Source organism: Acidobacteriota bacterium (genome assembly GCA_028874215.1).
GTDB lineage: Bacteria > Acidobacteriota > UBA6911 > RPQK01 > JAJDTT01 > JAJDTT01.
The window spans coordinates 1-57,671 of the sequence record JAPPLF010000092.1 but is presented as its reverse complement, the minus strand read 5'-3'; the positions used below and the strand labels follow the sequence as shown (position 1 = coordinate 57,671).

At 63.3% G+C, this 57,671-nt stretch carries 46 protein-coding genes; 19 read left to right on the top strand and 27 right to left on the bottom strand.

The features are described 5' to 3' along the window. Positions 1-71 precede the first annotated feature (71 nt). From OXT71_18115 to OXT71_18105, 3 genes are all read left to right on the top strand, one after another. Complete coding sequence (locus OXT71_18115; GenBank protein ID MDE2928308.1) at positions 72-1,409, top strand: ATP-binding protein; 1,338 nt, start codon at positions 72-74, stop codon at positions 1,407-1,409. 85 nt (positions 1,410-1,494) lie between these two features. Then, positions 1,495-2,937, top strand: coding sequence for a hypothetical protein (locus OXT71_18110; GenBank protein ID MDE2928307.1), 1,443 nt, complete (start codon positions 1,495-1,497; stop codon positions 2,935-2,937). A gap of 76 nt (positions 2,938-3,013) precedes the next feature. Then, the gene (locus OXT71_18105; GenBank protein ID MDE2928306.1) at positions 3,014-4,186 is read left to right on the top strand and encodes an enolase; all 1,173 of its coding nucleotides are present in this window, start codon (positions 3,014-3,016) and stop codon (positions 4,184-4,186) included. A gap of 124 nt (positions 4,187-4,310) precedes the next feature. Here OXT71_18105 and OXT71_18100 read toward each other — a convergent pair whose 3' ends face one another. The 5 genes from OXT71_18100 to OXT71_18080 form a co-directional block, all read right to left on the bottom strand. Beyond that, positions 4,311-5,519: a Fic family protein gene (locus OXT71_18100; protein MDE2928305.1), complete on the bottom strand. Its 1,209-nt coding sequence runs from the start codon at positions 5,517-5,519 to the stop codon at positions 4,311-4,313. A gap of 315 nt (positions 5,520-5,834) precedes the next feature. After that, positions 5,835-7,751, bottom strand: a complete 1,917-nt coding sequence (locus OXT71_18095) for a phytanoyl-CoA dioxygenase family protein (protein ID MDE2928304.1) — start codon at positions 7,749-7,751, stop codon at positions 5,835-5,837. A gap of 72 nt (positions 7,752-7,823) precedes the next feature. Beyond that, the gene (locus tag OXT71_18090; protein ID MDE2928303.1) at positions 7,824-9,113 is read right to left on the bottom strand and encodes a DUF4340 domain-containing protein; all 1,290 of its coding nucleotides are present in this window, start codon (positions 9,111-9,113) and stop codon (positions 7,824-7,826) included. A gap of 4 nt (positions 9,114-9,117) precedes the next feature. Beyond that, a complete protein-coding gene (locus OXT71_18085; GenBank protein ID MDE2928302.1) occupies positions 9,118-11,874 on the bottom strand; it encodes a Gldg family protein in 2,757 nt (918 codons plus the stop codon). Beyond that, positions 11,871-12,686, bottom strand: coding sequence for an ABC transporter ATP-binding protein (locus OXT71_18080; protein MDE2928301.1), 816 nt, complete (start codon positions 12,684-12,686; stop codon positions 11,871-11,873). Before OXT71_18080 ends, OXT71_18085 begins: the two co-directional genes overlap by 4 nt. A gap of 282 nt (positions 12,687-12,968) precedes the next feature. Here OXT71_18080 and OXT71_18075 point away from each other — a divergent pair, with 282 nt between their 5' ends. The 4 genes from OXT71_18075 to OXT71_18060 all read left to right on the top strand — a co-directional run bounded on the left by OXT71_18075 (position 12,969) and on the right by OXT71_18060 (position 19,264). Beyond that, positions 12,969-14,564, top strand: coding sequence for a hypothetical protein (locus tag OXT71_18075; GenBank protein MDE2928300.1), 1,596 nt, complete (start codon positions 12,969-12,971; stop codon positions 14,562-14,564). Positions 14,565-14,698: 134 nt separating this feature from the next. After that, entirely contained in the window at positions 14,699-16,435 is a 1,737-nt protein-coding gene (locus tag OXT71_18070; GenBank protein MDE2928299.1) for a hypothetical protein, read from the top strand. Between the two features lie 16 nt (positions 16,436-16,451). After that, a complete protein-coding gene (locus tag OXT71_18065; protein ID MDE2928298.1) occupies positions 16,452-17,912 on the top strand; it encodes a hypothetical protein in 1,461 nt (486 codons plus the stop codon). 200 nt (positions 17,913-18,112) lie between these two features. Beyond that, positions 18,113-19,264, top strand: a complete 1,152-nt coding sequence (locus OXT71_18060; protein MDE2928297.1) for an alcohol dehydrogenase catalytic domain-containing protein — start codon at positions 18,113-18,115, stop codon at positions 19,262-19,264. A 36-nt stretch (positions 19,265-19,300) separates the two neighbouring features. On the opposite strand, the gene OXT71_18055 is transcribed toward OXT71_18060, so the two are convergent. From OXT71_18055 to OXT71_18005, 11 genes are all read right to left on the bottom strand, one after another. Next, positions 19,301-20,335 carry a hypothetical protein gene (locus OXT71_18055; GenBank protein ID MDE2928296.1) on the bottom strand — a complete coding sequence of 345 codons (1,035 nt, stop codon included), beginning with the start codon at positions 20,333-20,335 and terminating at the stop codon, positions 19,301-19,303. Positions 20,336-20,430: 95 nt separating this feature from the next. After that, positions 20,431-21,372, bottom strand: coding sequence for a 3-hydroxyacyl-CoA dehydrogenase family protein (locus tag OXT71_18050; protein MDE2928295.1), 942 nt, complete (start codon positions 21,370-21,372; stop codon positions 20,431-20,433). A gap of 28 nt (positions 21,373-21,400) precedes the next feature. After that, on the bottom strand, positions 21,401-22,744 hold the full coding sequence (locus OXT71_18045; protein ID MDE2928294.1) for a M64 family metallo-endopeptidase: 1,344 nt from the start codon (positions 22,742-22,744) through the stop codon (positions 21,401-21,403). A gap of 107 nt (positions 22,745-22,851) precedes the next feature. Continuing rightward, positions 22,852-23,754 carry a M23 family metallopeptidase gene (locus OXT71_18040; protein ID MDE2928293.1) on the bottom strand — a complete coding sequence of 301 codons (903 nt, stop codon included), beginning with the start codon at positions 23,752-23,754 and terminating at the stop codon, positions 22,852-22,854. 147 nt (positions 23,755-23,901) lie between these two features. Continuing rightward, positions 23,902-25,104 carry a hypothetical protein gene (locus OXT71_18035; GenBank protein ID MDE2928292.1) on the bottom strand — a complete coding sequence of 401 codons (1,203 nt, stop codon included), beginning with the start codon at positions 25,102-25,104 and terminating at the stop codon, positions 23,902-23,904. Further along, positions 25,085-25,786: an ABC transporter ATP-binding protein gene (locus tag OXT71_18030; protein MDE2928291.1), complete on the bottom strand. Its 702-nt coding sequence runs from the start codon at positions 25,784-25,786 to the stop codon at positions 25,085-25,087. Before OXT71_18030 ends, OXT71_18035 begins: the two co-directional genes overlap by 20 nt. A gap of 2 nt (positions 25,787-25,788) precedes the next feature. Then, positions 25,789-27,045 carry an ABC transporter permease gene (locus tag OXT71_18025; protein MDE2928290.1) on the bottom strand — a complete coding sequence of 419 codons (1,257 nt, stop codon included), beginning with the start codon at positions 27,043-27,045 and terminating at the stop codon, positions 25,789-25,791. Positions 27,046-27,049: 4 nt separating this feature from the next. Further along, the gene (locus tag OXT71_18020; protein MDE2928289.1) at positions 27,050-28,294 is read right to left on the bottom strand and encodes an ABC transporter permease; all 1,245 of its coding nucleotides are present in this window, start codon (positions 28,292-28,294) and stop codon (positions 27,050-27,052) included. Beyond that, positions 28,294-29,100, bottom strand: a complete 807-nt coding sequence (locus tag OXT71_18015; protein ID MDE2928288.1) for an outer membrane lipoprotein-sorting protein — start codon at positions 29,098-29,100, stop codon at positions 28,294-28,296. The genes OXT71_18020 and OXT71_18015 overlap by 1 nt, the downstream gene beginning before the upstream one ends. 13 nt (positions 29,101-29,113) lie before the next feature. Then, a complete protein-coding gene (locus tag OXT71_18010; GenBank protein ID MDE2928287.1) occupies positions 29,114-29,719 on the bottom strand; it encodes a hypothetical protein in 606 nt (201 codons plus the stop codon). A 14-nt stretch (positions 29,720-29,733) separates the two neighbouring features. Then, positions 29,734-30,120, bottom strand: coding sequence for a DUF2203 domain-containing protein (locus tag OXT71_18005; protein ID MDE2928286.1), 387 nt, complete (start codon positions 30,118-30,120; stop codon positions 29,734-29,736). Positions 30,121-30,261: 141 nt separating this feature from the next. On the opposite strand from OXT71_18005, the gene OXT71_18000 reads away from it, so the two are divergent. Beyond that, a complete protein-coding gene (locus tag OXT71_18000; protein ID MDE2928285.1) occupies positions 30,262-30,888 on the top strand; it encodes a hypothetical protein in 627 nt (208 codons plus the stop codon). 82 nt (positions 30,889-30,970) lie between these two features. Here the strand turns inward: OXT71_18000 and OXT71_17995 are convergent, their stop codons facing one another. The 5 genes from OXT71_17995 to OXT71_17975 form a co-directional block, all read right to left on the bottom strand. Beyond that, positions 30,971-31,375, bottom strand: a complete 405-nt coding sequence (locus OXT71_17995) for a type II toxin-antitoxin system VapC family toxin (protein ID MDE2928284.1) — start codon at positions 31,373-31,375, stop codon at positions 30,971-30,973. Then, positions 31,375-31,617: a type II toxin-antitoxin system prevent-host-death family antitoxin gene (locus OXT71_17990; protein ID MDE2928283.1), complete on the bottom strand. Its 243-nt coding sequence runs from the start codon at positions 31,615-31,617 to the stop codon at positions 31,375-31,377. Before OXT71_17990 ends, OXT71_17995 begins: the two co-directional genes overlap by 1 nt. 216 nt (positions 31,618-31,833) lie before the next feature. Continuing rightward, positions 31,834-32,733, bottom strand: coding sequence for an HNH endonuclease (locus OXT71_17985; protein MDE2928282.1), 900 nt, complete (start codon positions 32,731-32,733; stop codon positions 31,834-31,836). A gap of 426 nt (positions 32,734-33,159) precedes the next feature. Then, positions 33,160-33,492 carry a 4a-hydroxytetrahydrobiopterin dehydratase gene (locus OXT71_17980; protein MDE2928281.1) on the bottom strand — a complete coding sequence of 111 codons (333 nt, stop codon included), beginning with the start codon at positions 33,490-33,492 and terminating at the stop codon, positions 33,160-33,162. Positions 33,493-33,650: 158 nt separating this feature from the next. Beyond that, the gene (locus OXT71_17975) at positions 33,651-35,642 is read right to left on the bottom strand and encodes a radical SAM protein (GenBank protein ID MDE2928280.1); all 1,992 of its coding nucleotides are present in this window, start codon (positions 35,640-35,642) and stop codon (positions 33,651-33,653) included. A gap of 302 nt (positions 35,643-35,944) precedes the next feature. Here OXT71_17975 and OXT71_17970 point away from each other — a divergent pair, with 302 nt between their 5' ends. The 5 genes from OXT71_17970 to OXT71_17950 all read left to right on the top strand — a co-directional run bounded on the left by OXT71_17970 (position 35,945) and on the right by OXT71_17950 (position 40,251). Then, positions 35,945-36,544 carry an iron-sulfur cluster assembly accessory protein gene (locus OXT71_17970; protein ID MDE2928279.1) on the top strand — a complete coding sequence of 200 codons (600 nt, stop codon included), beginning with the start codon at positions 35,945-35,947 and terminating at the stop codon, positions 36,542-36,544. 236 nt (positions 36,545-36,780) lie between these two features. Continuing rightward, a complete protein-coding gene (locus OXT71_17965) occupies positions 36,781-37,935 on the top strand; it encodes a transporter substrate-binding domain-containing protein (GenBank protein ID MDE2928278.1) in 1,155 nt (384 codons plus the stop codon). A 153-nt stretch (positions 37,936-38,088) separates the two neighbouring features. Then, positions 38,089-38,661, top strand: coding sequence for an FMN-binding protein (locus OXT71_17960; protein ID MDE2928277.1), 573 nt, complete (start codon positions 38,089-38,091; stop codon positions 38,659-38,661). Between the two features lie 5 nt (positions 38,662-38,666). Then, complete coding sequence (locus tag OXT71_17955; protein MDE2928276.1) at positions 38,667-39,131, top strand: hypothetical protein; 465 nt, start codon at positions 38,667-38,669, stop codon at positions 39,129-39,131. 19 nt (positions 39,132-39,150) lie between these two features. After that, the gene (locus OXT71_17950; GenBank protein MDE2928275.1) at positions 39,151-40,251 is read left to right on the top strand and encodes an FAD:protein FMN transferase; all 1,101 of its coding nucleotides are present in this window, start codon (positions 39,151-39,153) and stop codon (positions 40,249-40,251) included. Here OXT71_17950 and OXT71_17945 read toward each other — a convergent pair. Continuing rightward, on the bottom strand, positions 40,184-42,397 hold the full coding sequence (locus tag OXT71_17945) for a hypothetical protein (GenBank protein MDE2928274.1): 2,214 nt from the start codon (positions 42,395-42,397) through the stop codon (positions 40,184-40,186). The two genes, OXT71_17950 and OXT71_17945, sit on opposite strands and share 68 nt — an antisense overlap. Before the next feature lie 31 nt (positions 42,398-42,428). Beyond that, positions 42,429-44,270, bottom strand: coding sequence for a hypothetical protein (locus OXT71_17940; protein ID MDE2928273.1), 1,842 nt, complete (start codon positions 44,268-44,270; stop codon positions 42,429-42,431). 107 nt (positions 44,271-44,377) lie between these two features. Between OXT71_17940 and smc the strand changes: the two genes are divergently transcribed. Next, a complete protein-coding gene (gene smc / locus OXT71_17935) occupies positions 44,378-47,977 on the top strand; it encodes a chromosome segregation protein SMC (protein MDE2928272.1) in 3,600 nt (1,199 codons plus the stop codon). A 177-nt stretch (positions 47,978-48,154) separates the two neighbouring features. On the opposite strand, the gene OXT71_17930 is transcribed toward smc, so the two are convergent. From OXT71_17930 to OXT71_17915, 4 genes are all read right to left on the bottom strand, one after another. Beyond that, positions 48,155-48,388: a hypothetical protein gene (locus OXT71_17930; protein ID MDE2928271.1), complete on the bottom strand. Its 234-nt coding sequence runs from the start codon at positions 48,386-48,388 to the stop codon at positions 48,155-48,157. 65 nt (positions 48,389-48,453) lie between these two features. Further along, the gene (locus OXT71_17925; GenBank protein MDE2928270.1) at positions 48,454-49,005 is read right to left on the bottom strand and encodes a CvpA family protein; all 552 of its coding nucleotides are present in this window, start codon (positions 49,003-49,005) and stop codon (positions 48,454-48,456) included. Next, the gene (locus OXT71_17920) at positions 48,998-49,891 is read right to left on the bottom strand and encodes a PHP domain-containing protein (GenBank protein MDE2928269.1); all 894 of its coding nucleotides are present in this window, start codon (positions 49,889-49,891) and stop codon (positions 48,998-49,000) included. Before OXT71_17920 ends, OXT71_17925 begins: the two co-directional genes overlap by 8 nt. Beyond that, positions 49,888-50,772 carry a phosphoribosylaminoimidazolesuccinocarboxamide synthase gene (locus OXT71_17915; protein ID MDE2928268.1) on the bottom strand — a complete coding sequence of 295 codons (885 nt, stop codon included), beginning with the start codon at positions 50,770-50,772 and terminating at the stop codon, positions 49,888-49,890. The genes OXT71_17920 and OXT71_17915 overlap by 4 nt, the downstream gene beginning before the upstream one ends. A 353-nt stretch (positions 50,773-51,125) precedes the next feature. Here OXT71_17915 and groES point away from each other — a divergent pair, with 353 nt between their 5' ends. From groES to lat, 5 genes are all read left to right on the top strand, one after another. Next, positions 51,126-51,416 (top strand): co-chaperone GroES, encoded by a 291-nt coding sequence (gene groES, locus OXT71_17910; protein MDE2928267.1) that lies wholly within the window; start codon positions 51,126-51,128, stop codon positions 51,414-51,416. Between the two features lie 76 nt (positions 51,417-51,492). Further along, positions 51,493-53,121, top strand: coding sequence for a chaperonin GroEL (groL, locus tag OXT71_17905; GenBank protein MDE2928266.1), 1,629 nt, complete (start codon positions 51,493-51,495; stop codon positions 53,119-53,121). An 87-nt stretch (positions 53,122-53,208) separates the two neighbouring features. Then, complete coding sequence (locus OXT71_17900; GenBank protein ID MDE2928265.1) at positions 53,209-54,834, top strand: glycosyltransferase family 39 protein; 1,626 nt, start codon at positions 53,209-53,211, stop codon at positions 54,832-54,834. 52 nt (positions 54,835-54,886) lie between these two features. Beyond that, the gene (gene cysS / locus OXT71_17895; GenBank protein MDE2928264.1) at positions 54,887-56,284 is read left to right on the top strand and encodes a cysteine--tRNA ligase; all 1,398 of its coding nucleotides are present in this window, start codon (positions 54,887-54,889) and stop codon (positions 56,282-56,284) included. Beyond that, positions 56,266-57,597, top strand: coding sequence for an L-lysine 6-transaminase (gene lat / locus OXT71_17890; protein MDE2928263.1), 1,332 nt, complete (start codon positions 56,266-56,268; stop codon positions 57,595-57,597). The genes cysS and lat overlap by 19 nt, the downstream gene beginning before the upstream one ends. Positions 57,598-57,671: the final 74 nt, after the last annotated feature.

The window sequence follows — 57,671 nt, the reverse complement described above, 5'->3', positions numbered from 1 at the left end:
CGCATATAAAAGTTACAATCTGCCGTGCTTGAAACTTTCAATCTGCCGTATGTGAAAGTTGCAATCTGCCGATGGTCGAACCTGCATTCTATCCACGTCATGCCGAGCGATTGCTGACCGAAGCGCTGGAGGATTCGCCCGTCGTCCTGATCCAGGGCCCGCGCCAGTGCGGCAAGACGACGCTGGCCCAGATGGTTTGTGCTCCGAAACATCTGACTTGGCACGGTCGTCCACCGAGCATCCTGGTCCCCGGACGGCGGGATTACACCTATGTCAACTTCGACGACGACGATGCACGCGCCGGCGCCCAGGCTGACCCCATAGGCTTTGTCGCCGATCTTCCCGAACGCGTCATCCTGGACGAGATACAACGGGTCCCCGCACTCTTTACCGCTTTGAAGATGCAGGTCGATCGCAGACGGGTGCCGGGCCGTTTCGTTTTGACAGGCTCGACCAATGTGCTCCAGGTTCCGACGATCCAGGACTCGTTGGCGGGTCGGTTGGAAATCGTCCGTTTGCATCCGCTGGCTCAATCTGAAATCGAAGGACGATCTGCTGCCGGTTTTGCGGTGGACAGGTCTCCCGGGTTCCTTGACACCCTTTTCGGAGGACGGTTCAGGATCCGGCCGATCGAACGGCTGGGCCGAAAGTTGGCCGACCGCATCGTTTCCGGGGGATATCCTGCCGCGCTCGCTCGGCCGACCGGACGTCGGCGGACAAACTGGTACAGCAACTACCTCGATGCGCAAACGCAGCGAGATGTCCCTGACTTGGCCCGGATCAGCACGCTGGAAGCGCTTCCGAGGCTGCTTACTTTGGCAGCCGTGCAAACGGCGCAACTGTTCAACGTAAGCAACTTGGCCGCTCCGTTCCAGCTCAGCCGGCCGACCATACGAAACTACGTTGCACTGCTTGAGAGAGTATTCCTGTTGGAGAGGCTTCCGGCGTGGTACAGCAATCGTCTGAGCCGACTGATCAAGACACCGAAGCTCCATATCGGAGACACGGGTCTTGCCTGTGCGCTTCTTGGCGCGGACCCGGTCTCGCTCTCGGCCGACCGGACACTGCTGGGTCAACTGCTTGAAACTTTCGTCTTCCAGGAATTGAGGCGGCAAGCCAGTTGGCATCCGGTTCCCCTGCAGTTCTTCCACTACCGGGACAGAGACCAGGTCGAGGTGGACATCGTCATCGAGCGCGGGGCAATGGCCGTTGCGGGAGTGGAGATCAAGGCCGGAGCAACCGTCACCCAAGCAGACTTCCGAGGTCTCCGCAAGCTGAAGGCGGTACTGGGAAACCGTTTCACGGGAGGTGTGGTCGTGTACGACGGAGAGATGTGCACCCGGTTTGGTGACCGTCTCTATGCCGTGCCAATCCGACTACTTTGGGAAACAGCGGTAGAGAGCGGCTAACTCTTCATCCAATACCGATTCTTGGCGTGATTTCCGACTGGTGGGTCGTAGTAGACTGGGAACTCAAATGGCAAGAGGCAAAAGCATGCGAAATGTTGGGAAATTGCTGATCCTGCTCGGGCTGCTGGCGCCTTCCGCCTGCTCGCCGACACCGGAGGTCCGGGAACCGCTCGACGTGGGAAGCCGGCGCCAATTGCTGCTGGACGAGTCGTGGTTCGACCACAGCGAGGGCGTGGAGCTGACCCTGCACCGGCCGGTTCCCCGCGAGACCGTGATTCGGTGCGAACGTCCCTGGGAGGGGAAAAGCCTCCACTACACGTCCGTTTTGAAGGACGGCGGCCGGTTTCGCATGTGGTACCGGGTCTCCATCGGAGATCCTCGCGTCGACGCTCCCGGGGACACGGTGCTGACCTGCTATGCCGAGAGCCGGGACGGGATCGTCTGGGAGAAACCGAGTCTGGGGCGATTTGAATTCGAGGGTTCCACGGACAACAACATCCTGGGGGCGCCCGAGGACTTCACCAACATCAGCGTCCTGCTGGACCCGAATCAGGATCCGGGGAGCAGCACCCGCTACAAGATGATCTCCCGGGTCAACGGCATCTCCGGGTTCGTCTCTCCCGACGGCATCCGCTGGACGCCGGTGGCGACGAATCCCCTGTTGTCCAACGGCCCCTTCGACAGCCACAACACTCTGCTCTGGGACGACGAACGGGAGCGCTACGTCATCTACCTCAGGGGGGTCGATCCGTCGGTGCCCGGAGCGTTCAAAGGGGGCCGCCGGGCCATCCGCCGGTCCGAGTCCTCCGATTTTCTCCACTGGACCGAACCGAAGCTGGTTTTCACCGCTGACGAGCAGGATCCTCCCGACTTCCATCTCTACACCAACGCGGCGGTCAAGTATTCCCGGGCCGCTTCCGCCTTCTTCATGTTTCCCATGATTCTGTATACCGACCGGTCGTATCCGGGCGCTCCGTACCCGGGCCTTTCCGACGTGCGGTTCGTCTACAGCAGGGATGGAATCCGGTGGGAGAGGACCTTTCGGGAGCCCTACCTCACCCCGGGGCCAGACGAGCGCAACTGGCTGGACCGCAATCCCATCGTGGGACAGGGTGTGATCCGGACCGGACCCGGGGAACTCTCGCTCTACTACTCGGATCTCTACCGGGACCGGGAGAGCCGGATCCGGCGGGCCACGCTTCGCACCGACGGCTTCGTCTCGGTGGACGGGCCCTACGAAGGCTGGGGAGAATTCACGACTCATCCTCTGCTCTTCCGGGGCAAGGAACTGGAGCTGAACTACAAGACCAGCGGCGGAGGCGCCATACAGGTGGAGATCCGGAACCAGCAGGGTGAGGCGTTGGAAGGATTCCGATTGGAAGACTGCCTTCCCCTGGTCGGCGATCGCATCGGCGGCGTGGTGCAATGGAAGTCCGGCGCCGACCTCTCCAGCCTGGCCGACATTCCCGTCCGGTTGCGGGTGCGCCTGAGGGACGCGGGAATCTATGCGTTTCGATTTCGTCCCTGACCGTCTCCCGGGAGCATCCCTCAAGCCGTTTGCCGCCCGTTCCGGACCGGCATTCCAACCCGCCAGGAGTTGAGCCATGAAGATCTCGGATATCAAGGTGGACACTTTCCGTTACCGGACCAAGTGGTATCGGGACTACGAGGGCCATTCCTGTGCCGGAGCAGAGCGCTGGACCACCAACAACATGCTGACGATCCGGACCGACGAGGGAGCCGAGGGCTATTTTTTTGCCGGACCCTCCCAGGGAATCGTGGACTCCCTGATCAAGCCGGCCCTGCTGGGTCAGGATCCCTTTTTCCGGGAGAAGATCTGGCAACGGATGCGGCGGATGCAGAAGCTCACCAATTCTCTGCCCGACATGATGATCGCCCACGTCGATTGCGCCCTCTGGGACTTGGCCGGACGTTTTCTGCAGATCCCGGTCTACAAGATGATCGGCGCCGCGCGGACCCGGATTCCGGCCTACGCCAGCATCAATGCGGGCGACGACATCCCGGGGGGCCTCAGCAGCCCGGAGGATTACGCGCGATTCTCGGAGGAGTTGGTGCGGGACGGCTTCAAGGCTATCAAGCTGCACACCTGGATGTCCCCCCTGCCCGGCGCACCCGACGTCAAGCGGGACGTGGCCGCCTGCGCCGCGGTCCGGGAGGCCGTCGGGCCGGACATCACCCTCATGCTGGACCCCCATCACCACTACGACCGGGTCGAGGCGCTCTACCTCTCCAGGGAGATCGAGAAACTGGGTTTTCTCTGGATCGAGGAACCCATGAACGAGTACAGCATGTCCTCCTACGTCTGGCTCAACGGCAAGCTGGACATGGCGGTGCTGGGACCGGAGAACCTGGAAGGAAGCTACCAGTCCCGGGCCGAGTGGGTGACGAGCGGAGCTTGCGACATGCTGCGGGGCGGCACCGGCGAAGTGGGAGGCATCACGCCGATCCTGAAGCTGATCCACCTGGCCCAGGCCTTCAACCTCAGGATGGAGGTGCATGGCGGCGGCCCGCACAACATGCACGTCCTCTGCACCATGGACAACGGCTGGTTCTACGAGTGGGGACTGCTTCATCCCATGGTCGAACGCTATCGTCCCTTTCCGTGGCAGAAGACCCTCTATGATCCGATTGACGAGGAGGGCTGCGTCCGGGTCCCCGAGCGTCCCGGCCTGGGGGACGACATCGACTTCGACTACGTCCGGGAACACACCGTCGACGAAGGAGGAGTCGGCGGGGGAGCACCGGACGTGTATTGAGGAATACGCACCCAATCCGTCCCTTTTTCGCGTCCGGGCTGTGTGCTTCCGGGCGGCGTGGTCATGAACGGGACCACACCTCTCGCGATTTCACCCCGATGTGGAATGTCCTTCAGCGTCCAAGCTATGAGGTGATCCGTTGCGGAAACAATCCGGGCATCCAGCGGTGGGCGAGAGCCGCCGGAAAGGAAAGTCTTAGCGGAGCGCGGGTGCTCGCGGAGGTCAAAACACCGCGGTCGAGCAGGGCCGAGGTGATCCGCCGGGCCTGGCGCCGGCCGACACCCAGGACCCTCGCCGCATGGCCCCGGGGAAGCTCTCCGCGAATGAGAACCGCCTCGAGCACGGCGCCGGCATGGGGGGGAAGCCGTTTCCCCCGAATCTCTTCCTCAGCCCAAACCAGAATACGTCCGCAAAGCCGCCCAGGCTGAATGAGACGCTCCATGAAATCGACCTGATCAATGCAGGTGGTCAGGAAGTATGCCGTGAATTCCATCAGCGCTGCTTCGCTCAAATGGCCCCGTCCGTCGAGATCGTTGCGTCGGGTCTGGTCGCAGGCATCAAGGTGCGCCTTATACGCGCCCTCACTTCGAGCCAGGCCTCTCGCCACCGACCAGACGCCACCGGTATCCAGTGTTTCCCGCAAAACGGCATGGGACATCAACCGCGCGACCCGGCCGTTGCCATCCAGAAACGGGTGGATCCACAGCAGGCGGTGATGGGCAGTCGCGGCAGCCAGTATCGCGTCGGCCTTGCCCAAGTTCGAGTAGGCGCTTTCGAACCGGGCCAGGAATCGCGGGATCGCGCCCGGGCTGACGGGAACATGCCGGCCCACCTGTACATCCCGGGTACGGATCTCCCCCGGAATGATCCGGATTTCCTCGCCGGTTCGGGGATCGGTCAACCGGAGCAGGCTCCTGGGCACTTGGTCGCAGAACCGCCTGTGGATCTGACGCACACCCGCCGCCGTCAGGGCAGAACCGTCGACTCCCCCGTCATCGATCCAGGTCTGAACGGCAATGTGCGCCTTGGCTTCAAGCTGCAGATTGCGTTTTTTCGGATCGGTGCTGTAATCGTCTCTGAGGGCACGTTCGATATCGACCGGATGGGTGTCGTGACCTTCGATCAGGTTGCTATAGTAGCAGTTCATCGCCCGCACGAGATTGGCAAGCGAACCGGCAACTCCCCCCGGCAGGCTCCGCCGCAGCCCGGCCGCTTTGGCGGCCAGATCGACGGCGAAGTCACTCAGGCTGAAACTATGCTTGGCCCTGTCGCCGGCGAGAAGCGGCTCCATCAGGCCGACACTTTCTCCGCGGTCGACGACAGTCTCTTTCATGTCCCCTTTGATGTCCGGTTATTCTGCATTCCGAAATCAATCATATCAGTACTTTAGACGTTTCCTCATGTGATCGTATCCGTTTACGTGTCCGGTACTTCGTCCGCCCGTCCCGGTTCCGGCGTCCCGTTCAATTGCGGACGGACCCCTGTCCCGCAACTCCTGCTCCCGCTCGTAAAGGACAGTAGGCGGGCGCAGTGGCCTGTTCCTTTCCCGGTCGGCCGATCTTGCAGCTGATCCACGTCCGGAACAAATCATCGACACAGTTAGGACGAGCGCGGGAGGCGGGAACGCCGGACGTCTATTGGTATCGGGCTACGGCCGTCTTCCCAGGAAGCGGTCGAACCACTGGCAGACCAGCTCGAAGTACTCCAGCCTGAAGACGTGCCGGCCCGGGGGCTGGTACACCTTGAAGTGATCCGGCTTTCCGGCTGCGGCGTAAACCGGCTCGACCTCCCGGATCAGGCGGTCGACCCCGGCCTTGGGCATGTCCTCGTCTTCGGTGGGCGCCAACATCATGAAGGGACGGGGGGCGATGCAACTGTTCACGATGTCCCAATGCTCGAAGTAGCGGAGCATGTGGGGAAGGTAGGCGAACGAACTGTGGCGTTCGGGCATGCCGTCGTGGATGTTGATGCGCAGGCTCCCCAGGCCGCCGCAGACGGAGGCGCCGGTTCGGATCCAGTCGCCCAGCGCCATGCCCAGCCAGGTGGCCCAGCCACCCAGCGACATGCCGGCCAACCCGATGCGGTTGGCGTCGACTCCCTCCTGGGCGCCCAGTACCCGGGCCGCTCGAAGCACCTCGTCGGCGATGACACCGATCTGGGATCTGCCGTAAGGGATCAGCCTCCGGTTCTCCTCCTCCCAACGCCCCAGTGTGATGCGCCGCGTCTCGGCGCCCTTGGGAGTGAAGGTCAACATGGCGTAACCTCGGCGCGCCAGTTCCCGTCCCCAGCCGAAAAGGGGACCCTCGTCGGGCCGGGGCCGATGGCAGCGCTCGTGGGCGACGTGGTCGGCGGTGCTGCCCGTGCCGTTCATGCAGACCAGGCCGGCCAGCGGGCCTGACGGCTCCCGGGGGCGGATGAACCGGGCCGGGATCACCTCTCCCAGATAGTTGGAGAAGGTGATGCGGCTCTCCCGCAGACCTTCCTCCTGCTCCGCTTCTCCGGCCTCCCCGAGGGTGAAGTCGACGCGCCCGGGAATACGGTCCAGCCCGATGAGCTCTCGAAACTTCTCCGGGACCTGGTTCAGGGGGAGGTCGACGGGAAACGCCGGCCGGATGTTCCGAGAGACCGTCGGGGTCACGAGACCGTCTCCGGAGGGAGGCGAACCGGGCTCCGGTTCGTTCCGGAACCCCATCTTCTCCGGCAGGGTGCGCCGCCTCCGGATTCGCAACGGGATCTTGGGATCGGCGTCGGGGTCGGAGTCGGTCCGGGTCTCCCGGCTCAGGAACAGCGGGATGTCCTCCGCCCGGGGATTGGTCCGGTCATGCGCCTCCGGAAAGCTGCGCATGATGATTCTCTGCTCCCGGTTCAGGCTGGCGATCCATTCCGGATCGCACTGCCGCCGGTCTCCTTCCCAGAGCCAGGACGGACAGTAGCTGATGAAGATGTTCTTCCGCACCGTGTCGGTCTCGTTGACGTCCACCCGATGCCAGGTCCCGCAGTGCATGACGGTGATGGTCCCGGCGGGAACGCAGAGAGGCTCCTCGCCGGGAACGCTCCGGTGCGTGTAGTAGTGCTCGAATTCCGGACTCTTGTGGCTGCCCGGCATGTAGATGAAGTTGGCCATTCCGGTGCGGGGCAGGCCGGTGAGCCAGTAGCCGATGCAGAGCCGCAGGGGAAGCACGGGCGAGAAGCTGGCATAGGGAGTCGGCCGGGGCGAGTCGGGATGCCACATGCTCCGGTTCGTGTTCCGGGGCCGGACGAAGACGTCCGAACGTTGCACCTTCAACAGCTCGCCGTACAGATCGTAGCCGTACCCGACGTGACGCGGATGGTCGATGAGCTCGCTCAAGACCGGGTCCGCCGTCACGGCGTTGGTGACCCGATAGTCCTGGCCGTGCCGGTAGTTCGGGTCCGATGCGCAGACCCGATCGATGGCCTCGACGTAGCGGTGCACCTCCTCTTGGGACAGGGCATTCCTGAAAACGAGCATTCCCCGTTCCAGGAACTCCTCCCACTGCTCCGGGGTGAACCCCGGCGGCGCCACTCGATAACTCGTTTCGGTCACCAAGGAGTTTCTGTTCGTCTCACGCCAGGCGGACTTCGGCCGTCCCATCGCAGCTCCGCGGGACGGCAACCGTCAAGTCTTGGTTTTCTCTCTCACCAGGTCGTCGCGGCTCAGGTGGACCCGGTCGAAGCTGTCGTCGGAGATGACGTAGTACCAGGCGGCGAAGCGGGCATTGAGCTGTTCGGAGCGCTCCCGCGCCGTCTCCACCTTCTCTTTGCGCTCCTCTTCTTCCGCCGGCAGGTTCTGCATGTCCTTGTCATTGAACGAGGCGCTGATGAACAGGTAGCGGTTCTCACCGGGACCGCTCTCCTTGTCGTCACTGGATTCGCTGCCCGCGGTGACCGCGGCCCCCGAACCGTAGACCACCTCGCCGAAGCGGAGCGTGTAAGTCACGCCGTCGGAGGTCAGCACAGTCATTTCCCCTTCGTTGGAGACCAGCGATCCCTGGCGGGTGAAGTAGAACCCCTTGCTCTGGAGCGACATCATGTCGCCCTGAGTGATTCTGGACGAGCCCTCGGTCCGCATCAGGGTGCGGGACAACCCCTCCGGCTTGGGCCGGACGCCCACGATGTTGAGCTCGTCGATGGACCGCATCAACTCGCTGGCCCGGTAGGTCTCCATCTCCTCGTCGGCGCGGAGCTTGTCCAAGGCCCAATCGCCCTCCTTCTTGGTCAGCACCAGCTTGCCGCGGCGATTCAGGGAGCCGGTCCGCTCGTTGATGGAGTAGTTCTCCAGAACGACCCGGACGATGTCGTCCTTCTCCAATTGCAGCAGGTCCTTCTCGATCCAGTCCTCGAACTTGGTGGAGGGCTCCACCGGCATCTGGGCCACGTAGACCCGCTTTTGCTCCGGCAATCGGACGAAGCGGAGGTTCTCCCGCTCCTGGACCTTCTTGCCCACGATCATATCGGCCAGGACCTCGTCCCCCTCCCCCTTGATGGTGACCCGGCGCCCCCGGCCCCGCAGGCTGGTCTCTCCCTCGTCCAGCGGGTCCAGCACTCCGCAGGCCTCATGGTCGGCGACGTTGTTGGACCGGAAGTCGTCCTTGCGCATCTCGATGATGCCGGCGGCCGTCTTGGCCAGGAGCTCCTTGCCGTCGGCGGGGTATTCGTGGTGGGACGGGATGGTCCACCTGCCTCCCTCGGAGGTCACCTTGAAGGGGCGCGCCGAAGCCGTGTCCTCGTCGAAATCCACGACTTCCAAGGAGACCGCCACGTTGGGATCGGTGAACTCGGGGAAGAAGGCTTCGCCGACGTCCAGGAAGGCGTCGGGGGCGACCCGGCTGGGGACCGTCACCAATGCGACCAGCAGAATCAGGACGCCGCCGCCCAGGTAGCTCAAGGATCTGTTCGTTTCACTCATGGTTTTATGACCTCAACCTTCTCGCCGCACGGGCGCCCTCCTCTTCCCGGCGCTGGCGGCGCACGAAGATGAGCACGCCCAGCACGAACACGGGAACCGGAGGCAACAGGACCGCGTAGGTCCGGATGTTGCCCTGGATCCTCCGGATCTGACTCTCCATGCTCTCCTTGCTGGCGTTGATCTTGGACTCCTTCTCGGCCTCGATATTGGCCTTCAGCACCTCGAACCGCCGGTTCTCCACTTCCTGGAGGTTCTGGGCCATGATCTGCTTGGCCTGAGCGTCCAGGTCCCGGCGTTCGCGCACCTCGTCCACCTTCTCCTGCAAGCGCTCCTGCGCCTGCTTGAGGGCCTCTTCGGCCACCTCCTCGGCTTCCTCTTCGTCCTTCACCCGCTGTTCGACAAAGCTGCGAGTCTGATCTTCGACCCGCTCCAGAGTCCGGTGGCGGACGCGCTTGTTGCGCAGCGCCACGAACGACTCGTCGCCCATGAGGACGTCCATGCAGTTGAGGAAGAAGGTCACGTTGTCGAAGTTGAGGGTCTCGGGTCCCTGAGCCCGGATCGAGAAGAACTGCTGGGAGATGAAGTCCAGATCCGCCACCACGATGGCGTTGACCCGCTCGGATTCTTCCTCCTTCTTTTCGCCTTCTCCGTCCGGTTTCGCGTCGGCATTCTCCGACGCCTCTTCCGGAGATGCCTCAGCTTCAGAATCGGATTCGCCCTTCTCCGTCTCCAAGTCCCTGGTCCGGACGTGCGCGGCCAGGATGTACTCCCGGTCATCCGGGCGATGAGGAAGCCCGCGGGCCAACTGGACACCGAAGAAGTTCCGCTGAACCATGCGGGAGTAGTTCTGGACCGCCGACGCCTCTCCCGAACGAACCAGGGGCCGGAATTCCAGATCGGAGCCCGCCTCCCGCTTCACGTGTCCTGGGAACAGGAAGACCAATTCCTGGAGGGCGAGGCTGGCCGGATGCTCCCGGTTGAAGGCCTGTTCGTTGTCGTTCCCTTCGCCGACGAAGACCACTTCCTCCGGCAGGTGGGCCAGATCCGGGTGGGGATTGTAGCTGTCCCAGACGATCCCGGCCTTGTCCCAACGGACTCCGATCCTGGCCAGCAGGCCCAGGATGTCTCCCTTGGGCTTGGGAGGCGGCCCCTGCTGCCGCTGAAAGGGATTGGAATTGGCGCCGGACCGCTCCGAAGGGGAAAGCCCGATGTTGAATATGGGCAATGGGTCCACCAGGAGGAGCGTGGGGTTTCCCTGGTGGATATATTCCAGCAGGTTGTCCATTTCCGGCTGAGGCAGGGAGGAGGGCAGGGCCGCGAAAAGCCCGTCCAACTCCTGACGGATGGGAGCCGCCGCCGAGACCTGCACCACGTCGTACTGCTTCCGCAGTTCCTCCACCACCGGCCATGCCGGGTTGCTGCGCATGCTGGAGAAGTCGAATCCGCCGAAGAGCTTGGCTTCGGTGCCCAGGATTCCGACCTTCTTCCGTTCCGTCCTGGCCACCACCCGGACGCTGCGAGTGATCTCGTACTCGATGGGCAACCCCCTCTCCAGGAAGGGGATCACCTGCTCCTCGGCGCCGCAGGTGAAGGCCACGCCCAGGAACACGTCGGTGAAGCCGGCGCGGGCGCTGCCCAGATGGGGGACCTGCCGGGGGGTGATTCCGAACTTCTCCCGGGCGTCCCGGGCTTCCTGGGTGAAGGGCTCCGTGTCCTCGATCAGAACCTGGACCCGCGCGCCTCCCACCGATTCGATCTCTCCCAGCACTCCCAGCAGATTGGCCCGGGTCTGCACCAGTTGCTCCGGGACCTCGGGGCTTACGTACGCCTGGATGAAGACGGGGCGTTCGCCGGACAACTCGGAGATCAGGGAGACCGTCTCGCCGCTCAGGGAGTGAAGGCCCTCGGCCGTGGCGTCAACCCGGATGCCCGCGCGTCCCAGAATCACGTTGAGGCCGATCACCGCCAGAACCAGTCCGACCGTCCGCGCCGCATGGTGGAGCCACATGGGACGCCCTTCGGCCTGTCGCGGCCAATGCCGCTTCTCCACCAGGAGCACGTTGACGTAGAGCATCAGCCCGGCGATGGAGAGGAAGTAGAGGAGCCCGGAGAAGCTCATGACGCCGCGGGCGAAGTCATCGAAGTGCCGGTAGACACCGAGGGGCGCCAGGAACTCGCCGAGACCGGCTCCGAAGGAACCCATCAGGTCGATGAGGACGAGGAAGGCGCAGAAGACGGCGCCGACGATGAAGGCGATGGTGGCGTTGGCCGTGAGCAACGAGGCCAGCATCCCCACGGCGATCAAAGCCGCTCCCAGCAGCCAGTAACCCACGTAGTTGCTGAACATGAGTCCCAGGTCGGGACTGCCGAGCCAGCTCAGGACCAGGACGTGGCTCAGGGAGAGCACCAGCGACGCGGTGTAGATGCCGAGGGTGGCCAGGTACTTGCCGATGACGATCTCGAGGCTCGTGGCCGGGAGCGTGAAGAGCAGCTCGTCGGTGCCCTGTTTCCTCTCCTCGGACCAGACCGACATGGTCAGCGCCGGAATGAAGAACAGGAGCAGGTAGGGAAACATGTAGTTGAGCTGGTCCAGATTGGCCAGATTGTCCAGGAAGAAACGATCCTGCCAGAAGGCCGCCGCCGTGCTCAGAAGGATGAACAGCGTGATGAAGACGTAGCCGGTGGGACTCGTGAAGTACTTCCACAGGTCCCGCTTCACCAGCGCCAGGACGAAAGTGGTGTTGATCTCGGGTCGCTTCACTCTCCACCTCCCGATTCGGACGCTTCGGTAACTCCGGCCTCCTCCGCGTCTGATCCGTTGCCGGACGAGACAGGGGCCCCGCCGGATTCAGCCTGAGTCATGCGGTAGAAGGAATTCTCCAGGGACCCGTCCTCCATCAATTCCCGGGGACTCCCGTCGAAGATCATCCGCCCGTCGTGGACGAAGAGCACCCGGTCGGCCACGGCGTCCACCTCCTGCAGAATGTGGGTCGAAATGAGAATCGTCTTGCGCTTGCCCAGCTCCTGAATGCTGGACCGGAATTCCCGGATCTGGTTCGGGTCCAGACCGGCAGTGGGCTCGTCCATGATCAAGACGTCGGGATCGTGGAGCATGGCTTGGGCCAGCCCCACCCGCTGCCGGTATCCCCGGGAGAGCTTCCCGATGGGCTTCTCCAAAACGTCGTCCAGTGCGAACTGCCGGTTCACGGCGCCGATTCGCTCCTCCATCTCGCCACCGGCCAGGCCGCGGGCCTCTCCAAAGAACCTGAGCAACTCCGACGGAGTCATGTCCAGGTACAAGGGCCCGTTCTCGGGCAGGTAACCCAGAATCCGGGACGCCTCGAGCCGGTTCTCATGGATGTTGAGACCACCGATGAGGGCGGAGCCTTCACTGGCGGCCAGATAGCCGGTGAGGATCCTCATGGTGGTGGACTTGCCCGCGCCGTTGGGCCCCAGAAAGGCCACGATCTGGCCTTCCGGAATGGAGAAACTGATGTCCTCGATGGCGACGAAGGGCCCGTAGTACTTGCTGAGCCCCTGGGCTTCGATCATGGTGCGGGGGGAGCTTTCCATGTTCTCCTTCCTCATTGATACATTTCGGCGGTCACGGACCGGTCACTCTCTGTTGTCCGCTGGTCATCCGTCGGAGGTGAGTTCGGGTTCACTTGCCGGCAACCAGCCCACTCGTGCAACTTGCAGCGGGGAAGTGTCCCGCGAGAAAGGATATTCTAGCACCAGAACGTCGGAATCTGTCAATTGCCGCGGCGTCGGCCAGGTCAGTTGTCCGGTCCAGCCGGCAGGCGACCCGGCCGGCTCGGGAAACGTGGGGAGCGGGACCCATTGGGGAGGGAAAAGATGAAACAATTTCTGATGGCTGCCGGCGTGTTTCTCCTGGCTTCGGCGTGCGATGTCACGGACATCGTCACTTCCGGCGCCAGGGTCGGCGATCCAAGCGAAACGGTGCCTGAAGCCGGACCGCAACTGGGCGTCATCAGCTTTCCCAACAGCGGTGGCGCCGCCGCCCAGGAACCGTTCCTGCGGGGCATGCTGCTCCTGCACAGCTTCGAGTACGACGATGCGGCGTCGGCATTTCAAGACGCCCAGGCCGCCGATTCCTCATTCGCTTTGGCCTATTGGGGAGAGGCGCTCACGCACTACCGGCCGGTCTGGCACAACGAGAACCTGGATCAGGGGCGGTCGGCACTCGAGAAGGCTCCTAAGAACCCGGCCGTCACCTCGAGAGAGCAGGCTTACCTGGACGCCGCGGCAATCCTGTTCGGCGATGGCGAGCAGGATCGGCGCTGGAAAGATTACTCCGAGGCCATGGGGCAGCTATCGAGAGACCATCCGGAGGACCTGGAAGCCGCCAGCCTCCATGCCGTCTCCATGTTCGCCGTGACCGGAGGGGAGCGCGACTTTCGAACGTACATGAAAATCGCATCGATCGGCCAGGAAGTCTTTCGCCGGAACCCCGATCATCCGGGAGCACTGCACTACCTGATCCACGCTTTCGACGATCCGATCCACGCCCCTCTCGGCCTGCCCTACGCGCATCGCTATTCGAAAGTGGCCTCGGCGGCGCCCCATGCTCAGCACATGCCCTCGCATATCTTCCTGGCTCTTGGCATGTGGGACGAATGCATTTCGTCGAACATCGACTCATGGAACTCTTCCGAAGAGCGCGTGGCGCGGCTGGGCTTGGGAAGCGAGGACCGGGGCTACCATGCCCTCTCGTGGATGCAATACGCGTATCTGCAAAAGGGAATGCTGGCCGAGGCCCGGGAGAAGTTGTCGATCGTCGAGCAGGATGCCGCCCAAGCCGACTCGAGCCGGGCACGCAGACACCAGGCCTACATGCGCGCACACTTCCTCATCGACGGGGAACAATGGGCCGCCGACGTGCGGACCGTTGACGACCAGGATCTGGGCTCCGGGGCCTGGGGTGTGAACGCGCTCACCGAGGGAATTCGCGCGCTCAAGACCGGAGACCTCGCCGGCGCCCGCGAATGGGCGGAGAAGCTTCAGGCCAAGTCGGACGCCGAAGGCGATGAAGAATCCTCACTGCCGATTGCCGCGTTGGAACTCGATGGCCTGCTGCAGTTCGAAGACGGAAAGACCGACGCGGCCGTAGCGACGCTTCGCAAAGCCGTTCAGCTCGAGGAGCAGACGCCATTCGGTTACGGACCGCCGTTGCCTCCCAAACCGGCCCTCGAACTGCTGGGCGAGATCCTGCTGGCAATGGACCGGGCCGAAGATGCGGTGGAGGCATTCCAGGCGTCCCTGGAGCGCGCGCCCCGGCGAGCGCTCTCACTGCGGGGCCTGAGCCGTGCCGCGGCTGCTGCCGGCGATCGGGAGATCGCCGACCGTGCGAATGCGGAGTTGCGGGACCTGGCGTCGAGGCGGAGCGGCGGTATCCAACCGCCGCATTCCCGACGACCGACGGGCGAATGAGCGAACAAGGGAGCAGAGGAACGGGCGACTGGAATTCGCCTCTCCCGAGCCGCGCGTTGACTCGGAGCCTGGGCCGGAAACATACTCTGCTCCGGTCGATCTGACCCTCGCCAACCAAACGGAGGAGAGGATTCGTGGCACTGAAATCGGACTTCGAGAAGCGCCTTCGCTCAGGTTTCGCAGCACTTTGGATCCTGGTGGGGCCGATGGCGTGCGCTCCGCCTCCGGAAGGCCCGGAGACGGCTGGCTCCGACCCGGACGAGGTCCGGAGGGCCCTGAAACAGGCGGTGGAATTCTTCCGCACTCGCGTGTCCAATTCCGGCGGTTATCACTTCCGGTACGCCACGGACCTGAGTTATGGACGGTCCGAGGCCGCTCACGGTCCGACCCAGGTAACGGTGCAGACCAGCGGAACCCCCCTGGTGGGCATGGCCTATCTGAGGACCTACGAGGCCACGGCAGACCCTTACTATCTGGAGGCGGCCCGGGAAACCGCCCTGCTGCTGGTCCGGGGTCAGCACTGTTCCGGGGGTTGGGACTACATCATCGAATTGGACCCCGAACGACGCCGCTCCTACCCCTACCGGGTCGACGGGGATTGTGCCGAGAGGCCGGATTCCGTTCCGGAAGACGGCTCCCCCGGTTCAAGGGCGGCCAGCACGCTGGACGACAACGTCACCCAGGGCGCGCTCCGGCTCCTCATGCGGGTGGATCGGGAACTGGAATTCCAGGACGCCGAGATCCACGAGGCGAGCCTCTTCGCCCTGGATCAACTGGCCCGGGCCCAATACCCCAACGGCGCGTGGCCTCAACGATTTCGGGACGTCGCCGATTCCGGCCTCCCGGGTACCCGGTCCGCCGCGTATCCCGGCTCGTGGCCGCGCGAATGGCCGGGTCCCGACTACCGCCACCACTACACCCTCAACGACAACGCCATCCTGGATGTCATCGACACCCTCCTGGAAGCGGCGCGAATCTACGGGGAGCCTCGTTACCGGGAAGTGGCTGCGAAGGGAGGCGACTTCCTCCTGCTGGCCCAGATGCCCGATCCCCAACCGGCCTGGGCTCAGCAGTACGACAGCCGCATGCACCCCGCCTGGGGCAGGATCTTCGAGCCGCCGTCGGTCACCGGTTCCGAGTCTCAGGCCGTCCTGCAGATGCTCCTGGTGCTGTACCGCGAGACCGGACGGAAGAAATACCTGGAGCCCTTCCCCAGAGCCGTCGAATACCTGCGGAAATCCGACCTGCCTGCCGACGGGCCCTGGCGGCAGGCAGGCGGCCGATGTGGTCCCGGCGCACTCTGTCTGGCCCGATTCTACGAGCTCGGCACCAATCGCCCCCTCTTCATCACCAAGGGGACCCGGGTCCGGGTGGAAGCGGGATCCAGCCGGCTGCTGGACGGGTACGAGTTGAGCTACTCGCCGGTGAGTGTCATCCGCCACTACGGCCTCTGGACCGACGGCGGCCGCCTGGAGCAGGCGGAGCAGGAATACCGGTCGCTGCTCTCCCGGGACCCCTCGGCCATTCGACGCCCGGAGCGCCTCCGCGGGCTCTCACCCTGGCGGGGGGAGACCGCGTACCCGTCAGGCCCGGAGCTGGCCCGCCTGGCGGGGAGCCTGGTGCGGAGCCTGGACCCGCGGGGGGCGTGGGTCGAGGAGGGATCGGTGGGCAAGGCCGGCCCGGTGGTTTCTCTCTTCGCCGCCGAAGACATGGTCGTGACCATCGACGACCGGACCATCCCTCTGAACGAGAACGGCAGGCTGACCGTCTTTCGCGGAGACAAGCCGCCGCTGGAGCGGATCCTCAGCTCCCGGACCTTCGCCCGAAACATCGAGACCTTGGCGGCCTACCTGAGCGAGAGCGGCCGGTGACGCCGAGGCTCCCGTCGTGACCTGGATCGGGGAACACGGCCTCGTCCTGGCGCTCCTGGGGGTCTACACGGCTCTCATGGTCTACCATGCCTGGATCGGGCAGCGCCGGACCCGGGGCTGGCTGGACTTCTTCGTCGCCGGACGGTCCCTGGGAGGCGTCACGCTGGGGATCTCGTTTTTCGCCACCTACGCCAGCACCAACAGCTACGTGGGTTTTTCGGGGCAGGCATACAGCTACGGGCTGTCCTGGCTGCTCCTGGTGCCCTTCGCGGTGGGTTTCACCTGGATGGCCTGGATCTGGGTGGCGCCGCGGCTGCGGGAGCGGACCGCCTCGCTGGGATCGGTCACCATCCCCGACTTCATCGGATTCCGTTTCGCCAGCACTCCGGCCCGGGTGGGAGCGGCCCTGCTGGTCCTCTTCTCCAGCGTGATCTACATGACGGCGGTCTTCAAAGGAATCGGCAACCTGCTGGAGGCGGTCCTGGAGGTCCCCTACTGGACGGCCATCGGAATGGTTCTGGTCGTGGTCATGCTCTACACCGCCGTGGGCGGCTTCCATTCGGTGGTCCGGACCGACGTGATCCAGGGCGGCATGATGATCGTCGCCGCCGTGGTGCTCTTTACGGGGACCTGGCGGGCCGCCGGCGGCTGGGAGCCGATCTCCCAGGCCGTGGACCAGGTTCCCTCCTCGGTGGCGGGACCACTCCCGCTGACTCTCCTGCTGGGCGTCATCTTCGCCACCACCATCAAGGCGTTGGTGGAGCCCCGGCAACTGTCCCGCTTCTATGCCCTGGAGGACGAACGGGCGGTCCGCCAGGGCACCTGGATCTCCCCGGGAATCTTTCTGCTGGTCTTCAGCCTGCTGACGCCCATCGGGCTGTTCGCGCGACGGATTCTGCCTCCAGGTCTGGAAGACACGGACCGGGTCGTTCCGGCGCTGCTGGCCGGGGGCGAGGTCTTCGGTCCCTTCGTGAGCGCCTTCCTGTTCGTGGCCATGGTGTCCGCCGCCATGTCCTCTCTGGACTCGGTGCTTCTGGTGGTGGCCTCCACCTGCGAGCGGGACCTGGTGGGCCTGGTCTGGAAGGAACGCAGCGAACGCGCGCGTCTGCAGTCCACCCGCATCTACGTCGCACTCTTCGCCGTCGTGACCGCCCTGGTGGCATTGAATCCGCCGGGCGGCGTCGTCTCCATCACGGCGTTCTCCGGGAGCCTCTACGCCGCTTGCTTTCTGCCCAGCCTGCTGTTCGGACTCTACTGGAACCGGGGCAACGGCCAGGCGGTCGTGGCTTCCTATGCCGCGGGCATCGCCTGCCTGATCATCTGGCCCCATCTTCCCGAGGGCGCCCTGGTCCACCGCGTCTTCCCGGCAGTGATTCTCTCGACCCTCGCCTACGTCTCGGTATCCCTACTGACCCCGCCGGCCGTCCCCGTCTCCGATGCCGGGAATTCCGCCGGTTCGCTGCGCGGACAGGCGTGAAAGTCGCCGGCTCCGGCTGGTGACAGTCCGTGGTGAAAGTCCCGCGAGCACCGAGACCGTTCCTGCGCCCGCCGGACAAGGCGCTACGGGTGCGCATACCGGGAGTATGTGGGCCCATAGCAACGCCGTCCGCGCCTGTGGAGGGACGGTCGAATGCCGTGACGATTTTTACCACGGGCTGTTAACATCAACCGCATCCCATGAAGGCGCTGCTGCTGGAACGCCCCGGACGGCTCGAGGTGGCCGACGTGCCGGAACCGGAATGCGGGGATCACGACGTCTTGATCCAGGTCGGTGCGGTCGGCGTCTGCGGCACCGACTTCCACATCTTTCAGGGCGAAGCCAACTACAACTCCGATGGCGAAGGACGGACGATTCCTCTCTCCGTCCAGCCCCAGATCCTGGGGCACGAATTCTGCGGGACCGTTCTGGAAGCCGGCTCCCAGGTTCGGGACCTGGCGCCCGGTGACCGGGTGGCCGTGGACCAGGGGCTGAACTGCTACAGCCAGCGGATCACTCCGGTCTGCGAGTACTGTGACGGCGGCGACTCGCACCAGTGCCTCCACTATCAGGAACTGGGCATCACCGGCATTCCGGGAGGCATGCGGGAACGGGTGGCGATTCCCGCGGTGAACGCGGTCCGGCTGGAGGGGGAGATGGGTTTCCCCGAGACCGCCCTCTCGGAACCCTTGGGATGCATCCTCCACGCCCTGGACCGGGTGGTGCGCACGCACGCCCGCTACATGTTCCAACCGGGCTCCCACGGGTCCCGGCCGATCGAAAACGTCCTGATCCTGGGCGCCGGACCCGCCGGCCTCCTGTTTCTACAGAACCTCCGCAGGGAAGTGCGATTCGAAGGGGTCATCCTGGTGGCGGACCGCGTCCCGGAAAAGCTGAGCCTGGTGAAGCGTTTCGGAGGAACGCCCTTGGACGTGGGACAAACCGACCTGGTGGAGAGGGTTTCCCACCTGACCCGGGGCCGGAAGATCGACCTCCTCATCGAGGCCACCGGCAGCGGGGCCGCCTTCCGGACCATCTCCTCGCTGATTCGAAAGCAGGGCACCGTATTGCTCTACGGGCATGGGCACCAGGGGACCGATCTCAGCGTCATCAATCTCCTCCTTTTCCTGGAGCCGACGCTGGTGGTCTCGGTGGGGGCCTCGGGCGCGCTGAATCCGGCAACCGGGCGGTCCGAGACCACGACCCGGGCCGTGGAACTGATTCAGACGGGTCAAGTAGACGTCCGGTCCCTCATCACCCACCGTTACGCCTCCCTGGAAACGGTGAGGGGCGCCTTCGGCGACGACTCCAAGGACGCGGCCTACATCAAGGGGGTCCTGGAAGTTTCCTGAAAGCGCACCCGGATCGATACAGGAATCGGGATCATTTCAGATGATCAGTGGAGCCTCGATGGGTTCGTTTGGGTCGTCTTCCAGGCCCAGGTCCTCCAGGACGAGCCGGCGGATCTGCTGCAATTCCTCTCTCCCCTGCGGGGTAAGGGTGCTCAACAGCAGCCGGGGCAGATGGTTTCGCAGCCACTGCCGGACGAAATGGCCGGGAATCCCGAGACGGCGGCAGGGCCAGACGATCTTGTCGGCCACCATGCGGGTGCGTTCCAGGAGTCCGAACGAGGAGACCACGGGCTCGTTGAGCGTGGTCCGGTTGAACACGACGAGGCAGCCGCCGGCCAGCAGGCTCTCCACGGTCACCACCGCCTCGCAGCCGTGCTTGAAATAGGCGTCCTCCGTCCCCCCGCACAGATCGGGCTCGGTCAGGAAGACCCGCCGGGCAAGGCCGCGGCTGAGAATCTTCAATCCGGAGTGGAAGTCGGGAAACTCCTCCAGCACCGTGGCGTATTCAAGCCGCAACGGAGCCCCCCGGACCGCGGCCGACCAGGTCAGTGCGTCCAGGAGAACGCGGTCGGCCAACTCCTCCATCTCGCCCCTCATGAGGCCCATGGGCCGGTGCCGGCTGATTCTTCGGCCCAGCACCAGGACTTCCAGATCCGGGTCGTGACGCCGCGCGTACTGGGCCGACCGGATCCCGTTGGCAAGCTCGTGAGGGAAATGGTCCCCGTCCGCGTCCAGCGCGGCCAGATAGTCATGGCCCCCTTCCTCCAACAAGACCTCCATGCCCTGCCGCACGGCCTGGAGCTTGCCCTTGTTCCGGCGGCGCCAGGTGAGCCGGACCTGGAACCGGCGGGACAGGACTTCTCCCACGTCTCTCCCGTAGGGTTCGCCGTCCACGCTCAAACAGACGGACCCGGGACGTTCGACCTGGCGGACGCAGGCATCGACGGTGTCCGCCAGCAGGTCGTGACCCACCTGCCGATCCACGCCGGGTGGAAAGTAAACCGGAATGACGATGCCGGTCGATGTCCGCACCGCCTCCGAGCTGGAGCGGAAGGAGTGGGGTTGGGTCATGTTCGCCATCCGCGGTGTCGAGCCTACCGGATGCCGGCCCCTGCCAATAGCCGTTCAGCCAAGATTCACAACCGGCAGCGGCATTCGCCCCGGCTTCATTCGGACTTGATCCGGAGCAGCTTGAGCAGCCTCCGGTCCCGGTCATCGAGCACTTTCCCCGATTCGTCTCCGGCATAGTCGTAAAAACCGGCGCCGCTCTTGACGCCCAGCCGGCCCGACGCCACCAGCGTCTCCAGCAGCCGGAGGCCTCCCCGGGCCGCCGACAGGTGAGGGTTCAAGTTCCGGGTGACGATGTTGAAGACGTCCAGGCCGCCCAGATCTGCGATCTCCAGGGGACCCAGCAGCGCCCATCGCATTCCCAATCCGTCCTTCATCGCCACGTCGATCTCGGCGCTCGTCGCGACACCCTCTTGCACCAGGTGGACCGCCTCCCGAACCAGGGCGGCCTGGAGCCGGACGGTGACATATCCGGGAACCTCTTTCCGCACCACGATGGGCCTTCTTCCGATGCGGCGGGCCATGCCCATGACCAATTCGACGGTCCGGTCCGACGTGGCCTCTCCGGGGATGACTTCCACCAGTGGAATGAGGTGGGCCGGGTTCAGGAAATGGAGACCGGAAAAACGCTCCGGCCCCGACACGGCGGTTGCCAATCGGGAGATGCTCAACCACGAGGTGTTGGTGGTCAGGACGGCATCGGGACGGCAAATCTCAGCCAACGACCGGAACAGCCCGATCTTGGCGTCCATATCCTCGACGATGGTCTCGGCCACGAATTCGACGGAGGCCAGATCCGAGAGCTCCAGGGTGGAGTTCAGGCGGGCCCTGGACTCTCTGGATTCCTCCGCCGTCAGGGTCCCGGATTCCATGAGGATATTCTGGTTGCGGCGCACCCCGGCCAGACCCCGTTTAATGCCGGCCGCCGACCGGTTGTACCAGGTGACGTCAAAGCCCGCCTCGGCGAAGAGCTGGGCGATGCCCGTTCCCATGGTGCCCGCTCCCGCGACTCCGACTCTTCTGATCTGCTCCAATCGCATGTTCTCACCTCCGCCGGATCCCGGACCGTCACCTGACGTGAAAATCGATCATCTTCTCGATGGCTTCCCTGCAGACCGGGCAGAAATCGGGTTCATCGCGGCTGAACATGATGCAGGTCAGCGCGGGACGGTACAGCCCGGTGGGCGTGTAGCTGGCCCCTTCGAAAGCGCCCACGACGCGCCGCTGAGGGTCCCTTTCTTCAACCGTCGTTCCAGCGTCCGAATTCTCTCCATTGCTCCGGCTTCTGATCTCGTGTCCCTGCTTGTCCCAAGGAGTGGGAAGCGGCGTTCCCTCCTGCACCAGGTGGCCCCATTTGAGCCGGGCCGGATCCAGAAGGGCCGTGATGTTCGGCTCCCAAGGCTCCACGCCGGGCGCCACGAGGTCCAGGTAGGACACGGTCGAAGTGTAGTACTCGTCTCCGAGACCGGCGAAGAGATGTCCGAATTCATGCACGAGAAGGTGGGAGCTGTAGGGAGAATCCGCGGCCACCACCGCGTAGAGATTGAAGATTCCGCCTCCTCCATACTCCTCCTCATTGACCAGGATGACGACGAAATCGCTGGGAGCGGAGGCCGCCGCATCCCGCCAGGCCCGGTCGTCCGTGGTCAGGATGTAGCGCTTCAATCCGAGGGCACCGTAACTGGCCCCCAGAGGCGAATTTCTGGCGACGCCGGCGGCCGGCCGGGACACGCCTGCGGCCTGCGCCGGCGTAAAGAGGACTGTCACGTTGAAGTCGGTCCGGCGCGAAGCCAAGGGCTCGACCCGGAAGAGGGCCTCGGCAAGGCGCTCTGCGTCCCGCTTGAACTCGTCTTCTTCCGGATACCCGTCTCCCAGGAAAAGAAGGTCCACCTTCCGCGTCGAGGGACCGTTTCGCATCAGTGTCGTCGCGTCGCCGGGTCTGGTTGGAGAACGGTCGATCTCGTTGGCTCGGGGATCGATTAAAAGATCCCACACCGGCTGGAACACCTGTTGGTGGTCCCGCTTGTGGAGTTCCAACCGCACGGTTCGCCGCGGCTCCGGAAAGCAGACCGCTTCCGGAAACGTGCGCCAGATTTCCTGTCTGGCCTCTTCCGTCGTTTCCCACTCCCCGTAGATGCTGGAGAACCCTCTGGAGAACAGGACACGCCCGGATTCGGGATCGGTCAGCCGGAAGCGGTACTTGCCCAAGCCGGTCGAATCCAGCACGCGGCGCGGATTCCCGGCCCAGGGGCCTTCGACCCGGATTCGATCCAGGCTGAAACGCTCCTTCGTGGCCGTTCCGGTATGGAAGTAGTCGACCCGCATGAGGGCGCTCGTGAAATCCCGGAGGAAGGGGTCCTCCATTTCCGCGGCCGTCCAAGCCATGGCCGCCAGGGCGATCCAGATCGGCATTTGCTGCACCCTACCAGCCCGTGGCGAAGGTCGTCACGGGCATTCGATTCGGTCTGCAATCGGGTGGAGGGTGTGGCGGCCTTCGAGACCGTTCCTTCGCCCTGTCTTCAGCTCGCTTCAAAGCGGGCGAGGATTTCCATGAGAGACAGCGGGTCAACCCGGGCTTTCCGGAGTCGAACGGACCAGTGCAGGTGCGGACCCGTGACCCGGCCCGTGGACCCGACGTGACCGATGAGGTCTCCGCGTTCCACCAGGTCCCCCTTCTTGACCGTAAAGTCATCGAGATGGGCGAAATAGGAATACAGTCCCTGGCCGTGGTCCAGGATCACCGTGTTGCCCGCGTAGTAGAGATTCCGGGCCAGCACCGCCACTCCGGCGTTGGGACTCTTGACGGGAGTGCCCCTGGAGGCCCGAAAGTCGGTTCCGCTATGGGGGCTGCGAGGTTTGCCGTTGAGGATGCTCCGCTTGCCGAAACTGCTGTTGGCCCGCCCCGGAACGGGCCGGAGGAAAAACCCGGCCCAGTGGCGTTCGCTGCCCGCTTCGGCGAATATGCCGGAAACGAGCCGGCGTTCCCGCTTGATTCGAGCCAGGGACTTTTTCGGAGGCGTCACGAATTTTTCCGGCAGGTTGAGTCTGCGCGTCGGGAAATTCTTGTTCTTGACCGTGATGCGGTGATCCGCCCGGGCAAAAATACGGTCCTGCTCGTAGAGATCGAACCGGAGCAGATACCCACCCGGTTTCGTATCCAGATCGATTCCGACCAGTGCCCACCAGTTGGTCGGGACCTCTCCCAGGCCGGGGTCGAGAGGCAGTTTCTGCTGAAAGACCCGCAATGCCACGCGATCCACGGTAGGCGGAGCGGTCAGGGTGACCAGCATCACCTCACCCGGCTGGAAGGCCCTGGCGAGCGGCGTGATCCGGATCCCCTCGGGTGCGCCGTCCGTGGCCGGAGGCGGTTGTCCGAACAGTGGTACGGTCAGGAGGAGCAATAGGCAAGGAATGACTCGCATGGCTGTCCGGCAGATTACCACGCCAGTCTGATGCCAAAGGATTCAGCCGCAAGGGTTTGGCCCCAGTGTCTCCCGTTGCCGCGGGGACTCGTCGCGGGTTTTTTTCGTTTCGACTTGCCGGTTCCTCTTCCAGAGCTGGAGGCGCCGTCAGAAATATTGCTTGAAGCCGAAGAAAAGGGTCCTGGGAACCGCCCCGTACTCGGTTCCCGGCTGGCCGTCCACTCCAGGATTGGCGCCAAATCCGAACTGGCTTCCCACCAGAAATTCCGAGTCATTGCCGGTGGACCAGGTCAAAGAGGGGAGCCAGAGGAGAGAGCCGTCGCTCCCGTTAACGAGTGCGGTGGTGGAAAAAGTAAAGAGAGGGTGCAGGAGCATAGCCAGCGAAACCCCTCCGTAGAGCTGGCCCGTGCCGTTGACCTCGCCGCGAGAGATCCGGTCCGAGTCGAAATAGAGGGGATATTCTCCGGGCGCCCCGGTCCCATACCCATTGTAGGCGCCCTCCAGAATCAAGGTCAGGTAAGGCGTCAATTGTTGATCGACGCCCACCGACCCCCTCCAAAACGTCTCCCGGTTCCGCTCCGCGTCCGCGGCGTCTCCGGACCGTGTCCAGCTGACCTCGCCCCGCAGTCCGGTCCCGGCAACGTCGGAAGTCACGAAAAGACCGGCCACGTCGTCCCCGTGGAAACTCCCCCCCATGAACCCCACGTCCACTGCGCCGGCGTTCAGCCGAAGCTGGAACCCGGCGGCGGCGTCCTCTCCGGGATCGGGACCCAACGAGGCGGCCACCACCTCCAGCTCGGAGAACTGCCCCAGGCGCACTACGCCTCGGACGGCGTCGATGCCCGGCTTGTAGTCCCGGTCGAGGCGCTGGGGAGCGAAGGGAGCGAAGAGATCCAGGGCCGGCCAGAAGTAACTGACGCCCCAGGTGAGTGCCTGCCTCCCGACGATGACGTTCAGCGGGTCGAACTCCAGCTCCAGGTTCAGGCGGTCGAAAGCGGCCAGCAGGCGGCCCTCGGTCCGGTTCATGAGATGGCGCTCCATCGGCAGGTAGAGATTCGCCGAGGAATCGGCCAGATCGGCCGAAGCGGACAGCGGAGGAGACAGGAAATTCAGTATGGCGTGGGATTCCACGCGGGCGCGCCGCGTGAACTCGAAATTGGAGGTCAAACGGAATATGGCCAGCTCGGAATCACGCCTGGCCGTCGGCGCAAGCTTCTCTCTCAGGAAGAGATAGGACCGAATCGATCCGCCCCAGTCCAGGTCCTGGGCCTGGAGCACAGGCGTGGCCAGCATCCAGAACAGAGGAAGAAGCCTGGGCCAATGCCTCGGACTACCGCCGATCGTCGGCATCGACTTCCCCATCCACCAGGCGGATGGTCCGCCTGGCCCGTTCCATGACCCTGGGATCGTGGGTGGAGAAAATAAAGGTCGTCCCGTTTTCCCGATTGAGCCTCTCCATCAGATCCAGCAGGGAGAGGGCCGTGCGGCTGTCCAGGTTGGCCGTAGGCTCGTCGGCCAGAATCAAAGGCGGCTTCGCCACCACCGCCCGCGCCACCGCCACGCGCTGCTGTTGTCCGCCTGACAGCTGGTCCGGCTTTCGGTCTTCCAGTCCACCCAATCCCACCTCCTCCAGAATGGCCCGAACCTTCTCCCGGCGTTGACGCCGCGGCACTCCTCGAAGCAAGAGTATGAATTCGGCGTTTTCCTGCACCGTCAGCACCGGCAACAGATTGTTGGCCTGAAAGATGAATCCGACCCGCTCGAGCCGGAGCCGGGTCAGTTGCTTGCGGCTTCTCTCAGCCAGATCGATCCCCTGCAGGCGAATCCGGCCCCGGGTGGGATGGTCGATTCCACATGAGACGTTGAGCAGGGTGGTCTTGCCCGATCCGGAAGGACCGGCGACGGCCACCAGTTCACCCCGCCGGATGGTCAGGTCGACGTCTCGCAGGGCGTGAACCGTCTGCTCTCCTTGCAGGTAGACGCGCGAGACATTCTCGAGCCGAAGAAGGTCCGGTTCGCTCGAATGGGCCATATCTACATTCGTCCCAGCAACTGTACGCTGACCCGGCGCCCGGCTCGCCACGCCGGGACCAGAGCCAGAATCATGGTCAAGAACATGATGATCGATGCCGAGACGAGAAGGCGTTCGTTCGACAGCCGCGAGTAGAGTACCGGGTCCATCACCGCGCCGGCGGCGGACAGATCCCCTTCCCCATCGTAAAAGGCTTCCAGGGGCAGCCCGTGGGACTCCAGATACAGATGCGCGCCATAGCCGAGAGCCAGCCCCGCGGCCGTTGAAAACAGAGCCAACAGGACCGCTTCGGTGAACATCATGAGGAAACGCCCGGCAGGGGTTAATCCCAGCGCGTCCAGGAGCGCATATTCGCGCCTCCGTTCCAGCGCCGACATCATCAGTGTGTTCAGGACCACGAAGGCGATGAGGAGGAGAAAGATACCGTTGAACAGATAGTTTCCGGCGTTGTCCATGCGAATGAATTCGATGAGTTCCGGCATGGCTTCCGCCCAGTCCAGCACTTCGGCCGACGCGGGCAGATCCGTCCGGCCGCGCCGTGCCAGCGCATGGGCTCCTTCGACGTCTTCCATGAAGACAGCGACCTGATGGACCTGACCGGGCAACAGCAACAACTCCTGGGCGGCCTCCAACGGGATGATCACCAGTCGTTGGTCCAGTTCGTCCATTCCCGTCCGCAGGATTCCATGGACCCGCAGGAGACGGGACTGGAGCTCGGCGCTTCCCGAGGCCTGGGAAAGAACCACGAACTTCGAACCCAAGCCCACGCCGAGCTTCCTGGCAACACCGGCGCCGACGACAGCCTGGTCTCCTGTTTCGGAACTCAGGAACTCTCCCGCCACCAGCTTCTCGCCGTATTTGGAGGCCTCGCTCTCGGGCCCGGGTTGGGAGCCGATGACCCGGACCGCCGTTGAACCATCGGCAGAGGAGGCGAGCCCCGTGGAGAAGACTCGCTCCACCCGACTCTGAACCGAGCCATCGAAGCCCTCCTGTTCGATCCAGACTCGGACCTGGGACAGGGTTTCCGCTTCCAACGCCCGCTGAACGCCGCCGTGGTCGTGATAACCCTGGTGCTGGATCAGGACGTGGCCGGAACCCATGCGGACAGCGTTGTCGATCATCTGGAGATGGCTGCCGTCCCCCAGCCCGAATGTCACCAGCAGCAGCGCCAGTCCCAACGCCACCGTAGCCGCGGTCAAAACGGTCCGGCGCCGGTTGCGCCCCAGGTTTCTCCAGGCCAGCTTGAGAATGATCTTCACGCAGTCAGGCTTTCGACAGGTTTCTCATGGCCAGGACCGGATTCACGAACGCGGCCCGCAGAGCCGGGAGCAGTGATGCGGCGACGGTGGCCAGAAGCAGCCCCACGGCCGGCAACCAGACGGCGACCCAGGACCAGGCAACGGGAATCACCGGATCCATCCGGGTCTCCAGCAAGGAGATCTCGCCCATCCAGGATCTCAGGTCCAGTCCGGTGGAACTCAGATGCCACACCAGCAGGCTGCCCAGGACCAGGCCGGTGCCCAGACCCGCCACCGCCAGAGCGATGCTCTCGGAAACGACGGTGAGAACCACCGAGGCCGGCCGCATGCCCAGGGCCGACAGCATTCCCAGTTCCCGGACCCTCTCGAAGACCGACATGAGCATGGTGTTGAGGACGCCCAACGCTGCGAAGAGCCCCACCAGCCCGATCATGACGACGTAGCTGGCGGTCACCATGTCCAGGTAGTCGCTCAGGGTGGGAAGGAGGCTCCTCCAGCTCCGGGCCACGGCGCCCGGGGGAAGGATGTCCGAATCGTTCAGTCTCGTCGCAAACGCCTCCGCCTGTCCGGGATCGCGAAGCTTGATCGTGATTTCATGAATACGCTCCGGCGCCAGCGACAACAACTCTTGAAGGTCCGTCAAGTGAACCAGCATCAGTGACCGGTCCAGAAACGCCATGCCCGTGCGCAGCGTTCCCCGGTTCCGGTAGAGATCATTGCCGATGGTTCCATCGGCGGCCTGGGTGACCAGTGCGATCTCGGTTCCCGTTCCGGCCACCAGCTCCTGTTGAAGGTTCTCCCCCAGAAGAAGGCCCCGTCCCTGGAGATTCTTCGGGCTCCCCTGCCCCTGCAGCCCGCTGACCTTGGATTCCTGAACCGGATCGATCCCCACGATTGCCACTCCGGCTGAGGATTCACCCGTGGACGCCAGACCGGCGGCGTGAATCCGGGCTGTGGATGCGGCCACTTCGGGTTCGCGCCGCAGCCTCTCGGCGAGGGCCCGCCAATCGGTCCCCTCGCTGCCTCCCAACGTTTCGTAAAGGTCCCGGTCGGGCAGATACTCCGGGTGGTGGATCTGAACGTGCCCCACCAACAGATCGGTGCCGTTGTTGAGCATCTGGACCCGCATGCCCTCGGTGATGCTGACCAGGAACATCAGGACGGCATACCCCGAAGCCAGGCCGACGATGGTGATGAGGCTTCGCAGAGGATTCCTCCACAGATTCCTCCATCCCAGGAGAAACACCATTACCGTCTTGCCCGCAGATTGGAGAGGGAGAAGGTCTTTTCGGCAATGGGAACGTCGAAGGAGAGATCCTTGTAGATCATCTCGGTGGATTCCCCCGGTTTGTTTTCGGGGACGATGCTCATGCGCGTGGGAATCCGCCGCCCACCCATGACCGCATAGTCCGAAAAGCTCATGGTCCGTTTCAGAGCCTCGTCCTCGCCGTAGTACCGGGCCCAGACCGGCAACAGGTCAGCCTGCCGGACCCGGTAGACGATCCGGCCCCAGACCACCGGCGCCTCCGGTTTGGGGACGAGTTCGAACTCCCAGACCGGCACTCCCTCCTTCTCGCCCTCGAAGGAGATCCCGATGTCGTAGTCCCGGACCAGGCGGCTCTCCTTGACCAGGTCGTCGTTGGTGAGGTGGGACCCCATCCATGCGCCCATCATCATGGACGTGGGGACGCGGATGACCCGCTCGATCTTGGACAGGTAGTTCCACATGTTTGAACCCACCCTCAAGGTGGCGGTTCCGCGGTTCTTCCTGGGAGCCAGGATCCGAATCAGGGCCTTGTCGGTGCCCTCGGACCAGATCCGCAGAGTCATGCTGCGGTTCCACCTCCGGGTCGCCACCTTCATCTGGACCGTTCCCGTCGAGGACTCTCCGCGCAGCATCCGGTCGACCCGGTCCATGATCTCCCGGGCCCGATCCTGCAGGATCGACGGCGAGGCCTGGTTGGAAGACGGCTGGACGGGTTCCAGCCATGAACCGGCGATGAACAGAAAGAGAAGGATCCCCGGCAGTGACCGATTGCGCGTCGTGAGTCTCACGGCAGTGTCAGCTTCAACCGCCGGGACGGATGGTGTCCAGGAACGCCAGGAAGTCCTGGTGCCAGTTGTCGATGGTTTTCCGTGGTCCGGTGAGCTTGAAGAACCAGGGGCCCGACGCCGTCTGTGCGATGACGGCCAGCATCCGATAGCCCTTCTTGGGATCTCCCGGCCGCATCATGGGCCCCGATGAAGGACGGTAGGTGCCCGAGACGTCGACGAGCATCAGGCGGACTCCGTTCGCGGTCCGGGGGGCGACCTCGGCTTTTGACGGGCCGCCGCCGGTTTCGTCCGGACTGAACTGCCCCACCCAGCGATTGATGTTGGCCTCGATCGTGCCTCCCTGCCCCGGGAAGTGGAACACGACCAATTCGCCGTCTTCAGAGTCGCCGCCGGCGCGGGGAAGACGATACTGAGCTTTCCGCATCGATGAGGTCGGCGTTTCCTCGATCCATCCGTCGGGCGCCGTAAAGAGCAGGTCGCCGGCAGCACCCGCCGCCGATACCGTGCCGGAAGAAACCGCACCACCGGCGGCGGGCTCCTCCATGTTCCTGGAACAGTGAGTCGAGGCCAGGAAGAGGATCGTCCCGAATACCCCGAGAACACGCTTGATCTGTCTCATGTCACCCTCCGTTTTCAGTCCTCGGGAATCCGCTTGCGGCCCGCGAAGCCGGCGTCGATCTCATGCCAGTAGAAGATGTCTTCTTCGCCATGTTTCCAGCAAAGGTAGACCTCGCGCCCTTCCTTCATATGGGGAAAGTCGATGAGTCCCCGATCCACGCTCTTGACCAGGCAGCCCAGGCCCTGGAGCCGGGCGACGCACGATTGCAGTTGCAGGAGACGCTCCATGTAGGCCGTGCCTTCCGGGCTTCCCCGGTTGAGGTCGGCGCTCTTGGCCAGCTCCTGGACGGCTTCCTTGTAACGGGAAATCTCGCCGGACAGATTCATTCCGACCGACACCAGCTTCCTGACCAGGGGCAGTATTTTTCTGGCTTCGGCCAGAGTGAAGACTCGTTTCGCCACGAAGACAGTATAGCCCTTCTGAACGCCTTGAGCGCAGTTCGACGGGGGCGGGATTGGGTTCGGCGTCGAATTCTCAAGCAAGCCAAATCGACCTCACGATGGTATCTTTTCGGCGCGATCGGGAATCCGGAGATTCGCGGCATGAAATGCATTCTGTGCAACAGCAGGAAGGGAAAGCGCCACTGTCCGGCCAAGGGCACGCTCATTTGCGCCCCCTGTTGTGGCCGCCTCCGGGTGGTGGAGATCCCCTGTCCGGCCGACTGCGCCTATCTGACGTCGGGCCACGGCCATCAGGCCGGGAAAAAATATGTCGACCAGCTCCGCCAGGAGGAGGGCAGGGACCGCCGAATCCGACTCTACGAGAACATGCGCCGATACCGTCCGCTCATCGACGAGATCGAGAAGGAGGTCCTCCGCTACGGGCAGGGCCTGAGCAGTTTTCACGACCGGCATGTGCAGGAGGCGATCCGGCTGTTGCGGAAAACCTACCAGTCCGAGGAGCGGGGGGTGATCTACGAGCACAAGTCGGCCGACCCCATGGTCTCCGCGCTGATCCGCGCCGTTCAGGAGATGTTGGAGAAACTGCGGCAGGATCTCGAATTGAACCTCAGAGCGTCCGATATCCTGAATTGCATGGAGTGGGTGGAGTCGGAGGTCCGCTATCACCTGCGGCAACCTCCCGGCGGAGAGCCCTACCTGACCTTCATCCGCAAGAACCACCCCGAAATCACGCCGCCCTCATCGGACCAGAACCTGATCGTGCTCTGATCGAAATGACGCGCGCCCGCACCCGTCGGACAAACCTTCCACTCGATGTCCTGCACACGTCTGGACAAACCCGGAGCGGGGATCACTCACCGACCAGTTGAAGTCCCTCGGCGCGAACTGCATCAGCCAACGCACGGTCCAACGTGGCGACGGCGACGCTTGTGCGAACGGCAAGATCAAGGTATGACGCGTCGTAGGCGGTGAGCCGATGTCTCCGGGCGAGCGCCAGGAGCGCCCGTTCGTCCGCATCGTGGCGAACGCGGATCGGTAGTCGGGTGAGATCACTCAAGAAGGCGTCCGCGTCACCAGATTCGATGCGGCCGCGTCGCTCATTGACGATCAAGATGTTGCGAATCTCAATTGTCCAGAGAGCCGGCGCGATTGCCTCGTCGTCGAGCAAGCGTTCCATGGCGGCGTCCGCGACCGTCGCCTGCTCGTCGGCAAAGCACCAACATGCGGTGACCGACGCGTCGAGAACGAAAGGCATCAGGGTCTGCGCCCCTCATCGCGGGCGTCGAGCAGTTCCACAACGGGAATGGATGTTCGTCGCGCCCGTGCGGCTTTCATGCGCTCGATGATCGCGCGACGGTCCTCGATGGTATCTTCCATGCCGACAATTCGAGCGATCGGGACGCCCCGGCGCGTAATGGTGAATTGCTCGCCCTGTTCTACCTGACGAAGCAGCTCGGGTAACCGGGTCTTTGCCTCATAGGATCCGATGGTTTGCATGGAACCGGTCTCCGTCGGGAATGAATAGACCAGTCTATTCATTCGACTGGTCGGTGTCAACATCGTCATCAAATGTGACCCATTTTCGTACCAGCGAACGGCACTCGTGCGACTGGCCTCCAGTCGGGTCGGGGGTGAAGGGCTCACCCTGTCCGAGTCTCCCCTTGTGATTGCCAACCGCCAGCCGGCAGAGGACTTGGACTCGTAGTTCCCGCCTCAACCCAGTGGCGGCGGACGGAAGACCTCTCTCCGGTGCCAGTTCACGTACTCGGGGTCGGGATCCAGTCGCCGGTTCCGAGGGGGGCGGAGCGGCTTATCGTGGTAATCGAGAAACCACCGGATCGGATCGCTCTGGCCGTGGACTTCGCTGGAAATGAGCACCCTGTAGTTCGCGCCAATGGCTTCCAGACCGAACGCTCCCCTGTCCAATGCCTTATGGTGCAGCCCGCACAGCGCCAATCCATTTGCGACCTTGTCCGGACCGCCGGCGGCCACCCACATGATATGTGCCGCCTCCAGACCGATAAGGTCATCGCCGAGTCGGACGTCGAAGTTGCAGACGGCACAACGATACTCATACTCCCGGAGCACCTCGCGACGAAATGCCGGGTCGCGTCGGCGAGCCGGCGTCTCTCGAACTTTCCAAGGGTACGGAATGCCGGTGGCGACACGGATCTGGTCGTGCAACGACTCCGGGAAATGTGCGTCCAGGAGTCCCTGTGCGGCTTCTCGCGCAATTTCCGAGTCATTACGCAATAGTTCGTAGGCCCATTCCGGGAATCCGCCTTTGATGCCATGTTCCCGAAGCTCCCCGACCAGAAAGTCTCGACTCGCGGTGCGTGACAGGATCTCGCTTCCGGGGACCTCCCAAAGCTTATCGTTGCGTAGACGGTTGAATGGAAACTCCGGATGGAACGCCTTGCGAGGCGGGCCGAAACGTCGCAGCAACTCCTTCAGGCTGTTCTCGATCTGTGTGTAGGGAACGAGCCGTTCCCGCCCGTCGAGAACTCGCCCCAGCGCAAGCAGGAGCAGCAACGGCTTGTGGGGCGCGCGTATTCCCCGCCGCTTCCAGACGTATAGATTCTCGAAGAGATCCAGCAACCTCTTACGGGTCATGATGCGAACGGATGGCTATCTTGCGCCCAACACACCTTCACCTCGTTTGAGCGTCCGCGTTCGAAACCGTGGCCAGGATGTTGGGATCCTTGGGAGCCAACCTCCGAGGTCGACCGGTCGTCTGTCCCCACTTGATCGATCGCCCCAGGGCAGCCACAAGGGCTGCCCCTAAGGACGAAGAGAGGGGCGGCATTCATCAACGGGGCGGAGGCCGTAAGGACGCCCCTTGTGGGCGCCCGGATCGGGAATGCTCGGATGTCCGCTGTTGACCGTACGAAGGCCAGACATCGCGCGAGCGCCACCCCGGCCCTTCGATCGAAACTAAGTGGGACACATGGCCAGGGTCGCACATCCAAGTTGACGAGTTTCAGTACACCGGAATCAACGTGGGACCATCCGCCTCGACTCTCGACGATTCAAGTTGGCTCAACTGGGCGCCAGCCGGTCGATCTTGGCGGCCAGGACGAAGTCGCTCTCGGTGAGGCCGTTGATCTTGTGGGTCCAGAGGGTGATCTCCGCCTTTCCCCAGGCCAGATAGATGTCGGGGTGGTGGTCTTCCGCTTCGGCGACTTCTCCGACCTGGTTGACGAAGGCCAGCGCCTCGGCGAAATCGGGGAACCGAACCAGCTTGCGCAGGTGATGGTCCTCGACCACTTCCCATCCTTGCAACTGGTCCAGAAGGGGGGCGATCTCGTCAGCGGTCAGCGGCGGAACTCCGCCCCGGCAGGGGATGCATCTTTTTTCGGCGAGTTGGGTCACGATGAGGCCTCCTTGTCGGTGCGGCAACCTGTGCCGCGGACTGTCAACCGGCGGCGGACATCCATACCGGTTGCCAAACGCAAAAATGGAGGCTGGCGGCGAACCGCGAGCCTCCATTCGTGTCGATAACGGTCGGGACCGAACCGGCTGACGCCGGGTCAGCCGACATTCAAGGTCACCAGGTCGTTCTTCTTCTTTTTCTTGAGCACCATCTCCTCGTAGTACTCACGCACCGCGGCCTGCTCCCGAAGGGCCTTGCGCCTCGCCATTTTCTCGTCGCGGGCGGTCTGGGGTTTGTCGCCCCGGTCGCGGACGCGCGCTGCGTCGTCGGCGCGGATCTGCAAGGAGTGATCGTAGCTCTGCAGCGGCGCATCCTTGCCGCCGGCGAAGATCTGGTGACGGCCGTGCTCCTTGTACCACTGGGCGACGGTCGCGTTCTTGTGCATGTTCTCGATGATCTGACGCCACCCATGACCCGTGTTGTAGGCGCAGAATGAGATCTCTCCTTCCTGCGTGGCGTAGGGGATGATGCACATCTCGGTCCGGCGGAAATCGTAGTTGAACAGGTCCTGGAACCACATGCCGGCCACGAAGAGGAAATTCCAGGGATCGTCCCGCCGGTCCTTGCCCTGGCCGTAGTCCTTGCCGCTCAGTCCGAAGCTCTTGTCGAACTTCTTGAGGATGTCGAGCAGAGTGAGGCGGGACGGCGCCCTGAAGGGACTGTAGTTCTTGAGCAGGGCCAGGCCGATCATGAAATTCGAGAACTTGGTGCCGCGAGCCGCGTCGGTCACCTTCCGCATGTCGCTGACCAGGCCGGGGATGTTCAGGAACTGCGGAACCGGCGCCGCCTCCTTGGTCTCCTTGTCGATCATCATGGCGGTTCCCACGCCGCAATTGGGATGGCAACCGCAGCTGACCTGCCCCCAATCGGCGTTGGGGCCGTGGGCCACGTCGGCAAAATCGGCGAACGCGCCCATCAGGGAGAGGGGGAACCAATCCCGCGTGGGTTCGGTGTATCCCGTCTGGGACTTCACGTCCCGGGCCAGGTGAGAAAGCGTGTACCGCTGGCGCAGCCTCCGCTCGTCGGTGATGGCCTCGTCCCGGCCGGTGAAGGAGACGGGCTGGAAGGCGATGAAGGCCACCTTCTTGGGGTTGTCCATGGCGAAGCGGATAATGGGGCCAACCTGGTCGTTGTTCACGTCGTTGAGCAGCGTCGTGACCAGGATGATCTCGATCCCCGCCTTGTGGATGTTGTCGATGGCCTTGATCTTCACATCGAACAAGTTGCCGATGTGGCGGTGGCTGTTGGCGTCGTTGCCGATGCCGTCGAACTGCAGGTAGGTGTAGCGCAGTCCCGCCTCGTACGCCTTCTTGGAGAACTCCAGGCTCTTGGCGAACTCGATCCCGTTGGTGGCCGCCTGGACGCTGTTGTAGCCGATCTTGCGGGAGTACTTGATAGCTCGAAAGAAATGGGGCGACATGGTCGGCTCGCCCCCCGAGAACTGCACGGACATCTGCCTGCGGGGCTTGATCTGCAGCGAGTTGTCCAGAATCTCCTTGATCTCCTCCCACTCCAGCTCGTGGACATAGCCGACCTGGTTGGCGTCCATGAAGCAGGGATCGCACATCATGTTGCAGCGATTGGTGAGGTCGACCGTCAGGACGCTGCCCCGCCCGTGCTTGATGGTGCTGGACCCGTGGTTGTGGAGCGTGGCGTCATTGTGGGACCGGATATCCCGTCCCGGGAAGTTGGACTCGATCCAACTGAGAAACTTGGAGTCGATGGCCATGAGGTCCTCACACTTCCCGTGAATCGGACACTCCTTCACCATCCAGACCTGTCCGTCCCGCTCGATGATGGTGGCCTTGATCTCGCCCACCTTCTCGTCGATCAGGACGCGGTAGTCTTCCTGACCCTCGAGAATCTTCTCCCGGGCTTCGACCACGCACTTGGGGCAGAGAGAATCGGTCTTCCGCGGCCAACCCAGCGTGGGCTTCGTCTTCTCCCACGACTTGAGCAGAGGTTTGTCCGACCACTTGGGCGTGAACGACGGGTTAGGCCGGTAGTTGTTGAAGAATTGGATCGTGTCGAATGCGACCCCGGCCCCGAAGGACAGGGCCGAGTCGAAACACTTCCACGCTTTGTGCATACCGTTAGATCTTGGCATCGAGAATTTTCCTCCTAGTTCCGGGGGGCTGGACAGGAATCACCAGTCGAGCCTCCCGCCAAGCGTCATGAAGACGCGCTGCTGAACCCTTGCCGTTGACTATCCTGCGCCCAAGGCGGCATCGGGGTCAACCTGGCATTCGCGCCAGGCATGGCAAGATTCCTTTTTTTTCCCGAAAGTGATCCGTCTCCGCACGCGCCCCGGGCATTTGGAAGAAACCTTATTCTGAGTTAGAATCTGCGTTGCGGTTCCAACGACGCCGATTCAGCACAGGTCATAATTCGATGATTACATTTACCGACCAAGCCAAAGAACAGGTCTTGAACGTGATCCGGCAACAGCAGGGCAGGAAGCCGGGCCTTCGAATCCAGGCCACGACCAACGGCACGGCCGAATTCCAATACAGCATGCAGTTGATCACGGCCGACGAGCAGAGCCCTGAGGACATGGTCATCGACTCCGGAGAGTTCCCGGTGATTCTGGATCCCAGCAGCGCCGAGAATTTGAAAGGGGCTACGGTGGATTTCGAGGACAAGATCCTGAGGAGCGGCTTCAAGTTCCACAATCCCAACAAGCCGACGGTGCCCACGTTGGGCGAAGGACCGAGAGAGGACCTGACAGGACCGGCCATGGAGCGGGTCCAGAGACTGCTGGATACAGAAATCAATCCGGCCATTGCCGCTCACGGGGGACAGGTTCATCTGCTTGGAATTCGCAAAAGCAAGGTCTACCTCTCTTTCGGCGGGGGCTGCCACGGTTGCGGCATGGCGGACGTGACGCTGAAGGAAGGAATCGAGACCCGCATCAAGGAGGTGGTCCCCGAGATCCTGGAGGTCGTGGACACGACCGACCACACTACCGGGGAGAATCCCTACTATTCGTGAAAGACGTGAAATGGTGCGGGCAAAGACCCGCATTGCACGGAGGCCGCCGTCTGGAAGCCACGACGACGCACGGCGGCAAATGGGCACTCGGCGCCGGCGCCCGTGCCGAACACTCCGCCCGGTAACAAGGCGGCCATCCCCGTTGTCCGGGCCGATTGCCGCAAGTCGGTGATATCTGGTATAAATCCTGGTCTTTCGTAAATCCTGGTCTATTCTCACTTGAGGTTGGTTGAGCAATGAAGAGGAACCTGCTTCCCGTTTTTGGACTGCCCGCCGCGCTGCTGTTGCTGGCCGGTTGCGGAACTCCGAGCAGCCTGCTTTCCATCAAGAAGGACAAAGTCGTCCTGGTCGCCACGGTTCCCTTCGAGGCTCCGCTCCTCTACCAGACGGGAGGCGAGGGCCTGGTGGGTCCCGAAGCCGAGGTGGCTGCCAAGATCGTCGAAAAGGTGAATGCCTCCCTCACCGCGGAAGGGGAAACGCCCAACGTGGTCCTGCGCTGGATCATCAGGAGCTACGGATCCCTGCTTGCCGCCTTGGAGAACGAGGAGGCGCACGCGGTCATCGCGGTGTTCGGCGTCAACGAAGACCGCAAGCGCCGAGTCGATTTCTCCACCCCCGTCTACACCTCCAGTCTGGGTCTGGTCATCAATCCGGTCCGCAGGGACTTGAGGCCGGGCATTCTCTCCACCGCCAAGATCGGCGTGCGGGAGGACACCGAAGTTCAGAGGTGGGTCAAGAGGCAATTTTCCCAGTCGACCATCACTCCGTTCAAGACCTTGGACGACGCCGTTCTGGCGCTGCGCCGGGGAGAAGTGGATGGTCTGATCGCCGACCGGTACATGGCCGCATACGCCTTGGCCACGCTGCCGGGATCAAGCCACCTGGAGATTCTGCCGGAAGAGGTCGGACGCGTGGAGTGCGCCGTGGCGGTCCGGAAAGGCGATCCGGAGATGCTCAAGATCGTTGAAGAGGCCGTCGCCGAAGTCAAACGGGACAAGCTTTACGATAAGTGGCTGGCCGAACACGACGAGGACCGATTGGCGCAGGTCGTGGGCCGGCACGGCGAACGGATGAAGAAGGAGTTGGGACCGCGCAAGATTCGGATCCAGGTGTCCAAGGCCGCCAATTATGACTTCGACATCTATAAAATCGCCAACCTGACATTCCAATTGGTCGACCAGCAGTCAGGCAAATCTCACCGCTCGTCCAGGATCCGGTTCCGGCGGCGCGTGGGCAGTTGCCAGGCCGAGGCGCCTCCGGGTTCCTACGCGTTGAGGCTCGCCAAGTTCAAGTTCCCTCCGTTGGAATTGCAGATCGACAAGGACGACGGGGACGAGGTGAACGTGAGCATTCGCATCAGCGGTTCCGGGATCACCCTGCAGAAGAGCTGAAGAAGTTCGTTCGCGGGTTCGCCGCCGTCGCCGGGAGTTTCCTCACACATCTCACTCCCCTCCGGAAAAGCGAGCGAGCGGCTCCCTTTTCTTCTTGAAAATAAATTTCAACATCATTAAACTGCCGGCCCAGACTCGGCGAAATGGGACACGGTGTGGAAAACGGGAACGGAAGCCAAGCGGGTCCGGTACGGAATCCGGATGGTATGCCTCTGTTCGACTCTGGTCTTCACCGCCTCCTCGATGGGGGTGCTGAGCCGGGAGGAGGCGCTGGCGGCGGCCTATCCTTCTGCCCGGATCCGGTCAGAACGGGTTTTCCTCACCGAGCAACAGCGCCTTCGGGCAGCGGAACTGGCCAGGGTCAGCATCCCCAGTCCTTTGATCGCTCGGTATGTGGCATTCAAGGAAGACCGGGTCGTCGGCCGGGCGTACGTGGACACTCACGTGGTCCGAACCAAGAAGGAAAGCTTGTTGATCTGCCTTGACGAGTCGGGGAAATTGCAGCGAATCGAGGTGACGGCGTTTCTCGAGCCGCCCGAATACCTGGCATCGCCGGACTGGTACGCCCAGTACACGAGCCGGGAACTCAGCGACGAACTCTCCCTGAACCGGGCCATACGCCCCATCGTCGGAGCGACCCTGACCAGCTTGGCCGCCAACCAGGCCGTCCGCCGGATTTTGGCCATCGACCAGGTTCTGCGAAAGGAACCCCAGTCCGGAAAATAGATGATATGAGCCGCTGGGAAGCCTGGTCGTTTCACATCCTCTCCGTGGTCCTGTCCGCCACCGGAATTCTCCTCTTCATCATGAAATACCTGATGGAGAACCATGATCCGTTTCAACTGGTCAATCATCCATGGCAGGTCTTTACCCAGGACCTCCACATTCTGGCGGCTCCCTGCCTGGTCCTGATCCTGGGCATGATGTATGGGGGCCACATCACGGAAAAGTTGCGCAATCGCACCAAGAGCAACCGGCGCACGGGAATCCTGATCCTGGTCAGCTTTCCCCTGATGGTAATCTCGGGATACCTGCTGCAGGTTTTCACCAACCCCACCCTTTCCATTCTGGCCGTCGTCGTCCACTCGGCCAGCGGAGCGGTCTTCGCTCTGACCTACCTCTGGCACCAGTGGGTGACCTTCCGGCTCTGGCTTCGCCGTAGGCGGAGGCGCGAGATCAGGTCTCTTGCCGCCTGATTCGGGGCCAAAATCCCGGGTGCCGGCGGCTGTCCTTCAACGGCTCCTGGCCACGGCCTTCCTCTGCGGCGCTTCCTCCCTCCCGGCTCTGGCCGTTCCCGACCTGATTCCCGTGCGCCGGCAAGTGGTCGTGATGGGGACGCTCTGTACCCTGAACGTCTTTGCCTCGGACCGCGCTTCCGGAATCGATCGGTGCGAGGGCTACCTCCGTCTGCTGGAGGAGACGAACCGGCAACTCAGCACCTGGGAGACGGAGAGCGAACTCAGCCGCCTGAACCGTCATCCCATCGGCGTTCCCTACCCGGTCACTCCGTCGCTCTGCCGCCTCTACGGCGAGCTGATCCAATGGAATCAATGGACCGATTCCGCCTTCGATCCCGCCATCGGCGCCCTGGCCAATGCCTACCGGAGCCTGTCGACGGACCGGAGCGGTTTTCAAGAGAGGCTGGAGCGGGCCCGGCGATCCTCCGGGATGCGGCACCTGGAGTTCCGCCGAGACGACTGCAGCGTCGTGCGCCGCGCCGGGGTCCTGCTCGACCCGGGAGCGTTCGGCAAGGGTGAGGCTCTGGACCGGGTCCGGCGCCTGGCCGGGAGCCGGGGAGACCCACCCTGGTTGATCGACCTGGGAGGCCAGATCATGACCTGGGGCACCCCTCCCGGCCAGACGGGCTGGCAGGTGGAAATAGCCGATCCGCACCGTCGCAAGGAGGGGGCGCTTTCGGTGCGAGTCATCGGGGGAAGCCTGGCCACAAGCGGCGGGTCGGAACGGGACACCCGTGCGGGAGACCGGCGAGTGGCGCATATTCTGGATCCCAGGACCGGGACCGGCGCACCGTTTCAGGGCTCGGTGGCGGTTTGGCACCGCCGCGCCCTGGTTGCGGACATCCTGTCCACCGCCCTCTACGTCATGGGTCCGGAGTCGGGGCTGGCCTGGGCGGAAACGCGGGATCTGGCGGCCTGCTTTCTGGACCGGCCGCAGGTCGACGGAGAGAGGACGAAACTCCGGGTCCGGGCCACGCGGGCCTTTCGGCAGAGATTCTCCGAGATGAGGATCATGGAATCGCCAGCGTCAGCCGGCCGCTCCCCAGGTTCCCGACCGAGTCCACGACACGAACCGTGACCAGGTGTTCGCCTCGTTCCAGACCGTCGATTTTCAGCCGGTAGCTCTCCTCGGTCCCGTCGGCGATGCCATCCTCCGGGAAAATGAGGCGCCAGTTCCCTCCATCCACGGCGTATTCCAACTGGTGGATGGCGCTGGCCACAGTCCGCACCTCAACCTGAATCCGGGCCTCGGACCCCTCGATCCGGGGCGCTCCCCATTTTATTTCCGGAGCGGAGTTGGCCACGACGAACGGCTTGCTCATCAACTCGCTCTCCAGGGCCCGGTCCGCCGGATTGGAAGGGGAGTCGGAGACCGTGACCCGCACCACGTAAGTGCCGTCCGGCAAGCTCCTGCCGTCAAGGGTCCGGTAGTTTTCGGTGAGGTCCTTTTTCAGAAGCGTCCATCTGCGGTCGCCGGCGGTCCGGTAGTGGATGCTGTAAACCAGATCGTCGCCGTTGGGATCCTGAGCACTCCATGACAGGCTCTGTGCGCCGGGCAGGTACACCCTGCGCGGCGGAGTCTTGACCGCCGGGGACCCCAGACGCCGGATCTCCGGCGGCAAGGAACGCCGGTGGGCACCGCCGGGCCCCCCCGGTGACACCCCTCCTGCAGGATCGGTGGAAGCGTAGCGGACGAAGGCGGCGCCCGGGGGATGCACCGTAATCGACGAGAGCAGGGGCGCCATGTTGTGCTGGAGATAGCTGACGCTCACCAAATCCACGGCGTTGGTCTGCGAAACCACGGCCTCGGACCTGCCTTCGGCGGGAAACTCGAGTTTCCATTGAAGATACCGGGTGGGAGGACTCTCGATGCGGGTCCCGCTGGAGTCGGAATAGAGCGGACTCCATTTGCCCCAGGTATCGTCGGGGGTATCGGTGTTTCCGGTCCGGACCGACGCTTTCACCGCCGGTTCGACACCGTCGATCACCTCCCACTGGATGTTGCCCCAGGAGGCGACCATCCCGGCGTCAAAGACTCTGGACTCATAGACACCCTTCTCGGTGGGCTTGGTTTTCAACTCGAAGCCCTTGCCCAGATTGCTGGTGGCGGCAAAGAGCCTCCCGCGGCGTTCCAGCAGGCGCGTGACCTGTTCCTCTCCCGACTCCACCAGGAGGGTCACGAACCTTTTGGGGCTGACGGAGAATATTCGGCCCTTGTCGCCGGTGGCCACCAGCAGATTGCCATCGTTGCGGATCAGAAGATCGTACGCCAGGGCGCGGTCGGAACTGTAAAGCGTTTCTACGCCGCCGCTGCGGCCGATCCGGTAGATCTCCAGCCTCTTTCCCGAAGTCGTCCCCGATACCCGTACGGTGCGGCCTGAAGTCGCGGATGGAGCCGGCCTCGTCCCGGTCTTGGCGGTGGTCTTGGCCGTGCTTTCCGTCTTCAGGGATGCAGCCCGGGCGCCCCCCGACAAGGCTGCCGCAAATATGTTTCCGTACCGATCGACCGCGATCGATCTGACCTCCTCCAGCGGCGAGTCGTGGACCACGGTGGCCGCGCCGTCCGAGGAAAGGCGAAGGATCAAGGCTCGCGCAGACGTCCCGGCCAGGATATTCCTGTCCAGGTCCCAGGCCAGGCTCACGATGTGGGTGGTCGGACTGTCGTAGAACTTCCGTCCTTCCCCGTCGGAGCCGACCTTGTAGACGATGCCCCTGGAACCGGTCCCCACATAGACGTTGTCCCGCCGGTCGATGGCCAGCGACCAGATGTACTTCTCGTCGGGATCGAAGAAGACCTCGGCCTTTCCCGTCAAGTCCAGCCGGTAGACCTTGCCGTCGGGAGCGGTGCCGGCGTAGACACGCCCCGCTGAATCCAGCGCCATGGTGTAGACCCCCGGCTCGTCCAACTTGGCCCACTCCTTCGATTCCCCGTTGGCGGCGATCCGAAAGAGCTTGCCGTCGTTGCCGGTCCCGAGATAGACGTTGCCCAGCCCGTCGACGGCGGCGGAGTAGACGAACGGCTCTTCGGTATTCAGCAAAGTCTCCAGGGCGGGGGCGATGATGAGCCGGGCGTCGCTGGTGACGGAGACTCCCTGCAGCTTCCCCTTCAGGAATTCGTCGCGCGTTGCCGACACCCATTTGCGCGGCTGAACTCCCAATAGAGACTCGCCCCAAAAAAGGAGGCAAAGGAGCGGCAAGAACCGTTTGAACAGACGGAATTTCATGTGGGACTCACGAACTCGGGAGCAATGCGGGCTAACTCTTGACCTCCACCTGGATGACACGTTGGCCTTGGAGGACGTATTCGGTCGCCTGCAGCTCATGCTCCACGTAGACGGCCCGGTCCACTGCCCGCACGTCTCCTGAAGTCTTCCGAGAGGTATAGAGAGCCAGGAAGGAGGGGGGCAGATCGGAGAGTCTTTCCCCATCCACAACGGTGCTGGGGCGGTCTCGGAATAGCCGGACATAAAGCCGGTCGTTCTTCTTCAGGTTGTTGATGGCCCTTACCAGTTGGCGCACGTTCTCGGGTATGAATCGGCCCTGGCTCGACTCGGCGTCCGACTTGGCCAGAGACAGGCCGTCTCCGATCATGATCTTGAGGGGACCGGGAACGATGTCGTCGGGAATCTTGACGGGAAACTTCTCGACGATGGTCTCTCCATTGAACTTTCTGAGAAAGACCGTCAGGTTCACTTCTTCTCCGGGCCGGGCCTCCAGCTTGTCCTGCCAGACCTTCTCCAGAGTCGCCTCCCAGATCTTCTCCACCGCCTCGATCTCGATGCCGACGCGTTCCACTTTCAGTTGCTCGAACCCGCTGTTGAGCAGCAGGTGAGCCGGCGCCGCAGCCGCCACCGCCGCCGCGACGGGGTTGTTCGAAGGACGCGCGATGTTGTTCTCGAACACCACCTCGGGATGCTCGGCGATGCTGACGGTGCTCTTGATCCGCAAGGTCTGATCGCCGAGTCCCTTCTCCGACGAGATCAGGCTGCTGTAGACGGAGAAGGTGAGCAGGAAGGGGGTCAGAAAACTGTCCCGAATGGTCTCGTAGGCGTATTCGCGATCCTGGTTCCGGCTGGTCCTGACCTTGAGGTGAACCGGGATCAGGCGGGCCTCGCTCCCGCTCACTCCCATGATGCCGGTGGCCCGGTCCTGCTTGACGGCCCCCACCAGCCGGGTGGCAGCCGCGACTTTGTGGCTCGTATTCAACTGCGGAATGATCGTCAGGACGGCCGCCTGGTTCATGGGCATGTCGGTGTATCCCAGATTCAGGAAGGGATGGCCGAACGCATAGATCTTGTTCCCGCTGATATGGGTGACGGTTCCGCTGGCGCTGAGGCTGACGTCGCCGCGGGCCAACTCGACGCTGATGCTGGAACCCGGTTCCAATGGAGCCTGGGAGAAGTCGCTGGTCTTGCCGCCGCCGGCCCCTTGCACCGGCACCAGGCCCAAGCGGCGGAACGTCTCGCGAAAGGTGTCCACCGCCGTCGCCGAGAATCCGGATGTATTGACGGGAGTGGCGATGCGGGTCAGGCGAAAAGGTGAGACGCTGGCCAAACTTGGCAGTTCGGCCTCGAATTCCAGGGGCGCGAACGGGGGTAGATAGTCGGGAAGCTTCAGTTGCGCCGACTCCAGCAGTATGTCGGTCCGGGGCCGTTCGGGAGCGGGGGGCGCCCGAAGCCGGTGGATCTCCTTGAAGACATCGACGGTCTCCTGAATCGGAGTCACTCCCGCGATGGGTTCCTTGGCAAAGGGAAACGAGTAGGCGATGGCGCCGACCAGCTTGTCTTCGATGTAGACCGGGCTGCCGCTCATTCCGGCGAACACACCGGTCCGATCCAACTGGCCTCCCGAGACCCGCACCAGAATCAGGTTTCTTCTGGGCTCGAACTTTTCCAGGACGCCCAGAATCTCGACGTCGAACTTCTCGACCTTGTTGCCTTGGAAAACGGTCTTTCCGTAGCCCCTCTGGCCGGGCCTCACCTCCTCCAGAGGATAGAGATCAGTAGATTGTGCGCCGGCCGGGCCGGCCAGGAGAATCCCTGCCAGCAAGCTTTGCAGGATGGCCGCGCGGCCCCGTCCTCCGAATGATCCTTTCATCCCCATGGTCACGTCGAATCCGAGAGGCAGACACGCATGCGGGCGGACGCCGAAGGATGCCCGCTTGTCAGGGTCGGCGGTCATCATAGCACAGGTCAAGAGGGGCCATGCCGCGTCTGGATTCGCTGGAAATACTGGGTTTCAAGTCATTCGCCAACCGGACCCGCGTGTTGTTCGAAGACGGGATCACCATCGTCGTCGGACCCAACGGCTGCGGCAAGTCCAATCTGACCGACGCCCTCTCCTGGGTGCTTGGAATGGTCGGCGCCCACCGCCTTCGCGGCCGGAGGATGGATGATTTCATCTTCAACGGGACCAGCAGGCGGCGTCCATCGGGAATGATGGAGGCCACACTGACCCTTTCCCGGGAAGAGGAGACGCCCATTGCCTTCAATGGTCTCGAAGCGGACGGGCCCACCGTTTCCATCGCCCGCAGGCTCTACCGGTCCGGCGACAGCGCCTATTTCATCAATGGAAGCCGCTGCCGATTGAAAGACGTCGAGGCTCTGGTGGAACGTATCGGCCTCGGGCTCGGTTCCTATGCTCTGATCCGCCAGGGCCGGGTGGAGCGGTTCCTCAACTCGGGATCTCTGGACCGCCGCGCCATCATCGAGGAAGCCGCGGGAATCGGAGGGTACAAGGCCCGCCGCCGGAATGCTGAACTCAAGCTGGAAATGGCTCGCCAGAACCTGCTTCGCATCGACGACATCCTGAGCGAGGTGGAGCGCCAGCTCCGGTCCCTCAAACGGCAGGCGGCCAAGGCCCGGCGGCACAAGGCGTTGAAGGAGGAGTTCCGGGATGTCCAGCAGCGGCGTTTCAGCTTCAAGGCGCACGAGATCGTCATCAGCCTTGCCGAAGTGGAAGCGGCACAGGCCCGTCTGGGGCCGGCACTGACCGAAGTGACCGCGGAGATCCGGAATCGGGAACGGATCCTCCAGGAGATCTCCGAACGAATGGAGGTTCTGGAAAACAGGCTCTCGGAGTTGAGAGAGGAAAGTACCGGCGCGCGGGTGAAACTTGACCGGACTCGGAATTCGATCCGCTTTTGCGGCCAGCAGATCGAATCGACACGACGGCTTTTGGACACACACGGCCGGAACCGGGACGAGTTGCTCAAGTCACTGGAAGCGGGCGAGTCGGAAGTCCGGAGCCTCCGGGCGGAAGACGCGGTGTTGAAGGAACAACGGCCGCTGGTGCGCAGCCGCCTCACCCATCGCACGCAGGTGGCGGACGAATGCAAGGCTCGGCTGGAAGCAGCGGAGCGGAGAGTCGAGCATCTCCGAGCCCGCCATCTGGAAGTCTCGGGCGAGCTGACCCGGTTGCGGAATGCCAGAGACCGGGCCTTCCAGCGCGTGGAATCGATCAGGACTCAACGGTCCCGTCTGGAACGGGAGCGGGCGGGACACGAATCGGGAATGACGCAGGCTCGGGAACGGCTTCAGGAGCGGCAACTGACCGGTTCCCGCCGCCGTGAGGAGGCGGGCGCAGTCCGGGACCGTCTGGAGACCAATGAGGAGGAACGGCGGAACCTGGAGAGAGAGCTGGCGCAAGTTCGGGATGAGCTGGCTGAGGCTCGTGAAGGATGGATCGCCGGGCGGGGACGGCTTCAATCCTTGGAGGAATTGGAAATCAGCCACTCGCTCTACAGCGAGGGAGTGGGCAAGGCCCTGCGGCATCTCCGCAACAGTTCGGTGCCCGTGTCGGGAACGTTGGCCGACTTTGCCCGGATCAGTCCTGAATTCGAAAATCTGGTGGAACAGTTCCTGCAGCAGGAACTGGAGTTCGTACTGGTGGATTCCTTTCAACAGGCGGTGGGCGGTGTTTCCGAACTCAAGGCGCTGGACGGCGGACGATGCACCTTCTTGAGCTTGAAGGCCAACGGGTTTTCGGAGCCGGTCCAAAACGGCGGTAAGGAACTCGCGGCCGAGGAGGGGGTGGTGGGGACCCTTGGGGATCTCCTGACCTTGGAGGCGCCGGTCCGCAAGGCGTTTCGCCGGGTCCTCCCCGAGCGGGCGGATGCGGTGGTGGTGTCCGATCTGGACAGTGCCTTTGCGCTCTCTCACCGCTATCCGTCGAGAACGTTTCTCACCGTCCACGGCGAAGCCCTGGCGCCGGGTGGGCTGCTCTCGGTGAGCCGGGCCGGCCGGCCCGGAGGCGGCCTGCTCTCCTTTCGTCGGGAGAAGGCCGATCTGGAGAAGAACCTGGTCCGGGCGAAGGCCCGGGTGAACCGGCTGACCCGGCGCGAAGAGGAGCTGCGGGCACTCACCCGGGAGACGTTGAGGGTCGCCCGCAAGTTCCAGCAAACGCTTCATCAGACGGAGAAGGACGTTCTTCAACAGGAGTTGGAGGAGGAACAGGCCCGGCGCGACCTGGAGCATCATCGCCGAGCCTTGGAGGTCTTGGCATTCGAGGAGACTCAACTCCGAAAAGAGGAATCGAGCGAGCACGATGGCGCGCAGGCTGCGTCCAGGAACCTGACCGGCAAGGAGGATCTGGCCGGACAGTTCGATGCCGAGCTGGCTGAAGCGAAGGAGTTGGTGACACAGGCACGAAGCCAGTTCTCTGAATCGCGGGAACGACTGCACCGAGCCGCCACGGAGGAAAGGGTAATCGAGGAAAAGGCCAGATCCGTCGAGGACTCCCTTTCCAGATCTGAAAGCCGCCTGGAGTCTCTGGCGTTACGGCTCGACGAAACGGAGACTCAGAAGACGGACGGGGAGGAGCGGCTGAAAACATTGACCCTGGAACTGGAGGATCTGGAGAAAACCTTCGAGACCTGTCGAGCGGAGGCCGTTCGGCTGTCGAGCGCCGAAGCCAACGACCGGCAGGAGTATGAGGAATACCGGAGCGACCGGCGAAGTCTCGAGACCCGGCTTCAGGAACTGCGGCAAAAACAGCAGCACCTTCAGGAGGAGGGTTCCGACAAGGAGGTCCGGAGGGCCCGATTGGAAACCCACTTGGAGAATCTGGGCCGGCAATGCCGGGAAGACCTCCAGGAACCGCTCGAATCGATCATGGAGAAGGTGACTCCGGGTGAGGACGACGCCGGGATCTCCGACCGTTACCGGGAACTCAGGTCCAGGCTGGAAAAATTCGGTCCGGTCAACATGACGGCCCTGGAACAGTATCAGGACAACGAGGAGCGGCACAGCTATCTCAGCCGGCAGAGGGAGGACCTGAACACGTCCATCGCCGATACGACCAGGGCGATCCAGGAAATCAACCGCCACAGCCGGGCGAAGTTCAGGAAGGCCTTCGACGCCGTCAACACCCACTTGCACGAGACCTTCCGCCAGTTGTTCGACGGCGGAACCAGTGGCATGAAACTGATCGACGAAGAGGACCTGCTGGAGAGCGGCATCGACCTCTTTGCACAACCGCCCGGCAAGAAGGTGCAGTACCTCTCTCAACTCTCGGGTGGAGAACAGACGCTTACCGGCGTTGCTTTTCTGGTGGCTCTTTTCAGGTACCGTCCCAGCCGGTTCTGCGTCCTGGACGAAGTCGACGCCGCTCTGGACGACACCAACGTGGAGCGATTCGTGCGCCTGATCCGGGACATGTCCCACGACACCCAGTTCATCCTCGTGAGCCACAACAAGCGGACCATCGAAATGGCCGATTCACTCTACGGGGTCACGATGGAAGAACCCGGGATCTCCCAGGTGTTGGCGGTGCGCCTCACGGAAGCCAAGACCCTGGCCGAGTAGGAGGAGCGGTTTTCCTACCGCCCCCTGGGAGGGGGGACTGTCAGTCCCCCCTTCTTTTCATGCGTTGCTGCGTGATTTGGCCGTTGGAAAGTGTACAGGGGGATTCCGTCCCCCTAATCCCCCTGAGCGGCGGTAGGAAAACCGCCTCCCAATTGGCGACAGGAAAGTCGCCGCTTGTCAGCTCTTTCTTCTGATCCGGTGCTTCCGGATCTTGGCCGCGAGAGTGTTCCGGTGCATGCCCATCACCCGGGCCGCGGAACCGATCTTGCCGCCGGTCTGGTCCAGGGCCCGCCGGATGAAGAGCTTCTCGAATTGCTCCGCCGCCTCCTGCCAGAGGATCCCCTTGGCCACCAGTTCGTCGACGATCGCTTCCAGCCTGTCCTTGATGGGGATCTGATCGCCGCTGGCCATTGGTCATGTACGAACCGCGGGGGTCCGCCCTTGGGTTCTGCCGAAACGCGGCCGGGAAGATTTCTTCACGATTTCTTGTCGGCGCCCCGCTGTAGCCAGTACCGGTAGATTCGCTCGTACTCCATCTGAAACCGCTCCCGAAAGGACGGTGGAGCCGAGAGCTCCACGAGCTTCCGGGTCACCACGAGAAAGTACTCGCCTGTCACGGTGCCGCTCACAAGATCGTTCCTGATGGGGAAGACGGTCAGGGCCAGAAAGATCACGGCCACGATCAACCATCCTCTGAGCAGACCGAAAACTCCTCCCAGGAGACGATCGATCCACTTCATGTTCAGAGCGGAAATGAAACGGTTCAGCAAGGATGACAGTAGAGCCCCGGCAATGATGCAGCCCAGGAAGATGCCCACGAAGGCCAGGAGTTCCGACAGGAGCGTGCCGACCCCCATGCGTTCCAACAGCGGCGACACGGCGGCAAAGTAGTAGACGGCGAGCAGGAGGCCCGAAATCGCAGCCGCCAGGGCGATCAGCTCCCGGACCAGCCCCTTCACCAAGGCGGTGACGAACGAGATGGCCACGATGGCAAGGGCCAGGATATCCAGGATCTTGAGATCACCCATGGGCCACCCTCTCGCGGCGTTCCTTCAGACGATCCACTAATTCGGCGGGACTCCGGGGAACGTCTCCGAACGCGACCTGGGGTTTGACACGGCCGTGGAAATCGCTTCCCGAAGTGACCACCAGATCCAACCGGCGAGCGATCTCCTCGTAGTATCGACAAGTCTCCCCGGTATGGTAGGAGCTGTACGCCTCGATGCCCTCCATTCCCATCTCCCTTGCGCTCCGTATCCAACGCTCGTCAACCACGCCGCTCTTCTGGCCCGGGTGGGCCAGAACCGGAACTCCTCCCGCAGCCCGGACCGTCTCGATCGCTTGGGGAAGGGAAACCGTCTCTTTGGCGGCGAAAGCCGGGCCGCCGGGAAGAAAGAAGAACTTGTAGAAGTCGATCTCCGGACTGAGCTTGCTGCCGGACGGGATCTGTCGGACCAGGGCGTGGTTGCGGTTCGATGCCTTGGAAAGGACGACCGAGGCGATGGCGGGACCGGTCCCTGCAACCGGCCCCAGAGCTTCCCGCACTTCTTCATAGCTAATGTCGAACCCGAGAGCGCGGAGCAGGCCGACCCGGGCCTCGTTCTGCCGAACCCGGCTCAACCGGATGCGGGCCAGCAGGTCCAGAAGCGGGCGGTCGTGCCAGTCCACCAGAGGGGCAAGCAGATGGAATCCCATCCCCCGGTGCCGGACGCTGACCTCGACGTTGGCCAGGTACTCTCCCGGAAAGTCCGCGGCCAGCATGAACGCCTCTTCCAGAGCAGCCACGGTATCGTGGTCCGAGATGGAGAAGACGTCGAGGCCCACCCGCCGGGCCTCGGCGAATATTTGCGGCACGGTCCATTCCCCGTCGCTGGAGTGGCGGGAATGGATGTGAAGGTCGGCAAAAACCTTCAACTTGTCTTCAGGTGCTCGCCGGTGAGCCGAAGAAACGCCTCAAGATAGCGATCCGAGGTGGCCGACGCGATACCGTCCGGGAGCGTGGGACCCGGCGGGGTCTTGTCCCAATCCAGCGTCTCCAGGTAATCCCGGACATATTGCTTGTCGAAGGAAGGTTGAGATCCTCCCGGCTGGTACGACTCGGCCGGCCAGAAGCGCGACGAATCGGGAGTCAGCACCTCGTCGATGAGAAGCAGGTCGGAACCGTCCAATCCGAACTCGAACTTCGTGTCGCAAATTATGATGCCTCGTTCCAGGGCGTAGTCCCGGGCGCGGCTGTAGATGGCGAGACTCAAATCCCGAACTCGGCAGGCCAGTTCCTCACCGATGATGTCCACGCACCTCTCGAACGTGATGTTCTCGTCGTGGCCCGTCTTGGCCTTGGTCGCCGGAGTGAAAATGGGCTCGGGGAGTTCGTCCGATTCGCCCAAGCCCGGGGGGAGCGGGATGCCGCAGATGGTGCCGTCGACCTGGTACTCCTTCCAGCCTGATCCCGCCATGAAGCCCCGCACCACGCACTCGACGGGCAGCGGATTGCACCGGCGAACCAGCATGGACCGGCCGCGGAGTTGCTCTTGGAAAGGATGCAGTTGGCGCGGAAACTCCCGTACCGAGATCGACACCATGTGATTGTCCACCAGGTCGCCCAACAAGGAGAACCAGAATGCGGAAAGTTGGTTCAGAACCTTTCCCTTGTTGGGAATCACGGTGGGAAGCACCACGTCGAATGCCGATATTCGGTCGGTCGCCACCAGCAGCAACTGGCTGTCCAAGCCGAAGATTTCGCGAACCTTGCCACGGTTCACTTTGGTTACGCCTTTGAGATCCAGGGTCCTCATTTCAGCCAATGCCGTCTCTCCTTCGGGGGTTTGCGGCCCCGGGGGCCGCCGGTCAAAAGTTGCGTTCAGGGGTCGCGGCCGGACAGGCTTTGCCTCCCCGGCGAACACATTCTAGTCACAACTCGAGGCGCGTTCAAAGGGAACATTCACCCATCGCCACTTGAGATATTTCTCACAACAGGCGCGAGTTTGACAATCGTAGGGCGCGCTCTTGACCAGCGAACGGCCGTCTTGCTATTATTTGGCACTCCTAAAGTAAGAGTGCCAGAGTAATTCCCCAGACCATTGGGTCTCAAGTGGTTTGAGGCCCGAATTCCAAAAACAAAAATACAGGAGTCAACAGGAGGGTACGGATGTCAATCAAGCCATTGCAGGACCGGATACTGATCAGGCGCATCGAGGCGGAAGAAGCGTTCCGCGGGGGCATCGTCATTCCCGATACGGCGAAGGAGAAGCCTCAGGAGGGTGAGATTGTGGCGGTCGGCGACGGAAAGGTCCTCGACAACGGCCAGCGTCAGCCCATGTCGGTCTCGGTTGGCGACCGGGTCCTTTTCGGGAAGTACGCCGGAACCGAGGTCACCCTGGACGACGAAGAATACCTGATCATGCGCGAGGACGAAGTCCTGGGCATCCTGGAGGGCTAGGTTGCCTGAACCGGTCTTAGTCGCCGCAGACAGCAACGATCCCCACAATTCTTAGGAAAAGAAGGAGACAAGGAACATGGCAGCAAAAGAAGTCACTCACGGCGAGGAGGCGCGACGAGCCCTGATTCGGGGTGTCAACATCCTGGCCAACGCGGTCAAGATCACATTGGGTCCCAAGGGCCGGAACGTGGTCCTGGAGAAGAAGTTCGGTTCCCCCGTCATCACCAAGGACGGGGTGACGGTCGCCAAGGAAGTCGAGCTGGAAGGGTTGGAGAAGGTCGGAGCCTCCATGCTCCGCGAGGTGGCCAGCAAGACCAGCGACGTGGCCGGCGACGGGACCACCACCGCCACCGTCCTGGCCCAGGCCATCATTCGAGAGGGCGTGAAGACCGTGGCCGCGGGCGCCAACCCCATGGCCATCAAGCGAGGAATCGATCAGGCCGTCGGCGCGGCCGTATGGGAAATCCGGAAGCTCTCCACCGAGATCAAGGGCGAGATGATCGCCCAGGTGGGTTCCATCTCGGCCAACAACGACAGCACCATCGGCGATATCATCGCCGAGGCCATGAGAAAAGTGGGCAAGGACGGCGTCATCACCGTGGAAGAGGCCAAGTCCATCGAGACCTCCCTGGAGGTGGTCGAGGGGATGCAGTTCGACCGCGGCTACCTTTCCCCCTATTTCGTGACCGACCCGGACCGGATGGAGTCCATCCTTGACGACGCCTTCGTCCTGCTGCACGAGAAGAAGATCAGCTCCATGAAGGACCTGCTGCCTCTGCTGGAGCAGGTGGCCAAGACGGGCAAGCCCTTCATCGTGGTGGCCGAGGACGTGGAGGGTGAGGCGCTGGCGACCCTGGTGGTCAACAAGCTTCGCGGCACCCTGCATGGCTGCGCGGTCAAGGCTCCCGGTTTCGGCGACCGGCGCAAGGCCATGCTGGAGGACATCGCCATCCTCACCGGCGGCAAGGTGATCTCCGAAGACCTGGGCATCAAGCTGGAGAACGTCCGGATCGAGGATTTGGGCCGGGCCAAGAAGGTGACGGTGGACAAGGACAACACCACCATCGTCGAAGGCGCCGGAAACCAGCCGGACATCGCCGGCCGCGTGAAGCAGATCCGCAGCCAGATCGAAGAGACCACCTCCGACTACGACCGGGAGAAGCTCCAGGAGCGCCTGGCCAAGCTGGTCGGCGGGGTCGCGGTGATCAAGGTGGGCGCCGCCACCGAAACCGAGCTCAAGGAGAAGAAGGCCCGCGTCGAGGACGCCATGCACGCCACCAAGGCGGCCGCGGAAGAGGGGATCGTCCCCGGCGGCGGAGTGGCCTTCATCCGTGCTCTCGCCGGCCTGAAGAACATGAAGCTGCCGGACTCGGACGAGCAGACCGGCGTGAACATCGTGCGCCGGGCCCTGGAAGAGCCGGTGCGCCAGATCGCCCAGAACGCGGGCCACGAAGGCGCCGTCATCGTGGGCCGGGTCCGGGAATCGGACGAGTCCAACTTCGGTTTCAACGCCGACTCGGAAGAGTTCGTCGATCTGGTCGATGCCGGTGTCATCGATCCCACCATGGTGGCGCGGACGGCGCTGCAGAACGCATCGTCCATCGCCAGCCTGTTGCTCACCACCGAGGCCCTCATCACCGAGATCCCGGAGGAGGAGAAGCCGGCTCCGCCGTCCCCTCACGGCGACATGGGCGGCATGTATTAATCCGCTGCAAACCAATTTGCGGATATCGGGAAAAGGGGTCCGTCCGGACCCCTTTTCTTTTTTCCGCTGTTCCGACACCATTCCGCCGTGGGACAGCAACGCCATCTCATCGCCTTCGTCCTGCTGGCCTGCTACCTGACCCTCTTCTTCCAGTTGGGCGATCTTCCCTTCATGGGGGCCGACGAGCCCCGCTACGCGCGCATCTCCGAAGAGATGCTCCTGGGCGCCGACTTCGTCACACCCAGACTGGAAGGGGCCCCATGGCTGGAGAAGCCGCCGCTTCTCTTCTGGGTCCAGGCCCTCAGCTTCCACTTCTTCGGAGTGAGCGAGGCGGCGGCGCGCCTTCCGGTGGCTCTGCTGGGCCTTCTCTGCGCGCTTGCCGCCGGAGGACTAGCCTGGCACGTGGCAGGCTTCCGTGCCGGGGTCCTGTCCATTCTCATCCTCTCCACCTCCACCCTGTTCTTCATTTTCGCCCGGGCGGGTAGCACCGACATGCCATTGACCGCCTGTCTCACCGTGGCCCTGGTCTGCGGGTATCGGGCCACCGGCAGCCGGAACCTCATCTGGTCATTGCTCTCCGGAACCGCCTTGGGAGCGGCCGCGCTGGCCAAGGGACCCATAGCCCTGATCCTGTTCGGCGGCATTTTCACGGTCTATTTCCTCTGGATCGAGAAGCTCGGGTGGCACTGGAGGCACCTGCTGGCAGGGACGGCGGCGTTCCTGGCGACGTCCGTTCCCTGGTACTGGAGCGTCTGGGCCGAAAATGGGTACTCCTTCTTCGTAACCTTCTGGCTCAATCACCATCTGGCGCGGGTCATGTCGGATCTCCACCATCATTCGCAGCCGTTCTGGTACTACCTGGTGGTCCTGGCGGTGGGATTTTTCCCCTGGACGCCCTTTCTCGCCGGTTCTTTCGCCCGCCTTTGGCGCTCGCGCACCGGCGCCGGCCCGGACCACTCCCAGGTCTTCCTCTGGATCTGGGCGGCGCTGCCCGTGGTCTTCTTTTCCCTCAGCGAGAGCAAGCTGCCCGGCTACATCCTGCCGGTCGTTCCGGCACTCGCTCTGCTGGTGGCCCGGGAGTGGGACCGGGACCCGGCCGGTGAGACGGCGCCGGCAAGGTCATTGCGGATCCAATGGCTGGTTTTGCAGGGACTGGCGCTTCTGATGGCGGCAGCCATCGTCTACATGAGCCGGACCTTCTACGACTCCGCCTCGGGGCTCTGGGTGGCGTTGCCGTTGGCCGCGGCCATCCTCTGGGGAACCCGCGAGTCACGCGCCGGACGGCCGGAGCGGGCCTTTCTCTCGCTGGTCGGCGGAATGGTGCTGGCGGCGGCCGCCGCCTTCTCGTTCCTGGGCCCGGTGGTGGAGAACTACCATTCGGCGCGGAGTCTGGCCCGGGCGTCCCAGCCCATGATCAGCGAGGACCGCCCCCTGGTCCTCTACCGCTATTTCCATCACACGGCGCTCTACTACACCGGCTACCAGGCGACAAGGGAAGAGGTCCCGAGCCTGGCGCACCTGCGGCACTACTCGTCCCAACACCCGCAGGCCGACTACTATCTGCTCACCAAGGAGTCGGGTTGGAGAGATCTGGCGGTCCTGGAGGGATCCCGGTCGCTGCTCAAGGAGGGAAACCTGCGCCTGGTTCGGCTGCCTGGGGAGTCGTTGAACCAGGAACCACCCGGCTCTCCGGCAACGGAGGGCGAACGCTAGACCTCGTTGCCTCGGTCCCGGTCTTGGACTAATATCTCGCTGCAATTTTCCCATGGCACTACGTCTGTACAACACGTTGACCCGGACCATTGATGAGGTCGTGCCGCTGGAGGGCCGGGACCTGCGGCTCTACGCCTGCGGCCCCACGGTCTACGACTTCGTTCACATCGGGAACTTCAGGACCTTCACCTTCCAGGACCTGCTCCGCCGCTACCTCCTCTACAAGGGCTTCGGGCTCACCCACGTCATGAACATCACGGACGTGGACGACAAGATCATCAACGGCGCGGGGGCCCGGGGCGAACCGATCCAGGAGTACACCAAGCGCTATACCCAGGCCTTTCTGGAGGACATGGAAGCCTTGCGCCTCCAGCGCCCGGAGATCATGCCCCGGGCGACCCGGCATATCGCGCAGATGGTCGACCTGATCGTGCGCCTGCGACGGAAAGGCCTGACCTACGAGCAGGACGGGTCGACCTACTACCGTATCGACGGGCTTCCCGCGTACGGAGGGCTCTCCCGTCTCGACCTGCATGAAGCGGAGCGGGGAGACGCCACCGACGCCGACGAATACAGCAAGGACAACCCCCGGGACTTCGTCCTCTGGAAGGCGAGGAAACCGGGAGAGGCCTATTGGGACACGGCCCTGGGACCGGGCCGGCCCGGCTGGCACATCGAGTGTTCGGCCATGAGCATGGAGTACCTGGGAGAGTCCTTCGATCTGCACGCCGGCGGAGTGGATCTGGTCTTTCCGCACCACGAGAACGAGATCGCCCAGAGCGAGGGCGCCACCGGCAGACCCTTCGTCCGCCACTGGGTCCACAGCGCCCACCTGGTGGTGGAGGGAGAGAAGATGTCCAAGTCCCGGGGCAACTTCTACACCTTGCGAGATCTGTTGGACCAGGGCTGGGATCCGCTGGCGGTCCGCTACCTGTTGCTGAGCGTCCACTACCGGAAGCAGCTCAACTTCAGCTTCCAGGGCATGATCCAGGCGCAGTCGGCTCTGCAACGGGTCAACGACTTCATCCAACGCCTCCGTGAGGTTCCGGGCGAAGCGGAAGAAAACCGGGATCTGATGGAGGCGGCCCTGCAAGCCGAACGGAACTTCGAGTCCAGTCTGGACGATGACCTCAATACGTCGGCCGCGCTGGCCGCCATCTTCGAGCTGGTCCGGAAGGGCAACCTGCTCCTGGAAAAGAGCCAGGTCGGTGGGCCCGACCGGGACGCCGTCCTGGGCTTCTTCTCCAAGGTGAACGCGATCTTCGAGACCTTCCAACTGGAGACCCTCGAGTTGGAGGACGATGAGGTCGCCCGGCTCATCCAGGAACGGACGGTGGCTCGCCAAACCCGGGATTACGCCCGGGCCGACCAGATCCGCAGCCTCCTGGCCAGGAAAGGGATCGTGCTGGAGGACACTCGAGAGGGGACCAGGTGGAAACGGGCGACCTGACTTTTGACGCCGGCGAGACGGCCGGCATCATTTCCCGCTATCTGCCCGCCTCCGGAGTGGAGATCGTCGCCGACCTGTCCCGCAGCCGCGGGTCCCGGCTCTGCGAGTTCCAGACCGGCCGGTACTTCCTGGACTTCATGGCCTTCTACGCCACCTCGCCCATCGGCTACAACCACCCTCGCATGACGCGCCCGGAAGTGGTGGAAGAAATGGGAGAGGCGGCACTCCACAAGCCCTCCAACTCGGACCTGTACACCCCGGAGATGGGGGCCTTCGTGGACACCTTCTCCCGCCTCGCATTGCCCGGCTCCATGAAATACCTCTTCTTCGTGGAAGGCGGAGCCCCGGCGGTGGAGAACGCCCTCAAGGTGGCTTTCGACTGGAAGACCCGGAAGAACCGGGCCCAGGGCCGCCCGGAGGAGAAAGACCTGAAGGTGATCCATTTCACGGAGGCCTTTCACGGACGGCTCGGCTACACGCTCTCCCTCACCAACACCTTCGACCGGAACAAGACCCGCTACTTCCCCAAGTTCGACTGGCCCCGGATCGAGAATCCCAAGTGCCGCTTCCCCCTGACGGGAGAAAACCTCCGGTCCGTCCTGGAATCCGAGGAGAGAGCGCTGGGGCAGATCCGGCGGGTCCTGGAGAAGCATCCTTTCCGGGTCGCCTGCCTGATCCTGGAGCCGATCCAGGGGGAGGGCGGTGACAACCATTTCCGGCGCGAGTTCCACCAGGCCCTGCGCTCCGTCTGTGACGAGTTCGACTTGCTCCTCATCTACGACGAGGTGCAGACGGGGCTGGGCGGGACCGGAAGGATGTGGGCCATGGAGCACTACACGGAGCCGGACCTGCTGGCCTTCGGCAAGAAGACCCAGGTCTGCGGGATCATGGCCAACAGCCGCGTCGACGACGTGCCCGAGAACGTCTTCCGGGTGCCGGGACGGATCAATTCGACCTGGGGAGGGAGCCTCATCGACATGGTCCGGTGCCGGATCTACCTGGAGATCTACGAACGGGAGGGGGTCCTGGAGCACGCTCGCAAGATGGGCCGGGTATTGCTGGAGGGTCTGCGGGAGCTGGCCGAGGAGACGCCGTCCTTCTTCTCCAACGCCAGGGGCATCGGTCCCTTCTGCGCCATCGACCTGACCGACACCCCGACGCGTGACCGGTTTCTGCGGAGCCTCCTCCGGCGCTCCTTGATCATCCTGCCCTCGGGCGAGCGGTCCATCCGCTTCCGTCCCGCTCTGAACATGCCGGACGAGGACGTGCTGGAGGGTCTGGAGATCTTCCGCAAGGCCGCCCGGGATTATTGACCGTCGCCGGTCTCTCTAAACTGAACTTCCAGAATGGAATCGACGTAATTCACTGATTATAAATCAGATAGGTC

Coding starts and splice junctions, on each gene's coding strand:
- OXT71_18115 (MDE2928308.1), top strand. CDS start 72: ATGGTCGAACCTGCATTCTATCCACGTCATGCCGAGCGATTGCTGACC.
- OXT71_18110 (MDE2928307.1), top strand. CDS start 1,495: ATGCGAAATGTTGGGAAATTGCTGATCCTGCTCGGGCTGCTGGCGCCT.
- OXT71_18105 (MDE2928306.1), top strand. CDS start 3,014: ATGAAGATCTCGGATATCAAGGTGGACACTTTCCGTTACCGGACCAAG.
- OXT71_18100 (MDE2928305.1), bottom strand. CDS start 5,519: ATGAAAGAGACTGTCGTCGACCGCGGAGAAAGTGTCGGCCTGATGGAG.
- OXT71_18090 (MDE2928303.1), bottom strand. CDS start 9,113: ATGAGTGAAACGAACAGATCCTTGAGCTACCTGGGCGGCGGCGTCCTG.
- OXT71_18080 (MDE2928301.1), bottom strand. CDS start 12,686: ATGGAAAGCTCCCCCCGCACCATGATCGAAGCCCAGGGGCTCAGCAAG.
- OXT71_18075 (MDE2928300.1), top strand. CDS start 12,969: ATGAAACAATTTCTGATGGCTGCCGGCGTGTTTCTCCTGGCTTCGGCG.
- OXT71_18060 (MDE2928297.1), top strand. CDS start 18,113: ATGAAGGCGCTGCTGCTGGAACGCCCCGGACGGCTCGAGGTGGCCGAC.
- OXT71_18055 (MDE2928296.1), bottom strand. CDS start 20,335: ATGACCCAACCCCACTCCTTCCGCTCCAGCTCGGAGGCGGTGCGGACA.
- OXT71_18050 (MDE2928295.1), bottom strand. CDS start 21,372: ATGCGATTGGAGCAGATCAGAAGAGTCGGAGTCGCGGGAGCGGGCACC.
- OXT71_18045 (MDE2928294.1), bottom strand. CDS start 22,744: ATGCCGATCTGGATCGCCCTGGCGGCCATGGCTTGGACGGCCGCGGAA.
- OXT71_18040 (MDE2928293.1), bottom strand. CDS start 23,754: ATGCGAGTCATTCCTTGCCTATTGCTCCTCCTGACCGTACCACTGTTC.
- OXT71_18035 (MDE2928292.1), bottom strand. CDS start 25,104: ATGCCGACGATCGGCGGTAGTCCGAGGCATTGGCCCAGGCTTCTTCCT.
- OXT71_18030 (MDE2928291.1), bottom strand. CDS start 25,786: ATGGCCCATTCGAGCGAACCGGACCTTCTTCGGCTCGAGAATGTCTCG.
- OXT71_18020 (MDE2928289.1), bottom strand. CDS start 28,294: ATGGTGTTTCTCCTGGGATGGAGGAATCTGTGGAGGAATCCTCTGCGA.
- OXT71_18010 (MDE2928287.1), bottom strand. CDS start 29,719: ATGAGACAGATCAAGCGTGTTCTCGGGGTATTCGGGACGATCCTCTTC.
- OXT71_18000 (MDE2928285.1), top strand. CDS start 30,262: ATGAAATGCATTCTGTGCAACAGCAGGAAGGGAAAGCGCCACTGTCCG.
- OXT71_17995 (MDE2928284.1), bottom strand. CDS start 31,375: ATGCCTTTCGTTCTCGACGCGTCGGTCACCGCATGTTGGTGCTTTGCC.
- OXT71_17990 (MDE2928283.1), bottom strand. CDS start 31,617: ATGCAAACCATCGGATCCTATGAGGCAAAGACCCGGTTACCCGAGCTG.
- OXT71_17985 (MDE2928282.1), bottom strand. CDS start 32,733: ATGACCCGTAAGAGGTTGCTGGATCTCTTCGAGAATCTATACGTCTGG.
- OXT71_17975 (MDE2928280.1), bottom strand. CDS start 35,642: ATGCACAAAGCGTGGAAGTGTTTCGACTCGGCCCTGTCCTTCGGGGCC.
- OXT71_17970 (MDE2928279.1), top strand. CDS start 35,945: ATGATTACATTTACCGACCAAGCCAAAGAACAGGTCTTGAACGTGATC.
- OXT71_17965 (MDE2928278.1), top strand. CDS start 36,781: ATGAAGAGGAACCTGCTTCCCGTTTTTGGACTGCCCGCCGCGCTGCTG.
- OXT71_17955 (MDE2928276.1), top strand. CDS start 38,667: ATGAGCCGCTGGGAAGCCTGGTCGTTTCACATCCTCTCCGTGGTCCTG.
- OXT71_17945 (MDE2928274.1), bottom strand. CDS start 42,397: ATGAAATTCCGTCTGTTCAAACGGTTCTTGCCGCTCCTTTGCCTCCTT.
- OXT71_17940 (MDE2928273.1), bottom strand. CDS start 44,270: ATGAAAGGATCATTCGGAGGACGGGGCCGCGCGGCCATCCTGCAAAGC.
- smc (MDE2928272.1), top strand. CDS start 44,378: ATGCCGCGTCTGGATTCGCTGGAAATACTGGGTTTCAAGTCATTCGCC.
- OXT71_17930 (MDE2928271.1), bottom strand. CDS start 48,388: ATGGCCAGCGGCGATCAGATCCCCATCAAGGACAGGCTGGAAGCGATC.
- OXT71_17925 (MDE2928270.1), bottom strand. CDS start 49,005: ATGGGTGATCTCAAGATCCTGGATATCCTGGCCCTTGCCATCGTGGCC.
- OXT71_17915 (MDE2928268.1), bottom strand. CDS start 50,772: ATGAGGACCCTGGATCTCAAAGGCGTAACCAAAGTGAACCGTGGCAAG.
- groES (MDE2928267.1), top strand. CDS start 51,126: ATGTCAATCAAGCCATTGCAGGACCGGATACTGATCAGGCGCATCGAG.
- groL (MDE2928266.1), top strand. CDS start 51,493: ATGGCAGCAAAAGAAGTCACTCACGGCGAGGAGGCGCGACGAGCCCTG.
- cysS (MDE2928264.1), top strand. CDS start 54,887: ATGGCACTACGTCTGTACAACACGTTGACCCGGACCATTGATGAGGTC.